The organism is Rhodococcus coprophilus NBRC 100603 (assembly GCF_001895045.1).
GTDB lineage: Bacteria > Actinomycetota > Actinomycetes > Mycobacteriales > Mycobacteriaceae > Rhodococcus > Rhodococcus coprophilus.
This window is the reverse complement of the sequence record NZ_BDAM01000011.1, coordinates 57,672-114,759: the sequence shown is the minus strand read 5'-3', so window position 1 is coordinate 114,759 and position 57,088 is coordinate 57,672. Positions and strand designations below refer to the sequence as shown.

Sequence of the window (57,088 nt, the reverse complement as noted above, 5' to 3'; positions counted from 1 at the left end):
TGGGTCCACGTAGAGAGTCTTGGCAAGGATGTTGTGTGCGGCGATCGACAGGACCAGCACCGCTGCGCGAAGACCGAAGGAGGTGCGGTGCGGAGACGGATCCACGCCCACCAGGGAATAGGTGAACAGGTAACCGGCCGCGACGATGTGGAACTCGATCAGCCACGCCACCCAGGTGCCGCCAAGCATGTACTCGAACAACCACGTCCGGTACAGAAGCCACAGGCCGCCGATGTTGAGCGTCGCCGCGACGAGGGGGTGGGTCAGCACTTCGGCGGGTCGCGACCGCAGCACTCGCGAGACGCGACGCGCCGCCGACACGGGCAGTACGCGGAGCGCAAGGGCCACGGGGGCTGCGAGCACGAGCAACAGCGGCACCGCCATGCCCACCACGACGTGCGAGACCATGTGCCCCACGAAGTCGAAGGAGTGGTGCGCGCCGTGTCCGTGTCCCCCTCCGTGGGCGGACGCAGAGTTCAACAGTGCCGCGACGAGCGCCACCCACCCTGCGGTCCAGCTCAGAGTGCGCGCGACAGGCCACGACTGCGCTCTCGCCGCCGCAGCCACGTAGACGACCACGGCGCAGATCCCTACGCCGAGTAGGACGAGGGTCGTCATTGCGAAGCCACCGACGGCGACGCCTGCCGGTAGGTGGACGCGATGATCGTCAGCCCGACCACCAGCAGTGCGCCTGCCAGAATGTTCCAGGTCAGGTCGTACGGCAGGAGATCGACTTCGTAACGGATCTGATGAAGACCGAACAGCTTGTGCTGGACCAGCCCGTCGTACAGCTGGAACGCGCCTACCCCGGTCACGAAGCCACCGAGCAGGGCACGTACCCACAACTTCCCGTCACGGACAGACATCACCACCAGATAGAACCCGGCCACCGTGGCGAACCAGCTGAAGGCGTGGAACAGGCCGTCGGAGACCAAGCCGGCCGAGGTTGTCGATTTGTCGTAGAAGTGATGCCAGTGAAGTATCTGGTGGAAGAGCACTTCGTCCATCATGGCTACCGCACCCAAGCCGAGAAAGGCACCGGCCAACACGTTCCTGCCTCTTTCGGGTCGGCGCGAACCGGCCGAGCCCTCCACGTCACGCTGCGTCATGATCAATGGACTACCCGCGAGGTAGGCGGTCAATCCCTGGACGAGCGGGAACGCGATGCTCCGGGACGTCGATCACCCTCGGAGGAACGACTCGAGAAATTTTTTTCCTCGTGTGTTTCGATGCGGACAATCCGGGTATTCAGGACTTGGATCCGGAGCCGCTCGGCATCGGACAAGACAGCGAGGTGGACGCAATGATTGTTCTGGGCCTGATTCTTCTCGTAGTCGGATTCTTCACCGGCATCTCGATCCTGACGACACTGGGTGTCATCCTTCTGGTGATCGGCGTCATCATGGCGATCCTGGGAGCATCCGGCAAGGCCGTCGGTGGTCGCGCCCACTGGTACTGACCTTCAGAACAGCAGAAAGTCCGGACGCTGCGGCGTCCGGACTTTCTGCTGTTTCCGGGTATCGGAACAGCGTGAAAGCTCCTCGCACCACCGCGCACGACGCCGAAGACCCCGACTACTCCGGCAACAGACTTCCAGAGCTCGCGGTCAGCGTCGGAACGCGAGTATCAGCCTCGGGCGGGACGCCGATGACTGGTGTCGCACAACGGGTACAGCGCGCTGCGCCGGCACCGGCACACCGCGACCACGAAGCGGTCCGATTCCGTCTCGGCGCCGTCGTCCGTCAGGATCCGGACCGGGCCGTTGACGAGCATCGGCCCCCCTTTCACCTTGCGGACGACCGTGACGTCTTCCGCGTTGCCGGTGGTCGCGTGCACTACGCGACGACCGCCCTCAGATCCGGGCTGCACGGATGACCACCACCTCTTCGCTGTCGACACCGCGTTCCGCGAGTTCGACTTCTTGCAGATAACTCAGACGGCGCTGCAGTACCGGGCCGAACGGGATTCGTTCACGCGCGACGACCGAGCCCGCGAGTCCGGCGGCTTGCACGCGCTCCAAAGTCTCTTCGACGCCGGTGAATTCCGAGTGCACGAGCAGCGCGAAGCCGTCGGGAGACAAGAGCGTCGGCAAGGAATCGCAGAGCGGGTCCAGAACGGATCGTCCGTCCGGGCCGGCATCCCAACGGGGGTCCTTGCCTTCGCCGTCCACCGGCACGTACGGAGGATTGGACAGAACGACATCGAAGGGTCCGTGCTCCACAGCCTTGTCCAGACTTCCGCGAAGCACCGAGATCGGCAGCCGACGTGAGAGAGCATTGGCCCGGGCGGTGAGAACAGCCCTCCGGGAGATGTCGAGTGCGGTTACCGCACCGGCTCCGGCCTTGGCGGCCGTGATCGCGAGAAAACCGCTCCCGGTACAGAAGTCGAGTACCTTCGCGTCCTGTGCTCCTCCGGCGTCGTGGAGTGCCCGAGCCAGCAGGAACGAATCCTCTTGTGGACGGTATACACCGGGAAGGCGCCACACACGTGGCGTATTCGGCCGGTCCAGAACTGGAGAAGTGGTCACGGTTACATCACCCCGGAGTTCCATGTGCGGGAGTCCGCGACCCCGCAGCAGCCAATGCCTGAGCCGACCGTGCTGAGGCGCACCTTCCCGACGACATCGACCACGAGGGTCCGCCGGCCGGGTCTTCGGTCATGGGCGCGAGTACCCGGCACTTCGCCCCGCGAAACCTGGTGTTTACGCAGCGCGCGACTTCGTCATGACATCACCCGGCGGCCCAAGGTGTGGAGACCGCGACGCAGCGGGCCCGTCCTCTTCTGGTCCTGGAGTGCGGCGGCGGCGGCGTTCCAGCCGCACATTCCGTGGACACCTCCGCCGGGGTGTGTCCCCGCACTGGCGAGATACAGCTTTCCCACCGGAGTTCGTGAACCTCCGAGCCCGGGTGCCGGTCGTAGGAACAACTGCTGGTGGATCTGGGCGGTGCCACCGTTGACCGCGCCGCCGACGAGGTTTGCGTCGGCCGATTCGAGATCCGAGGGACGCTGCACGGCCCGATCGAGAACCGTGTCCCGGAAACCGGGCGCATACGCCTCGAGCTGGGCGTCGACCCTCTCCGCGAGAACGTCGGCCGACTCGTCGTCGGTGATACCCCGGGGCAGATGGGTGTACGCCCAAGCACTTTCGGTACCGGCGGGTGATCTCGTGGGATCGGTGGTGGTCATCTGCCCGAACAACAGAAACGGCGATTCCGGGATCACCCCCGTCGACAGTTCGGCGGACCACCGGGCCATCGCATTCGTGTCGGCACCGACGTGGACGGTGCCGGTCCGGGACAACGACGGCGAGCGCCACGGAACCGGACTGCCGAGCGCGTAGTTCACCTTGACCACCGGCGTGTCCCATTCGAATCCGCGCAGGTCGTCGCGCGCGCGGTCGGCGGCTGCGGAGTCGGCGAGCAGCGTCCCGTACAACGCGGGTGCCGAAACGTCCGCGAGGACGGCCCGGCGAACCTTGATCCGCTCCCCGCTCGCGGTGCAAACCGCTACCGCGCTGCCGTCTTCGACGTCGACCGCGGTGACCCTGCTGCCGCACCGCACCTGCATTCCGGCATGCTCGCCGCGGCGCACCAACGCGTCGGTGAGCGCGCTCGCACCGCCGACCGGAGACGGAAAACCCACGTCCTGGGCGAGCATCGTCAAGATGTACCCCATCACGCCACTACCCGGGGCGTCGGGCGGGATGTCGGAGTGCATGGCGTTGCCGAGCAGGAGGAGCCGAGCGGCTTCTCCGCCGAACAGTTCTTCGCTCATCCGCCTGACGGGAAGTGCCAGCATCCGGGCGAACCGGAGCGCTTCTGCCGGTCCCAGTGCGCGCAGCAGCGACGCGGAACCCCGAACCGGCGGAAACGGGGAAAGCAGCAGTTGCAGCAGTGCGCTGCGCACCTCGTTCCACTGGTCGACGAGTTTCGTCCACGCTTCTCCGTCCCCCGCGCAGCGCCGCTCGAGATCGGCTGCGGTGTCCGCCGCCTCACGTGCGACCACCACCGCGTCCTCGTCGGCGGGCCCGAGAGGATGGCCGAACGAGTTCGGCGACCGGCTCCACTGCAGACCGTGGGATTCGAGGTCGAGAGCGGCGAAAGCCGGGGAGACCGCCCCCAGCGGATAGAACGCGCTGAATAAGTCGGCCCGGAATCCCGGGTAGAGTTCGGCGCTTCGCACGGCTCCACCGGGTTCCGGCTGTTCCTCGAGCACGAGGACATCCCAGCCCGCATCGGCGAGTGCCGCGGCGCCCGTGAGCCCGTTGGGGCCGGCACCGATGACGACGGCGTCGACCGTTTCCGCGGTCATGCAGCCGGTCCGTCAGGAGTCGCACGTTCCGCGAGCAGGGCCAGGCGCGAGAGGCACTCCTGGTTTCTCGGCCACACGGCCTGTTCCTGAACGAAGTCGGGAAGAAGACTCGGCAGCCCCGTCACCACGTGCTCGGACATCGTCACCGTGGAACCCCCGCCCGGCGCGGGTTCGATCCTCAGCTCGATCTCGGCCTGCCCGAAGAGCCACGCGCGAGCACGCAGAACGAGTCTGCGGTCGGGCGTCGCGGCGAGTACCGCGGTGCGGTCGTCGAGCAAGGCGGGCCACAAGCCGACCGAATGGTGGATGCGGCTGCCTTCCGCCGGCCATGCCGCATCGACCTTGCGGATCCGGGAGGCACCGACGACCCAGGTCGCATAGTTCCACCCGTCCGCCAGGACTTCCCAGACCCGGCTCGGCGGCGCACTCGTCTGCTTGCGGGCGACTCTGGTCATCGCGCGGCTCCCCTCCTCGTGCGTGGACCCGGATCCGGTTTCTGCCTGAGGTCATACCCGCCACCGCTGCGCCCCACACCGGCTGTCGATTTTGCGGGTGTGAGACGAGGACGGGAAGGGTACCTGACCGGCATGCCCGCAGACAGGAACGAACGCACCATCTCCGACGACTCACGACCCCGAGCAAACGCTTTCGTGTTCGCTCCCTCACCCCTCCTCACCGTCACCATCGAACAGGCGCCGAACGGCACCGCCGAATTGCACGTGCATCCTGGCGGACAGGGCTTCTGGATCGGGCGAATGGCGTCCATCCTGGGAATGGATGTGCACCTGTGCGGTCCCTTCGGCGGCGAGTCCGGGGGAATCCTCGTCGATCTCATCAACCGTGAAGGCATCACGGTGCACCCGGTCGCCTCGGCCTCCGACAACGGTTCGTACGTCCACGACCGCCGTGAAGGGGAACGCGAAGCGGTTGTGGATATCTCGCCTCCCACTCTCAGCCGCCACGAGATCGACGATCTGTTCAGCGCGTCGCTCGGGGCAGGCATGTCGGCCGACGTGGCCGTGCTCGGCGGGCCGCACTGTGACGATGCGGTACCCACCGACGTCTACATGCGACTGTGCGCCGACCTCAGTGCTCTGAACGTGCCTGTCGTCGCCGATCTTTCGGGTCCCACACTCGGTGCCGCACTCGAGGGCGGGGTCGCACTGCTGAAGGTGAGTCACGAAGACCTCATCGAGGACGGCCGCGCCGCGTCGGACGATCTCGACGATCTCATCGCCGCCATGCATTCGCTTCACAAGGAGGGCGCCCGGAGCGTCGTGATCTCGCGTGCCGCCGATCCTGCGATTGCACTGCACGACGGGGTGGTCTGGGAGGTGGAGACGCCGCCCGTGCAGTCGGTGGACCACCGCGGCGCCGGCGACTCGATGACCGCGGGTCTCGCCGCGGCCTATGCGAAGGGTCTCGATTTCGAGGACGCTCTCAGGCTCGGTGCGGCTGCGGGCGCAGTGAATGTCACCCGGCGAGGACTGGCCACGGGCCAGCGGGAGGCCATCGAGAAGATGACCGAAAACGTGCAGGTTCGACGGCTGGAGAAGGATCACGCATGAAGGCGCTGATCGTCAACGACGATGGGGTCGACAGCCCTGGATTGGCCGCCCTGGCCCGGGTGGCTGTCGAGGCCGGATTGGACGTCCGGGTCGCCGCACCCCACATCGAGCGGAGCGGCGCGAGCGCATCGTTGACGGCGCTCGAGGACGACGGGAGACTCGAGGTCTCCCGCCGGTCCATCGCGGGGCTGCCCGACGTGGAAGTTCTCGCTGTCCACGGGTCGCCCGCGCTGATCACTTTCGTCGCGTCGTACGGCGCTTTCGGCGAGACTCCGGACATCGTGTTGTCCGGGATCAACCTCGGACCCAACACCGGCCGCGCGATCCTTCATTCCGGGACCGTCGGCGCGGCCCTCACAGCGTCCGCCCACGGCGTGCGTTCGGTGGCTTTGTCGCTCAACGGACTCGGTAGCTCGGGGTGGGAAACTGCCGAGCACGTCGCGGAGCGTGCCGTGCGGTGGGCGATGGAGCACCTCGAACCCGGCGAGGTCCTCAACGTGAACATTCCCGATGTTCCTGTCGACGACCTGCTGGGGCTGCGCGCCGCGTCGCTGGCCGAATTCGGTGCGGTGCAGGCCGAGATCACCGAATCGGACGAGGATTACGACGACAACGAGGAGGACGACGGCACGCGCACCGTGACGGTGTCGTTCCGATCGATCGACATCCACGGTCCCGACGACACCGACGCGGTGTTGCTGAGCCGGGGATGGGCCACCGCGACCGTCCTGCAGATGCCGTTCGAGGTGGCGGGGTCCGACCTCGGCGGCCTCGAATTCTCCCGGGACGGTGAAACCGTTTCCTGAGTCCGCCCGGAAACTCGGACGCGCCCCACGTCTTGCTCGACGTGGGGCGCGTTTTCGTCCGAGGAGAAGCGATCAGGGGCGCAGAGCGATCTTGATGGCACCGTCCTGTTTCTTCTGAAAGATCTCGTAGGCGTGCGGTGCGTCGTCCAGAGACAGCCGATGGGTGGCGAAGGTGTCCACGCCGAGCGGATCGTCGTCGGTCAGCAGTGGAAGGATCTGCGGCACCCAGTGCAGTACGTTCGCCTGCCCCATCCGCAGACGGATCTGCTTGTCGAACATCGTCATCATCGGCATGGGGTCGGCCATCCCGCCGTATACGCCGCTCAGCGAGATCGTGCCGCCTCGTCGCACGATATCGATGGCCGTGTACAACGCGTGGAGCCTGTCGACTCCGGCCCTTTCCATGACAGGTTCGGCGACCACCGACGGCAGGAAGCCTGCCGCGGTCTGAGCGAACTTGGCGATGGGTGATCCGTGCGCTTCCATCCCCACCGCATCGATGACCGAATCGGCCCCGCGCCCGTCGGTGCGGTCGCGAACGATGTCGCCGAGATCGCCACCGGCCTCGCGGAGATCGATCGTCTCCATTCCGCGCGCAGAGGCCCGCGCAAGCCTTTCGGGCACGAGATCGACTGCGATCACGCGGGCACCACGGTGCATTGCGATGCGCCCGGCCATCTCGCCGATCGGCCCGAGTCCGAGCACCGCCACCGTGCCGCCGTCCGGGATCTCCGCGTACTCCACTGCCTGCCAGGCGGTGGGCAGGACGTCGGAGAGATAGGAGAATCGGTCGTCCGCCGGGCCTTCGGGCACCTTGATGTGGGTCGAGTCGGCGAGCGGCACCCGAAGATACTCGGCCTGGCCTCCCGGCACACTGCCGTACAGCTTGGAGTAACCGAAAAGTGCTGCGCCGCTGCCTTCTTCGCGCACCTGAGTGGTCTCGCACTGGGACTGGAGCCCGTGATCGCACATGAAGCAACTGCCGCACGACATCTGGAACGGGATAACCACCCGGTCGCCTGGGGTCAAGTTCGTGACACCGGCGCCGACTTCTTCCACGATCCCCATCGGTTCGTGCCCGAGAATGTCGCCGGGCGTCATGAAAGCCCCGAGCACCTCGTACAGATGCAGGTCGGACCCGCAGATGTTGGTGGTCGTGATGCGAATGACGGCGTCGGTCGGTTTCTCGATCTTGGCGTCCGGGACATTGTCGACGCTGACCTTGCGCCGGCCCTGCCATGTCACTGCTTTCATCGGGACTCCTCCGCTGTGGATTGCAGGTGGTTCCCGGCTACCCGACACCTACCGGGGTTAACCTCGCCGATCCGGGTATCCGGCGAGGGTGAGATCGCGGACCGGCCGACACGCACCCGCCTGATTCCAGCAACGAAGGAGATCGCACGTGACTTCATTGTGGCTTGCACGCGACGCCGAGGCCGGCATCGAGCCCGGCGACGATTGGACGCAACGACGCGAGGCCTACGACACCGTCGTCGTCGGCGCCGGATTGACCGGAGTCGTCACGGCCCTGCTCCTCGCCAGATCCGGGCAGCGGGTCGCAATCCTGGAAGCACGCGACGTGGGAGCAGTGACCACCGGCAACACCACGGCGAAGGTGAGCGTGCTGCAGGGAACCGCCCTGTCCCAGATCTCGCGGAGGCATTCGCGGCCGGTCGTGCAGGCGTACGTGGACGGCAACCTCCGAGCGCAGGAGTGGGTGGCAGACTTCTGCAGGAACAACCATGTGCCGACGGAAACCGCCGACGCCTACACCTACGCGACGAGCAGCGAGAGTGTGAGCTCGGTGGAGGCGGAGCATCGCAGTTGCCTCGCAGCGGGCCTGCCCGCCCGGCTCGTGACCGAGACCGAGTTGCCCTATCCCGTCACCTCCGCGGTCGTGGTGCCGAACCAGTTGCAGTTCGACCCCATGCCGATGCTCCGCGCTGCCGTCCGGGAGGTTCGGGCCGCCAACAGTGAGCTGTTCACGGGGATTCGGGCCCGTTCGGTGAAGACGGACAAGGCCGGATGCACCGTCGAGACCGGATCCGGGAGCGTGCGCGCCGCACACGTCGTGCTGGCTACCGGCACGCCGATCCTCGATCGCGGCGCGTTCTTCGCGCGACTCGAACCGGAACGCTCGTACGCGATCGCCTTCGAGGTACCCGAGCCACCGCCGACCGGCATGTACCTGTCGGCGGACTCCCCGACCCGCTCACTCCGCACCGCGCCCGCGACGGCTCGTGCCGGAGACTCCGCCCGTGACGGTGGGCGCCTTCTCCTCGTCGGCGGCAACGGCCACGTGGTGGGCCGGCAACAGGGGTCGACCAGCGCTGCGGTGGCGGACCTCGTCGCGTGGACCCAACGTCATTTTCCCGGAGCGAAGCAGGTCGCGCAGTGGTCGGCCCAGGATTACAGCACGCTCGACTCTCTGCCGTACGCGGGCCCGCTGCTCCCGACGAGCGAGCGGTTGTGGGTCGCCACCGGATACGGCAAATGGGGCATGACGAACGCCGTCGCGGCCGCACACCTGTTGACGACCCGGATCACCGGCGCGCATGACCCACAGGTGGAGAAGTGGGCCCCGGCATACGCGGCGTGGAGCCCGTCCCAGGTTTTCGATGTCCCGAGCGCCGTGAAGCTCAACGTGGGGGTGGGCGTCAATCTCGCCCGCGGATGGTGGACCGCCGAGACCCGCACCGACCCTGAATCGTCGCCTGCGGAGGGCGAGGGGCGAGTCGTGAGGGACTGCGGCCGGCCGGTGGGTGTCTCGACGGTCGGCGGCCGGACGCAACGGGTGTCGGCGGTCTGCCCGCACCTCGGCGGGATTCTGCGCTGGAACGACGCAGAGGCCTCGTGGGATTGCCCGTTGCACGCCTCCCGATTCGCCGCGGACGGCACCCTGCTCGAAGGACCCGCGACGAGTGATCTGCATCGTCGATGATCGGCGACGTTTCCGGGCACGCATCCGGGGTAAACGGGATCTGATCGAAGAAAGGCCGGATGAATACATGACCACAGCGCAACAAGGCCGTCTCGCAGGACGCAGGATTGCGATTCTCGCCACCGACGGAGTCGAAGAGGTAGAGCTCGTCGAGCCCAGGAAAGCAGTCGAGCACGAAGGTGCCACCGTCGAACTGCTGTCGCTGAAGAACGGTGAGATCCAGGCGATGAAGCAGGACGTGAACAACGCGGACAGGTATGCCGTGGACCGGACGGTCGCCGACGCGGCGGTCTCGGATTTCGACGGGTTGTTGCTGCCCGGCGGTACGACGAACCCGGATCAGCTCCGGCAGGACCCCGACGCGGTGGCATTCGTGCGGGAATTCGTCGAGGCGGACAAGCCGGTGGGCGTCATCTGTCACGGCCCGTGGACTCTGGTGGAGGCCGGAGTGGTGAACGGCCGCACGTTGACCTCCTACCCGAGTGTGCGCACCGACATTCGCAACGCGGGTGGAACCGTGGTGGACAAAGAAGTGGTGATCGACCGCAACCTCGTATCGAGCCGTAATCCCGACGATCTGCCCGCATTCTGCGCGGCCGTCGTCGACGTGATCGCCGAAGCAGGGCCGAGCCGGGCCTGACCGGCGTAAGACTGACCACACGCCCGATGTCTGCTCCTCCGTGTTGTGACAGAAAGGAATCCTCGACGATGGTTGAGGTCGATGCCCTCCCAGGCCACCAAGCAGGAACGCCCTCGCCCGGGGCGCTTGGCGTACGTTTCAGCACCGCCGAGATCAAGCGCCGGATAGACGCCATGTTCGACGAGGTGCAGGCCGTCGAAGTGAAGCGGCTGGAGGCGTGACGCCCGAAGTGCACCCCACCTGCCTGTATTACCCCGAAAGTGGAACACGATGAGTGAGACGTCGTCGAACGAGTTCGTGGTGGTGGCCAATCGGCTGCCGGTGGATCTGGAGGCTTCGCCGGACGGCGGGCCCGGAGTGTGGCGCCGTAGCCCGGGCGGCCTGGTGACCGCCCTCGAGCCGGTACTCCGGTCCGTCGCCGGAGCCTGGGTCGGCTGGCCGGGTACTCCCGACGTCGACCTCGAGCCCTTCGTCGAAGAGGGTCTGACTCTTCATCCCGTGCAGCTGAGCGAAGCGGAGGTCACGGAGTACTACGAAGGATTTTCCAACGCGACCTTGTGGCCGCTCTACCACGACGCGGTGATCGCGCCGACGTTCGACCGCGACTGGTGGCGCACCTACGAGAAGGTCAACCGCCGATTCGCCGAAGCGGCGGCGCGCGCCGCGGCGCCGGGGGCGACGGTGTGGGTGCACGACTATCAGCTGCAACTTGTCCCCCGCATGCTGCGCGACCTGCGGCCCGACCTGCGGATCGGGTACTTCCTGCACATCCCGTTTCCCCCTACCGAACTGTTCCTCCAGCTGCCGTGGCGTAAGGAGATCCTCGAAGGCCTCATGGGGGCAGACCTCGTCGGCTTCCATCTCCCCGGTGGTGCGGAGAACTTCTTGTACCTCGCCCGCCGTCTCCTCGACCTGCCGAGTTCACCTCGCGGAACGACCGGGGGCGGCACCATCGATCTCGGCGATCGCCGGGTACGTGTCGGCGCCTACCCGATCTCCATCGACTCCACCCAACTGCGCGATCAATCGGTTGCCGCAGCCACAAAGCTGCGCGCGAAGGAGATACGCGCCGAGTTGGGCGATCCGGAGACGATTCTGCTCGGTGTCGACCGGCTCGATTACACCAAGGGAATCAGCGTCCGTCTCGAGGCACTGCGCGAACTGCTCGTGGAGGGCACACTCGACCCAGAGAAGGTCGTCATGGTCCAGCTCGCGACCCCCAGCCGCGAGCGGCTTTCGGCCTATGCCACTTTGCGAGACGACATCGAACGCCAGGTCGGCAACATCAACGGAGAATTCGGGCAACTCGGCCGGCCGGTAGTGCACTATCTGCACCGCCCAGTCGACCGCGAAGAGCTGGTGGCGATGTACACCGGAGCGGATGTCATGGTCGTCACCCCCTTCCGGGACGGCATGAATCTGGTCGCCAAGGAGTACGTGGCCTGTCACGGCGACGGGAGCGGAGCACTCGTCCTCAGCGAATTCGCGGGCGCCGCTGCCGAGCTGCGACGTGCACACGTCGTGAACCCGCACGATCTCGAGGACGTCAAACGCGCCGTGGTCAGTGCCGTCGGGGAAGAGCGCGCGAGCGCCGCCCGGCGGATGCGGTCCATGCACAGACACGTGATGACGCACGACGTGGATCGCTGGGCGAACTCGTTCCTCGCTCAGCTCACCGAGGACCGCTGACCGACCGCCCACCCGGGACGCCCGTCACAAACTTTGTATTCGGCATCCCGCCTCACAATCGCCGTGCTCCGGCGTCACCGCTCTGCTCGAGGCGGTGGCGTCGGACCACGGCGTATATCGCATAATCGAGCCCATGGCGGACCGCAGCAGCACCAATGACCCGTCTCCGGCGGACGGCACTATCGGGGACGGCGCCACCCAGCACGTCGGGAGCTTCAGGTACCTGCTCGCGGACGACACCTGGGAGTGGTCGGATGCCGTCGCCCGGATGCACGGCTACGAACCCGGCACCGTCTCCCCCACCACCGAATTGCTGCTGCAGCACAAGCATCCGGACGACAAAGAGCACATCGCGGTCGTTCTGGAAGCTGTGCGTTCGGTGGGCAAGCCGTTCAGTAGCCGGCATCGCATCATCGACACAGCCGGACAGGTGAAACATGTCGCCGTGATCGGAGATCGGCTGCTCGACGAGGACGGCACGCTGCTCGGAACGTCAGGGTTCTATCTGGATCTGTCGGACGCCTTCGAAGAGGAAGTCCGCGAGGGCGTCGACCTGGCGGTCAACGCCCTCGCAGAGTCCCGCGCCGTGATCGAACAGGCCAAGGGCGCACTCATGCTGGTGTACTGCATCTCGGCTCAGCACGCCTTCGAAGTTCTTGCCTGGCGATCCCAGGAAACCAACGTCAAACTCCGCACGCTCGCCGAGCAACTCGTTGCCGACATCACCTCCGGCCCGGGCACCGAAGCGATGAGCCGGGCAGCGTTCGACCACCTGCTCATGACACTCCACGAACGAGTCGTCGGCGACTGAGCGGATCGGCTGCGTCCGTCAGAGGAGTACCGCGACGATGACCGCCACGCGCGTCGGTCGGGCGCCGCGTGATTAAGTCGCTGCCCACCGGGTAGTCCCCCACTACAACCCTTTTGTACGGATGGCCCGATCCCCGAGCGGGCCGGAGAATTCGTCGGAAGGATCCCGACCGAAAACACTTTCAGCACCGAAAACACTTTCAGCACAGGATATTCCATGACACCTGAAGTGAAGAGCCTTCGACAGGAGTCCCAGGTCGCACGCCGTGCCGTGTGGTACGCCGCGGGAGTGATCGTGCTCGCCGCAACGATCGCAGCCGGTGTGATCGTGTGGTCGGCACTCAGCACCGGCGATGCGTGCGCCGACGCGGATTTTGCGGTCTGCACAGATCCCGCTCGCGCGATCCTGGCATTCGGACCGACGCTCGTCCTGCTCCTCGGCGGACTGGGAGCGTTCGTGCAGACCTACCGGGTTTGGCAGTCTGCCGGCAGATGGCAGATTTGGCAGGGCGCCGGATGGGCGCTCCTCGTGCTGATGATCGTCTACGGAAGCTTCGCCGTGGGGATCGCGACCTGATGCCCGAGCCTGAGTTCGGCGCGCGGAGCCTCAGTCAGGACGCGTGGCCGAGAGCGAGTGCGACGAGAGCGCCGTCGAGCGAGCTATGCGCGGCGATCGGGAGCGTCGGCCCGAGCACGCGGAACAACCGCTGTACGGGCCTGCCTCCGACCAGCGCCCAGCGATATCCGCTACGGGCGCTGCACACCTCCAGGTCTTCGACCACTCTGAGGCCTGCGGCGCCGAAGAAATCGACCTCCGAGAGGTCCAGGACGAGCCGTGACGATTCGAGGTAACGGCAGGTGAAGTCGCGTAATGCGAGGGCGTTGCGAATATCGACATCTCCGACGACGGAGATCTGGATCACGTCGGATCCGATCGCTCGTGCTCTGAATTCTGCTCCGAACGACTGTTCGTCCGAAGCGTCCGAGGGCGCCGGGTGAACGGGCCAGGTCGTAGACCTGAGATGAGGCGATGCGCTTCGCTGAGAAACTGTCATGACACTTCCCAACACAGACGATGTTGTAAGCGCGACGACAACGGTGGCACTCCGGCTACGTGCCGAAAAACCTCGCGGCCGCGTGGCGCTTTCGAGTTCCCGGCTGTGTGCTCAACCTTCGCCCAACAGTAGTGCACCGGGCGGCAGGTCTCAACCGTAACGGACATATGTGCCACCCCCGATGTAGGGATGCGGGCGGTTGAATTCCTGACAGTGTGGGTAGCCTTGCCCTGGACACCGAAGAAACGACCCCCTTGACCTGCTTCTTCCCCCCTGCATGGAGATCAGAACCTCATGGCCAATTCCGCGTCGATCGAATCGGCACGCGACCACACAACCCCGGTAGTAGAACTGCGAGTCCAGGCCGACCCCGCCCAGCTCTCCGTACTACGTGCGGTTGCTGCGGCGATCGCCCTACAGCACGACTTCGATCTCGATACGGTGGCCGATGTGAAACTCGCCGTGGACGAGGCTGCGACCCGCCTGATCATGGGCGCGCCCGACGACGCCACCTTGTCGTGCAGCTTCCAGCTGGTGCCCGGGCGACTCCGCGTCGCCCTGGCCGCTCCCACCGAGAATGCCGCCGCGATCGGGCAGCCCCGCTCGTTCGGCTGGCACGTACTCAACTCCCTGACGGACTCGATCTCGGTGTCGTCGGAAGAGCGGGAAGGTGGCACCGTTTCCACTATCGACATGTCGATCGTGGAAGGTAGTGCCGCTCGGTGAGCCGAAATCCAGCAAGATCGAGCGACGAATACGCCGACGTCACCGAAACCCTGAGCAAGCTGCTCACCCTCGGCCCGGACGATCCCGAGCGTTCGGCGATCCGCGATGCCGTCGTCGAACGGTGCCTGCCCCTCGCCGAGCACATCGCGCGGCGGTTCGACGGCCGCGGCGAGGCATTCGAGGATCTTCTTCAGGTCGCCCGCCTCGGCCTCGTCAATGCCGTCGACCGGTTCGACACCGAACGAGGATCGGACTTCGTCTCGTTCGCTGTGCCCACCATCATGGGCGAGGTGCGCCGCCACTTCCGCGACACCGGATGGGCAGTGCGCGTACCGCGGCGCATGAAAGAGCTTCACCTGTCCTTGAGCAAGGCCACTTCCGAACTCTCCCAGCACCTGGGCCGGGCTCCCACCGCAGCGGAACTCGCGGAGGAACTGGGCATCGATCAGGAAGAGGTCATGCAGGGTCTGGTCGCCGGTAACGCGTACCAGACCGTGTCCGTGGACCGTTCGTCGCCGTCGGGGGACGACGGCCTGACCCTCGCGGACACGCTCGGTGACTACGACGCAGCTCTCGACGAGGTCGAGAACCACGAGGCGCTGCGTCCCCTTCTCGAGGCACTCCCCGCGCGCGAGCGCACAGTGGTGCTGCTCCGGTTCTTCGGGAACATGACGCAGACCCAGATCGCAGAGCGGGTCGGGGTGTCGCAGATGCACGTCTCCCGCCTGCTCACGAAGACCCTCGCGCAACTGCGCGAACAACTCGGCGAGAACTTCTGACCGCTGGCACCGAACATGTCACCGCCCCGACCGGATTCCGGTCGGGGCGGTGACGTTTCGGCAGTGGTGACGGTTACGCGTCGTCCGCCGCTGCTCGCCGGCGGAGTCGCCGGGCCGCAGCCACCAGGTTGCGGAGCGAAGGCTCGAGCTGCCAGTAATGGCGTGTCTTGAGCCCACCGTCCGGATTCGCCCACAAGCGGTCGAGCTCCACGGATTCTGCTGCCTCGGACAGTAGTTCGTCGAGTTCGTCGATATCCGGAATACGCGCGGATCGGGATTCGTACACACCCGGTCCGACACCGTGGGACAGCGGCCGGTCCTTGATGGCTTCGAGAACCCAGCCGATCGATCGCGTCGCCACGATGGCCGTGACGTCCGCGTCGAGTCGCTCGATCGCATCGACCACCGACTCCTGACCCGAATAGGTCAGGTGGGTGTGGATCTGCGTTTCAGGCTTGGCCCCGCCGGTTGCGAGACGGAACGCATCGACCGCCCAGTCCAGGTATTCGGCCCGGCCGTCCTGGCGCAGCGGAAGCAACTCGCGGATGGCCGGCTCGTCGACCTGGATGATCGCGATACCCGCACGCTCGAGATCGCTGATCTCGTCGCGGATCGCGAGAGCCAGCTGATCGGCCGTCTCGTGCAACGGCTGATCCTGCCGCATGTACGAACGGGCCAGCATGGTCACCGGACCGGTGAGCATGCCCTTGACCGGCTTGTCGGTCAACGACTGCGCGAACGAAATCCACTCCACCGTCATGGGTTTCGGGCGGACGATGTCGCCGTACAGAATCGGCGGACGCGTGCACCGCGAACCGTACGCCTGCACCCACCCGTAGTGCGTCGTCGCGAACCCTTCCAGCAGTTCGGCGAAGTACTGCACCATGTCGTTGCGCTCGTGCTCACCGTGCACGAGAACGTCGAGTCCGATGTCCTCCTGCAGACGGATAGTGGACTCGATCGTCTCCTGGATGCGCTTGACGTACTCGTCCCAGGACAGACGTCCCTGCCCCAGATCGTAACGAGCCTTGCGGATCTCGTCGGTCTGAGGAAAGGACCCCAGGGTCGTGGTGGTGACGGGCGGAAGGTTCAGGCGTGCCTGCTGCACCGCACGCCGCTCCTCGTACGGTGCGCGCCGACGATGCTCGGGCGTCAGTGCGTTCATCCGCGCCCGGATTGTGTGCTTCTGCTTGAAATGCACCGACACCGGCGGCTTCCGCCAACGCTCCTCCGCGCCGGTGGTCAGCGCCTTCGCGAGCGAGACCACCTCACCGACCTTCTGCTTCGCGAACGCGAGACGGTCGGCGACGTCGCCGGGAATGTCGTACTCGACGAGCACGTCGTACGGCACGTGCAGCAACGAGCAGGACGTCGAGACGACCAGGTCCGGGGCGACCGCCGCGATCGACTGGATGTATTCGAGGGTGCGACGCCGATCCGACTTCCAGACGTTGCGGCCGTCGACCACACCGGCGTAGATCCGCTTGCGCTTGAGGCCGGGCACGGCAGCGAACTCGGCGGCGCTCATTCTGCCGTTGACGAGATCGAGACCGATCGCCTCGACTTTCGACGCCGCGAGGATCGGAAGTGCCTCACCGAAGGATCCGTACGGCCCGGTGACGAGGATGCGCGGACGCAGCGGCGCGTGTGAGAGCACGTCGTACGCCCGGCGGAACGCCTCCAGCTCCTCTTGGCTGCGATCCTCGGTGAACGACGGCTCGTCGAGCTGGACGCAGGTGGCGCCGGCGCGCGCAAGCTGATCGAACAGCTTCTCGTACTGCGGCAGCAGCGAATCGAGAAGGTCGAGGGTCCGGAAACCGTCCTTCTCGGAGGTCGGCGCGACCTTCGACAGCAGCAGCAGCGAGAGCGGGCCGAGCACGACGGGCCGGAGTTCGATCCCTTCGGCCTTCGCCCGCTCGAACTCGTCGAGCACGGCCGCCGAGTTCAGTTCGAAGACAGTGTTCTCGTCGAGTTCCGGCTGGCGGTAGTGGTAGTTGCTACCGAACCAGCGCACGAGTTCGAGAGGCGGGAAATCCTCGCGTCCGCGGCAGAGCGTGAAGTAGAAATCGAGCGGGTCGAGTTCGCCCAGCAGGGGACGGAACCGCTCGGGGACCGCACCGAACAACAGGGCGTTGTCGAGCACATGGTCGTAGTAGGAGAACGTGTTACCGGGAACCTGGGTGAGACCGGTCGCCGCGAGTTCGCGCCAGGTGTCTTCCTGCAGGTCGCGAGCGACGGCGACGAGTTCGTCGCGCGTGCTCGTGCCGTGCCAGTAGGACTCGAGAGCACGCTTGAGTTCACGGCGGGGCCCGATACGCGGATACCCGAGGATGCTTGACCCGTATCCGTCGGCAGGAGTTGCCATGTCGGAGTCGACCTTTCCCTCATGCACTTCGCGCCCGTGCACCGACGGCCTGTGCGTGAAGCACTGCGTCGGAGCACGGGCGCCGAAGTACGTTGGTGCTGACTGGCTAGCTGGCCTTCTTGATCGTGCGGCCCTTGTCGGCGTATTCGTAGAAGCCGGCGCCCGACTTCTTTCCGACGAGCCCCGCCTCGACCATCCGCTGGAGGAGCGGCGGAGCCGAGTACAGCGGCTCCTTGAACTCTTCGTACATCGAGTCGGCGATTGCCTTGACCGTGTCGAGACCGACCAGGTCGGTCAGTGCGAGCGGGCCCATCGGATGAGCACAACCCAGCACCATCGTCTTGTCGATGTCGTCCTTGGTCGCGAACCCGGATTCGACCATCCGGATCGCCGACAGCAGGTACGGCACGAGCAGCGCGTTGGCGATGAAGCCGGCGCGGTCCGACGAACGGACGACCTGCTTGCCCAGCACGTCGGCCGCGAACGCCTCGGCGCGCCGGGCGACCGTGGAACCGGTCTTCAGCGTCGTGACGAGCTCGACGAGCGGGAGCACCGGCACCGGATTGAAGAAGTGCATTCCGATGACCCGCTCGGGGGCCGCGGTCGCGATGCCGAGCTTCATGATCGGGATCGACGACGTGTTGGACGCCAGCACCGCATTGGGATCGGTGACGATCTTGTCGAGTTCGGCGAAGATCTCGCTCTTGACCTTCTCGTCCTCGACGACGGCCTCCACGACGAGCTGACGGTCGGCGAAGTCACCCAGGTCGGAGGTGAAGCGCAGCCGCCATGCGGCCTGCTCCCGCTCGCGTTCGGTGATCTTGCCGGTGCTCACCCCACGGTCGAGCGACCGGAGGATGCGGGCGCGTCCGGCCGCCGCGAGTTCGCGGGTCTGCTCGAACACGAGTACGTCGACATGAGCGCGTGCGCACACCTCGGCGATACCTGCGCCCATGATGCCGGCGCCGATCACGCCGACGCGCTGAATCTTTTCGCTGGTCACGTCAGCTCCTTCTCGTTTGTCGGGGTCGTGAGAGGTCGTCGCAGAAAGCGCGCACCCCGCGGCGGGATATCGGGGACCTGAGGGATCCCGCCGCGGGGTGGACCTGTCTGGCGCTTGTTCCTAGTGGAACTGGCCTTCCTCGGTGGAGCCCTTCAGGGCAGCCGTGGAGGTGTTGGGGTCGACCGTGGTGGCGATCGAGTCGAAGTAGCCGGCGCCGACCTCGCGCTGGTGCTTGATGGCGGTGAAGCCACGCTCTGCGGCAGCCTTGAACTCGCGCTCCTGCAGGTCGACGAAGGCGGTCATGCCCTCACGGGCGTAGCCGTGCGCCAGGTCGAACATGCCGTAGTTGAGCGAGTGGAAACCGGCGAGGGTGATGAACTGGAACTTGAAGCCCATCGCGCCGAGCTCCTTCTGGAACTTCGCGATGGTCGCGTCGTCCAGGTGTGCCTTCCAGTTGAAGGACGGGGAGCAGTTGTAGGCCAGCAGCTGGTCCGGGAACTCGCTGCGGACGGCCTCGGCGAACTTCTTCGCGACCTCGAGGTCCGGCACGCCGGTCTCCATCCAGATGAGGTCGGAGTACGGGGCGTAGGCCTTCGCACGAGCGATGCAGGGCTCGATGCCGTTCTTCACACCGTAGAAGCCCTCGGCGGTACGGGTGCCGTCGAGGAACTCGCGGTCACGCTCGTCGACGTCGGAGGTGATCAGCGTGGCAGCCTCGGCGTCGGTGCGGGCGATGACGACCGTCGGGACGTCCGCGACGTCGGCGGCGAGACGCGCCGAGGTCAGGGTGCGGATGTGCTGCTGCGTCGGGATGAGCACCTTGCCACCGAGGTGGCCGCACTTCTTCTCGGACGCGAGCTGGTCCTCCCAGTGGGAGCCGGCGACGCCTGCGGCGATCATGGCCTTCTGCAGCTCGTAGACGTTGAGGGCGCCACCGAAGCCGGCCTCGCCGTCGGCGACGATCGGAGCGAGCCAGTTCTCGACCGAGGTGTCACCCTCGACCTTGGCGATCTCGTCGGCGCGCAGCAGCGCGTTGTTGATGCGGCGCACGACCTGCGGCACGGAGTTGGCCGGGTAGAGCGACTGGTCCGGGTAGGTGTGTCCCGAGAGGTTCGCATCGCCGGCGACCTGCCAGCCGGACAGGTAGATGGCCTTCAGGCCCGCGCGGACCTGCTGCACAGCCTGGTTGCCGGTGAGGGCGCCCAGGGAGTTGATGTAGTCCTCGTTGTTGACGAGGTCCCAGAGGATCTCCGAGCCGCGACGAGCGAGCGTTGCCTCTTCGACGACGGTGCCCTGCAGCTTCACGACCTGCTCGGCCGTGTAGTTACGGGTAACGCCCTTCCAGCGGGGGTTGGTGTCCCAATCCTTCTGAATTTCCTCAGCGGTACGCGGGGTGCCGGTGGTCGACATCAAAAAGCTCCACTCTCTCGATCTGAATCCGCCATGGAACGCTCAGCAGTACGTGTGTACGGCTTCACATCCTTCGCGTTCCTTTTCGGATGTACCACTCGACAATGACACAGCTGAAAAACCCCGTCTACCTGTAGCTAATGCCAATCTTGGCTAGGTTCGCGCCCGCTGTTGCAAAGATTGCAAATAAGTGGGCTCGCCAACGACTTGACTCAAGCGGCCAAAGTTACCCACTGGTAGGTTCCTACCTCGGCTTTTGCTCGCTCCACACCTCTTCCCGCTGAGCGGAACGCGAGCGGCCGAACGCCGCCCAGGGTCGCCCCGAAGGTGGGCACCTGTGAGGGCACTCACATCGATGCGAGTCGCTGCGAGGCACCCCGAGGGCGGTCAGGGGCCCCCGTTCTTAACAACCTGCGAACGAGACGTTGCGAAGCAATCGGCCGCCCTTTACCCTGGGCGAATGGCCAAGACCTTCGTCGGCGCCCGCTTGCGCCAGTTGCGCACGGAACGGGGACTGAGCCAGGCCGCACTCGCCAAGACGCTCGAGATCTCCGCCAGCTACCTGAACCAGATCGAACACGATGTCCGGCCTCTCACCGTGCCGGTGCTGCTGCGCATCAGCGAAGTGTTCGGCGTCGACACCACGTTCTTCTCCTCCCAGGACGACACCCGGCTCATCGCAGAGATGCGAGAGGTGGCACTCGACCAGGAGATGGGCATCGAGACCGACGCCCAGGAGATCGCGGAGATGGTCGCGGCGCATCCCAACCTGGCGCGCGCGATGGTCAACATGCACCGCCGGTTCCGGAACACCACCGCGCAACTCGCCGCGGCCACCGAAGATCGATACAGCGACGGCAGCGGCAGCGGCGCCATCACGATGCCGCACGAAGAAGTCCGCGACTACTTCTACCAACGTCACAACTACCTGCACGACCTGGACACGGCAGCCGAGGAACTCGCCAACCGGATCCGGTTCCACCGGGGCGACGTCGGCGGGGAAATCGCCAAGCGCATGCAGACCGCGCACGACGTCCAGATCGTCAAGCGCATCGACCTCGGTGAGAACATCCTGCACCGCTACGACCCGGAGACCCGGATCCTCGAGGTGGCGCCGCAACTGTCGGGCGGCCAGCAGGTGTTCAAGCTCGCCATCGAACTCGCATATCTCGAGTGCGGAGACCTCATCGACCGCCTCGTCGACGAAGGCGCGTTCACGAGCGACGCGTCGCGCGCTCTCGCCCGCCTGGGCCTGGCCAACTACTGGGCTGCCGCACTGCTCCTGCCGTACACGCAGTTCCACGAGATCTCCGAGAACTTCCGGTACGACATCGAACGGCTCTCCGCCTTCTACGGCGTGAGCTACGAGACGATCGCCCACCGACTTTCCACACTGCAGCGCCCCAAGCTACGCGGTGTGCCGTTCTCCTTCGTCCGCGTCGACCGCGCCGGCAACATGTCGAAACGACAGTCCGCTACCGGGTTCCATTTCTCGACCAGCGGTGGCACCTGTCCGCTGTGGAACGTGTACGAGACGTTCGCCTACCCCGGCAAGATCATGACGCAGATCGCGCAGATGCCCGACGGGCGACGTTACCTCTGGGTCGCGCGCACCGTCGAACGTCGTGCGGCCCGATACGGCCAGCCGTCGAAGACGTTCGCGATCGGACTGGGTTGCGAACTGCGCCACGCCCACCGACTCGTCTACGCCGACGGACTCGACCTCGACGAAAGCAACCCCGGCACCCCGATCGGTTCGGGCTGCCGGGTGTGCGAACGCGTCAACTGCCCGCAGCGCGCCTTCCCGCCGCTCGGCAAGGAGATCGACATCAACGAGCATCGCAGTTCGGTCTCGCCCTATCTCGTCCGCTGACGGGACGCGTCACCGCGCGCAAGCGCCGCCCGTAAGGACGATGTAACACAGTCGTCACCCGCGTCATACAACTGTGACCGGGCGATATTCCGACGCAACAACGCCCTTCTAGTGTTTGGCCTCGCGGATACAGAGTTGTATACGCCGCCGGATACACCGGTCCTCTCCGGTCCCACCTTCGAAGGAAGGGCACCTTCATGTCAGTTGCCAGGTCCAAGTTCGCCACTCGCGCCGTCGCGGCGCCCGCCGCGCTGGTCGCAGTCGGTCTCGTGCTGACCGCGTGTGGAAGCCGAGCAGGAGATACCCCGGACACCTCCGCCGGCGCCTCCGGCGACACGTCGTGTGTCGACACCTCGGGCGACACCATCAAGGTCGGCTCGCTGAACTCCCTCTCGGGCACGATGGCCATCTCCGAGGTCACGGTGCGCGACTCGATCGCTCTCGCAGTGGAGCAGATCAACGCGGACGGTGGTGTCCTGGGCAAGCAGATCCAGATCGTCGCCGAGGACGGCGCGTCGGAGCCGACGGTGTTCGCGGAGAAGGCCGAGAAGCTCATCAGCTCCGACTGTGTCGCAGCTGTATTCGGCGGCTGGACGTCGTCGAGCCGCAAGGCGATGCTCCCGGTGTTCGAGGATCGCAACGCGCTGCTGTACTACCCCGTGCAGTACGAGGGACTCGAGTCGTCGTCGAACATCTTCTACACCGGGGCGACCACCAACCAGCAGATCGTGCCGGCGCTGGACTACTTGAAGGAACAGGGCGTCAAGTCCCTGTACCTGGTCGGCAGCGACTACGTGTTCCCGCAGACCGCCAACCGGATCATCAAGGCGTACGCCGAGGCCAACGGCATCGAGATCAAGGGTGAGGACTACACCCCGCTCGGTTCGACCGACTTCTCCACCATCGTGAACAAGGTTCGCACCGCCGATGCGGATGCCGTATTCAACACGCTCAACGGCGATTCCAACGTCGCCTTCTTCCGCGAGTACACCAACGCGGGTCTCAACGCGAAGGACATGCCCGTCGTCTCGGTGTCCATCGCCGAAGAAGAAGTGGTGGGTATCGGCGCCCAGAACATCGAGGGCCAGCTGACCGCCTGGAACTACTACCAGACCGTCGATTCGCCCGATAACACCGCGTTCGTCGAGGCATACAAGGCGAAGTACGGCGCCGACAAGCCGACGTCCGACCCGATGGAAGCCGCGTACACGTCCGTCCACCTGTGGAAGAACAGTGTCGAGAAGGCCGGTTCGTTCGCGGTCGAGGACGTCGTAACAGCCTCCGGCGGAGTTTCTTTCGATGCTCCCGAGGGCACGGTGACGATCGATGGCGACAACCACCACATCACCAAGACCGCCCGAATCGGTGAGATCCGCGGCGACGGCCTGATCTACACCGTGTGGAAGTCCGACGGACCGGTCGACCCCGACCCCTACCTCGAGTCCTACGACTGGGCTGCGGGCCTGTCCGGAAACTAACGCTCGCGACCGGGAAACCGACGAGGGAGACACCATGGATGTCCTTGTAGGACAATTGTTCACCGGGTTGAGCATCGGCTCGATCCTGCTGCTGGCGGCACTGGGCCTGTCGCTGACGTTCGGTCAGATGGGCGTGATCAACATGGCCCACGGCGAATTCATCATGGCGGGCAGTTACACCGCGTTCGTCGTCCAGCAGGTGATCTCGTCTGCAGGCGTGTCCTTGTTCGTCTCGTTGCTCGTCGGTTTCCTGGTCGGTGGTGCGATGGGTGTCCTCCTCGAGGTCACCCTCATCCGCCGCATGTACCACCGCCCACTCGACACCCTGCTGGTCACCTTCGGTGTGGGCCTGCTGCTCCAGCAGGCCGCACGCGACATCTTCGGTGCGCCCGCCGTCAACGTCGTGGCACCGGCCTGGCTGTCCGGTGGCGTCGAGATCCTCGGCGCGGTGGTACCGAAAACCCGCCTCTTCATCCTGGCGTTGTCGGTACTCTGCGTGATCGCGCTCATCGCCGCAATGAAGTTCACTCCGATGGGCCGGCGCATCCGCGCGGTCGTGCAGAACCGCGACCTCGCCGAAACCGTCGGAATTTCCTCCCGCAGAACAGATATCACCACGTTCTTCCTCGGCTCCGGGCTCGCCGGACTCGCCGGGGTCGCACTGACACTGATCGGATCGACCAGCCCGACCATCGGACAGGCCTACCTGATCGACGCGTTCCTCGTCGTCGTCATCGGGGGGCTCGGCCGGATCGAAGGTGCGGTACTCGCTGCCGTCGCGCTGGGCCTGCTCAACTCCTTCATCGAATACTCCACCACCGCCTCGATCGCGAAGGTGATCGTCTTCGTGATCATCGTGATCTTCCTGCAGGTCCGTCCACAAGGCCTGTTCGCCGTCAAGACGAGGAGCCTGGTCTGATGTCTGTGACGTTCTCCCCCCGATCCCTGACACAACCCGGACCTGCGCGCACCGCAGCAGGATTCGCGCTCGCCGCCCTGGTGTTGTTCGGCCTCGCGCCGGCGTTCCTGTCCGACTTCCGGCTCGGTCTCCTCGGCAAGTTCCTGTGCTTCGCAATCGTCGCCGTCGGTATCGGCCTCGCCTGGGGACGCGGCGGCATGCTCACCCTCGGACAGGGTGTGTTCTTCGGGCTCGGCGCCTACATCATGGCAATGCACCTCAAGATCGCCGACGCACAACTGCGCGAGGACTCGGTACCCGATTTCATGCAGATCGCGGGAATCCGCGAACTCCCCGCCTACTGGGTGCCGTTCACCTCGCCGTTCGTCGCGGTCCTGGCGATCCTGGTGATCCCGGGGTTGCTCGCAGCCCTGCTCGGCCTGGGCGTGTTCAAACGCCGGGTGAAGGGCGCGTACTTCGCGATCCTGTCCCAGGCTCTCGCAGCCGCCTTCGCGATCCTGCTCGTGGGTCAGCAAACGACCGGTGGCTCCAACGGACTCAATCGTTTCCGCACCTTCTTCGGCTTCGAACTGTCCGACCCCGTCAACAAGCGGATGTTGTTCTTCATCGTTGCGGCGATCCTGCTGCTCGTCGTCGCCGCCACGCGGCAACTGATGCAGTCGCGGTACGGAGAGCTGCTGGTCGCGGTGCGCGACCAGGAGGAACGCGTCCGGTTCCTCGGTTACGACCCCGCCAATATCAAGGTGGTCGCCTACACCGTCGCCGCGTTCTTCGCCGGTATCGCCGGCGCGATGTTCGTCCCCATCGTCGGCATCATCTCCCCCGCCGACATCGGAATCGTCCCGTCCATCGCTTTCCTCATCGGTGTCGCCATCGGCGGTCGCAACACGCTGCTCGGTCCGGTTCTCGGTGCGATCGGCGTGGCATGGGCCCAGACCGCGCTGTCGGAGAACTTCCCGTCGGCCTGGACCTACGCCCAGGGCCTTCTGTTCATCGTGGTGGTCGGATTCTTCCCGGCCGGCCTCGCCGGACTCGCCGGCCTACGACGCCGCCGCCGGTCCCGCACCGAACCGCCCGCCGACGACGTATCGACAGAAAAGACCGAATTGGAGCCGGCACGATGAACGCACCCGTCTACGGCGGCAACGCCGGAATGGCCAGCGACTACCTCGAAATCCGCGATCTGCGAGTCACCTTCGACGGTTTCCACGCCGTCGACGGAGTCGACCTCACCCTGTTGCAAGGGGACCTGCGGTTCCTGATCGGCCCGAACGGTGCCGGCAAGACGACCCTCGTCGACGCGGTCACCGGACTGGTTCCCGCGACCGGTTCCATCACCAAGTCCGGAATCGAACTCGTGGGCAAGAAGACTCACAAGATCGCCCGCCTCGGTGTCGGGCGGACCTTCCAGACGGCCTCCGTGTTCGAAGAGTTGTCGGTGCTCCAGAACCTCGACATCGCCGCGGGCGCCGGGCGCTCACCGTGGCAGTTGCTGCGTCGACGCAAGGATGTACTGCCCGAAATCGAGGAAGCGCTCGAGACGATCGGGCTGTCCGCCCATCGTGACACCCCGGCCGGCATCCTCGCGCACGGCCAGAAACAGTGGCTCGAGATCGGAATGCTGCTCGTCCAGAACGCCGACGTGCTGCTGCTCGACGAACCGGTCGCCGGTATGAGCGGCGACGAACGCGAGGAAACCGGCCGATTGCTCCGCCGCATCGGAGCACAACGCACCGTCGTGGTGGTCGAGCACGACATGGACTTCATGCGCGCCTTCGCCACCTCGGTCACGGTGCTGGCCCGCGGCAAGGTCATCGCGGAGGGCACCGTCGAAGAAGTGCAGAACGATCCGCAGGTCCAAGAGGTCTACCTCGGCACCGCAGCCGCGGTCGGAGCCGACGGCACCGACACGTTCCAGGAGGCATGATGCTCGAACTCGTCGACGTGCGAGCCGGTTACGGCCGCACCGAAGTCATCCACGGTGTCTCGGTCACCGTTCCGTCCGACGGTGTCGCCGCCGTGATGGGACACAACGGCGCCGGGAAGACCACGCTGCTGCGCGCCGCCGTCGGCCTCCTTCCGATCTCCTCCGGCAAGATCCTCTTCGACGGGCAGGACATCAGCGGGTTGCGTCCCGCAGCCCGCGTCGCACGGGGACTCGCCTACGTGCCGCAAGGGCAGCAGTCGTTCGGCCAGCTCACGTGCAGTGAAAACCTTCAGGTCGTCGCGGACGGCCGCAGGAACGGTAAGGAACTCGTCGCGGACATGCTCGACTTGTTCCCCGCGCTCGTACCGCTTCTCGACCGCCGGGCCGGCCTGCTCTCGGGTGGCCAGCGTCAGCAACTCGCGATCGCGCGTGCCCTCATCACCGAACCCCGGATGCTCATCCTCGACGAACCGACCGAGGGCATCCAGCCGTCGGTGGTCGCGGAGATCGAGAACACCATCGTCGAACTCAGCCGGAGCGGCGACCTCGGCGTTCTGCTCGTCGAGCAGCACATCGGTTTCGCCCTCGACAATGCTCACCACTACTACGTGCTCGAATCCGGGCGCGTGACGTCCACGGGAGACGGAGGCGCGGACGCCGCAACAACGGTGCGCGCCGCGATGGCGATCTGATGCCGTCCGGCGTCACCCGCCGAGAGCAGGTCTACCGAGCATTGCGCACCGAGCTGATGTCCGGTGATCTCACCCCGGACGAACGCCTCAGCGAAGAACGGCTCGCCGAGCGCCACGGGGTGTCACGCACTCCGGTGCGCGAGGCCCTGGCCCGGCTCGTCTCCGACGGGCTCGTCGAACGGCGGGAACACGGGCTGTATCCGTACCGCCCACGCCTCGAAGACCTCGCGGGCCTCTACGAACTGCGGATCACTTTGGAGCTGAGGGGAATCCGCCGCGCCCGGGAAGACGACTCCATCCGTCACGACGTCGATGTGCTCGGGCCCGAACTGGACCGCTGGTACCGCATCCGACGTAACCTTCCGGACCCCGACGCAGGTTTCGTCACACTCGACGAGCAGTTCCACCTCACGATGCTGGAGTCGTCGGGCAACCGCGCCCTGTGCGACGCACTGGCCGTGGTCAACCAGAAGGTCCGGCCGGTACGCATGTTCGACTACCTCACCCCGGATCGCATCTCCGACACCGTCGACGAGCACATCACGGTGGCGGAACTGATCCTCGACGACAGACTCGACGACGCGCACCGGGTACTGCTCGAGCACATCGGCACGTCGCGGACGGTGGTGGTGCAGCGCGCCGAGGAGGCGCTGAGCATGGCACGGCTTGCCCGGGCGGTACGCGGTTGATCGTGCGACACTGGCGGGCATGACGCCCCGCATCAGGCCCGGTCGTTCGAGGGAACTCGGCCCCGTGAACTGGGTCGCGTGGAAGACACTGTCGAAGGCCGCGGGGACCGGCGACGCGCACCTCTTCAGCACCCTCGGACGGACCGGGCGGTTGTTCCGTGGGTGGTTGCACTATTCCGGCATGTTGATGCCCTTCGGCAGGTTCGGCCGATTCGAGGGGGAGATGATCATCCTGCGCGTCGCGCACCTGCGCGGTTCGGCATACGAAACCGATCATCACATCCGGCTGGGCCGTCGCGCCGGCATCACCGAAGACCTGCACTCGCGGATCGTTACCGGACCGGACGCCGAGGGCTGGAGCGACCGTCACCGCACGATCCTTCGCGCGGTCGACGAACTGGTGTCGACGAAGGATCTTTCCGACGACACGTGGTCGGCGCTCGCGGATCATCTCGACGATCGAAAACTCATCGAATTCTGCTTGCTGGTAACCCAATACGACAGTCTGGCCACCACGATCGGCACTCTCCGCCTGGACCGCGACTTCGGTTAGCCGCCCCCCGCTGCACGCAACAGCGTGTGAGCATCCTCTAACTCGGACGTAACACAGCGTCACAGCCGCGTCATCGCAGGTCAATAGCGTATACAGCTATGTCGACAGAAACGGACACAGGGACACCGGAGCCGCTTCGGCTCCAGGTCTATCGACAGCTGCGAGACGATCTCATGAACGGGTCGGTCCGTGTCGGCGATCGCATGACCGAACCGAAACTCGCTGCACGATTCGGCATCTCGCGTACTCCGGTCCGCGAGGCGCTCGCGATGCTCGCATCCGACGGTCTGATCCGCCGGGAAGACTACGGTTTCTCACCGCAACCGCCCAGTATTCCCCGCGTCCGGAATCTGTACGAACTGCGAATCACGCTGGAGCTGCAGGGCATCACCCGCGCAATCGAGGATCCTTCCGTGCGTCACGACCGGGCGGCGCTCGAGTCCGAACGCACGCGGTGGCGCGCACTCGCCGCCGACCCGCCCGCGCAGGAACCGCAATTCGTGGTCACCGACGAGGAATTCCACCTGGCCCTGCTGGCGTCGTCCGGCAACGCCGAACTGGTCACCGCTCTCGAATCCGTCAACTCCCGGATCCGCCACGTCCGCATGTACGACTTCATGGTCAACAGCCGGATCGAGACGTCGATCGCCGAACATCTCGGCATTCTCGACGCCGTCATCGACGAGGATCTGCCGACCGCCCGCACCCTGCTTCACCGCCACATCGGCGAATCGCTCTCGGTCGTTCTCGACAAGGTGACCCGCGCGGTCACCGCAATGTCGCTCGCCGACTGAGCACCCGCTGCCGCCCCGCCCTATCCGAGGAGCTCGTCTTGACCTATGCCTTCGACACCCTGCTCGTCGCCAACCGCGGTGAGATCGCCTGCCGTATCATGCGTTCGGCCCATCTACTCGGGCTCAAGACCGTCGCAGTGTATTCCGATGCCGACGCATCGGCAGCGCACGTCGAACTCGCCGACGTCGCCGTTCGCCTGGGGCCGGCCCCGGCAGCCGAGTCGTATCTCCGCGCCGATCTGGTGATCGAAGCCGCACAGGCGACCGGCGCCGGTGCCATCCATCCGGGTTACGGATTCCTCTCCGAGAACGCCGATTTTGCGGCAGCGTGCGAAGCAGCGGGTATCGCCTTCGTCGGGCCGACTCCCGAACAGTTGCGCGTGTTCGGCGACAAGCACACCGCCAGAGAAGCCGCCCGTGCCGTGGGAGTTCCGCTCGTCGCGGGCAGCGGCCTGCTCGGTTCGCTCGACGACGCCCTCACCGCAGCCGAGGACATCGGGTACCCGGTCATGCTCAAGGCTGTCGGCGGCGGCGGTGGCATCGGCATGCAGGCCTGCCACGGCCCGGACGATCTCCGTAGCGCCTACGAGCGCGTATTGCGCCTGGCAGCAGCCAATTTCTCGTCGTCCGGCGTCTTTCTCGAACGCTTCGTGGCCAATGCCCGGCACGTCGAAGTGCAGGTGTTCGGTGACGGACGTGGCCGCACCCTCAGCCTCGGTACCCGCGACTGCTCGCTGCAGCGCCGCAATCAGAAGGTCGTCGAGGAGGCCCCCGCTCCCAACCTGCCCGAACACGTCGTCGAACAGCTGCTGACGTCGTCCCGTGCGCTGGCGGACTCGGTGCGGTACCGGTCGGCCGGGACCGTCGAGTTCGTCTACGACGTCGACCGCGGCGAAGCGTCCTTCCTCGAAATGAACACCCGCCTCCAGGTGGAACATCCGGTGACCGAGGAGGTCACCGGAGTCGACCTCGTCGAATGGATGCTGCGCCTCGCGCGCGGTGAGACCGACATGCTCGACGCCCTCCCCGATACCGGCCCCGAGATCAACGGCCATGCGGTCGAGGCACGCGTGTACGCGGAGGACCCCGGACACGACTATCGGCCGAGCGCGGGCCTGCTCACCCAGGTGGAGTTCCCCGCGCACACACGCGTCGAGACGTGGGTGGACACCGGCACGGAGGTCAGCTCGTTCTACGACCCGATGCTGGCGAAGGTGATCGTGCACGGTGAGTCCCGTCGCACCGCCTTCGCGGCGCTGGCCGACGCCCTCGACGACACCCACCTCTACGGCGTCCAGACGAACCTCCCCCAGCTTCGGCGTATCTGCACCGCGGCTCCCGTTCTCGCCGCCGAGCACGTCACGTCCACGCTGGCGGGACTGCGCGCCACCGGGCACCGGATCGACGTGTTGCGGGCCGGCACGATGACCACGATCCAGGACTTTCCCGGGCGAACCGGATTGTGGGAGGTGGGAATACCGCCCTCCGGGCCGATGGATGATCTGTCGCTGCGCGCGGCGAACGTTGCCGTCGGAAATCCCGAAGGCGCACCGGGTCTCGAATGCACTCTGCAGGGTCCGCGCCTGCAATTCTCGGACGTCACCTTCGTGTGTGTCACCGGAGCACCCGCCGAGGTGACGGTGGACGGCGAGCAGGTACCCATGTGGGAACCGGTCGAGGTACCCGCCGGTTCGGTGCTCGACGTCGGTGCGCCCGCTGACACCGGCCTACGCACCTACGTCGCAGTGCGCGGCGGTCTGGACGTGCCGCTGTACCACGGCAGCGCGTCGACCTTCACGCTCGGCGGCTTCGGCGGCACCACCGGCCGGGCCGTGGCGACCGGCGACGTCCTCGGTGTCGCCGACACCGCGACGGACTGCGCACCGGCGCCCGTCCCCACCGACGCGCGGCCCGAGTTCACGCACACCTGGCACCTCGCGGTCACCGAGGGTCCTCAGCCGGCGCCCGACTACTTCACCCCCGAAGACATCGCGCAGTTCTACGACACGACCTGGACTGTGCAGAGCCACGCCAATCGGACCGGTATCCGTCTCGACGGCCCGAAGCCCACCTGGTCGCGTACCGACGGCGGGGACGCCGGCCTGCATCCGTCGAATCTCCACGACAACCCGTACAGCGTGGGCGCCCTCAACGTCTCCGGTGACACCCCGATCCTGCTCGGCCCCGACGGCCCGAGCCTCGGTGGATTCGCATGCCCCCTCACCGTGGTGTCCGGTCACCGGTGGAAGCTGGGACAGATCAGGCCCGGTGACGAACTCCGGTTCGTTCCGGTTACCGACGCGGGTGCGGCCGAACTGCGTGCCGGGAAGGTTCGCGCCGCGGATGTTCCGCCTGTGGAACGTCAGGTCGCGTCCGACGGTGGCCGACTCGGCCGGACGGAGACCGTCCTGGGCCGGCCCGAGGCCGTGTACCTGCGTGGCGGCGACGACAACATCCTCGTCGAATACGGGAAGATGGTTCTCGATCTGGGACTGCGCATGCGCGTGCATGCACTCTCCGAAGCACTCGCGGCCACGAAACTGCCCGGCATCGTGGATGTGACCCCGGGCGTGCGCTCGCTGCACATCCATTTCGATCCGGATGTGCTGCCCGCCTACCGCCTGCTCGGCGTGCTGCAGGATCTCGAGACGGAACTGCCCGCGACGAGCGACCTCGTGGTTCCGAGTCGCACCGTCCGGCTTCCGCTCTCGTTCGACGACCCGTCGATCTCGGAAGCGATCTCCCGGTATCGGAGCGGCGTGCGCGACGACGCGCCGTGGCTGCCGTCGAACATCGAATTCATCCGCCGCATCAACGGACTGGAGTCGGTCGATCAGGTGCGCGATGCGGTCTTCGATGCCGAGTACCTGGTGCTCGGACTCGGCGACGTGTATCTCGGTGCACCCCTGGCTGTTCCGCTCGATCCTCGTCATCGCCTGGTGACCACCAAGTACAATCCCGCACGCACGTGGACCCCGTCCGATGCCGTCGGCATCGGCGGAAAGTACCTGTGCGTCTACGGCATGGAGTCACCCGGCGGCTATCAACTGGTGGGCCGGACGATTCCCATCTGGTCCGGCTACCGGCAGACCGGGCCGTTCGAGCAGGGCAAGCCGTGGCTGTTCCGGTTCTTCGACCGCATCGTCTGGGAACCGGTGACACCCGAGCAGTTGCTCGAATACCGGGCCGCATCGAAGGCCGGGCGGTTCGACGCCGAAGTATCCGAGGGCACATTCGCTCTCGCGGATCATCTCCGTTTCCTCGAGGACAACGCCGAGTCGATCGCCGCGTTCGACGCCAAGCAATCCGATGCCTTCGAAGCCGAGAAACGCGCGTGGCACGCGGCCGGCGAATTCGACCGGATCGACGCCGAGCCCATCGAGGTGTCGGCCCCCGTTGACCCGCTCGAAGGAATGCCTGCGGGCGCGTCGGTGGTGGAGGCCCCGATGGTCGGCAACGTCTGGCGGGTCGAAGTCGCCGAAGGGGACGAGGTGGCCCCGGGTACCACCGCCGTTATTCTCGAAGCGATGAAGCTCGAGATGCCTGTCCTCGCCGAGACGGCCGGCACAGTTCTCAAAGTCCTCGTGGAACCCGGCAGCAAGGTGGCGCCCGGTACCCCACTCCTCGTGATCGGAGCAGCAGCATGACCTCGGGCACCGAAAGTGCGACCTTCCGCACCGCAACGACCGGCAACTCCGGCAGCGCACTCACGGCCACAGAAAGAGCGCGGAATGCGTTGCGGCGCATCGACGAGGTGGATCGTCCCGAGGTGTGGATCACCCTGCGCGACGCGGACGACATTCTCGCCGACGCCGCGGCGGTCGACGAACGGGTGGTCGCGGGCGAGAACCTGCCGCTCGCAGGCCTGCTCGTCGCCGTCAAGGACAACGTGGACGTCGCGGGGATACCGACCACGGCGGCGTGTCCCGAATTCGCGTTCACGCCCGAGGTCACCGCCACCGGCATCGCACGACTCGTCGAGGCGGGCGCGGTCGTTCTCGGCAAGACGAATCTCGACCAGTTCGCCACCGGGCTGGTAGGAACCCGCAGTCCGTACGGTGCGGTGCGGTGCGCGTGGGATCCGGATCGAGTCTCGGGCGGGTCGAGCTCCGGATCGGCCGTCGCGGTGGCGCTGGGAATCGCGGACATCGGAATCGGCACCGACACAGCAGGATCCGGTCGGGTACCGGCCGCGCTGCACGGCATCGTCGGAATCAAAGCGACCCTTGGGATCATCCCGACACACGGTGTCGTTCCGGCGTGCGTCGACTACGACTGCTTGACGGTCTTCGCACAGGATCTCGCGCTCGCCACGACCGCAGCCGGTGTCATGGCCGGGCCCGACCCGCTCGACGCGCGCAGCCGGCGCTGGCCCGCCTATGTCCGGCTCGCGGCCTCGTCGACGATTCGTCTGGCCGTGCCCCGGCCGGATGATCTCGACGCTCTGTGCGACGAATACCGCGAAGCATTCGCGCTGACGGTGGCCGCCGCGCAACAGTCGGGAATCGAGATCGAGGAGGTGGACATCTCCCCGCTCCTCGACGCCGCCACGTTGCTCTACGACGGCGCGGTCGTTGCGGAGCGCTACGCCGCGGTGGGCGAGTTCCTCTCCGGCGGGCCGGCAGGTGCCGATCCGACGGTCGCCGCGATCGTCGCCGGTGCGGAGAAACCCGCTGCCCACGAACTGGTCGCGGACCTCGACACCCTCCTCCGCGCAAAGGCGCAGGCGATGCAGATACTCGAAGGGTTCGATGGGCTCCTGCTGCCCACGACGACCGAGCACCCGACGATCGCCGCCGTGGAGGACGACCCGTTCGGCATCAACCGCCGCATGGGGACGTACACGAACTTCTGCAACCTGCTGGACATGGCCGCAGTCGCGGTGCCCGGTCGGCCCACCGCCGAGGGCAACCCCTTCGGCATCATGGTCGTCGTGCCGGCGTTCCACGACCAGATCGCGGTCGATGTCGCGGCGGCTCTCACGGGCGTCGCGGCACCGCGCTTCGTGGATGCCGGTGTGGATCTCGCCGTGTTCGGCGCACACCTGCGCGGACAGCCCCTCCACTTCCAGCTCGAGGGCCTCGGGGCGCGTTTCACGGAAGAGATCCGCACGTCGGATGCCTATCGGCTGATGGCCCTGAACACCACACCGCCCAAGCCCGGCCTGGTGCGTCACGGTGCGGGAGCGGGAGTGCCGATCGTGGGCGAACTGTTCCGTCTCTCCGAAGCAGGGCTCGGGCGCTTCCTCGCGGCACTGCCCGCCCCGATGACGCTGACGAGTGTGGAACTGTCGGACGGTCGCTCCGTCGTCGGGTTCGGGTGCACGCACGACGCAGCCGCCGACGCGGTGGACATCACCGAGTTCGGCGGCTGGGTCGCGTACCGCCGGTCGGGGCGGTAAAAGGCTGACGAGTCAGCGGGGCGGCGGATCGACGGCGACACCGCCGCCCTCGTGCTCCGGGCCTGCGGCGGGGTGATCCGACGGCATCCTACTGCGGAAACGGGCCGCCTCGCTCGGTGCGACCTCTCCCGTCGGATCGGCGGAACTGCGGTAGGGGCCGGGCTTGGGACGTTCCTTACCGCCGGGGAACGCGAGACGTGCGATGGTGCGGTGCACCATCCACCACTGCTGCCCGAACCGCCCGGTGTTGTACGGCAGGTCGTAGCGCTCGCAGATGTCCTTGATCTTGGGTGCCACCTCGGAGTACCGGGTGCTCGGCATGTCGGGGAACAGGTGGTGTTCCACCTGGTAGCCGAGGTTGCCGCTGATGATGTGGAACAGCGGGCTTCCCTCGATGTTGGCAGAACCCACGAGCTGACGGACGTACCAGCCGCCGCGCGTCTCGTTCTCCACTTCCCTCTTGCTGAACGTGTAGGTCTGGTCCGGGAAGTGCCCGCAGAAGATGATGGCGTGGGCCCACACGTTGCGGATGATGTTGGCGGTGACATCCGCGAGCAGGGTCGAGAGGAACGTCTTTTCCACGCCGGGCAGCCAGCGGTCGGCGAGGTCGGCGCCCGCACCCCACCTCCCGGATCGGCGCAGCAAACCGGCAACCCGAGATGTCTTGGGCTGCGGCAGCTTCCCGCGCATCGCCACCTGAGCCAGACCGAATACCGCGGCGCTGACGAGCGGCCACCCCACGTAGTCCTTCACGAACTGGGCTTTCGCTTTTCCGGCGATGCCCTTGAGTTCTTCGAGGACCTGCGTGGGTGACTTCTCGCCCGCCCAGAGCGATTCGAGGTCCAGATCGTGCAGGGCGACGCCCCATTCGAACAGCACGGTGAGCAGGGCGTTGTAGAAAGGCTGGGCGAGGTAGACCGGATGCCACCGCTGTTTCGGATCGATCCGCATGATCTCGTATCCGAGATCCTTGTCCAGTCCACGAATGTTGGTGTACGTGTGGTGGATGTAGTTGTGCGAATGCTTCCAGGCTTCGGCCGTGGACGCGGTGTCCCAGTCCCACACGGAGGAGTGGATGTCGGGGTCGTTCATCCAGTCCCACTGGCCGTGCATGACGTTGTGGCCGATTTCCATGTTTTCGAGGATCTTCGCCATCCCGAGGCACGCCGTCCCGGCCACCCATGCGGGCTTCGACGAGGACGCGAACAGGATCACGCGACCGGCCACGACGAGTTGCCGCTGCGCTGCGATGACGGATTTGATGTACTTGCGGTCCTTGTCGCCGAGGCTGGCGTACACCTCGTCGTGGATCGCGTCGAATTCTTCGGCCAGACGATCGAGTGTCTCTGCGCTCAGATGAGCGAGCGGGCTTTCCACGTCCGGAGACGCGGGTGCGCTCGTCTCTTCGGTGTTCGTCATACGTGCCCCATTCGTCGGGAGCTGCGCAGCGCTCGCCGCTCACAGCTCTATTTCGATGTCACCCTCCGCGGTGTGGATGCAGGTACGCACCGAAGCCCCGGTGGGTTCGCTCACCTCGTCGGTCCGCAGATCCCGGAGCTGTCCGGAACGCAACGTCCCCACACAGGTGTGGCAGATGCCGATACGGCAGCCGTACGGCAGCTTCAGGCCGGCGTTCTCGCCCGCGACCAGGATCGGGGTTCCCCCGTCGCACTCGACGTCCTGTTCGCTGTCGAGGAAGTGGATGGTGCCGCCCTCGCCGCTTCCCGCATTCCCCCCGATTACGGGCTGGAAACGTTCGAGGTTGAATCGCTCGGGGTCGCCGTGTTCGTTCCAGTGCTCTTCGAGAACGTCGAGCAGTTCGCGCGGCCCGGACGCGAAGGTTTCCCGTTCGCGCCAGTCCGGGCAGATCTCGTCCAGATCCGCGGGCGTGATGTGCCCCTTCTCGCCGCTGATCCACACTTCCACCTTCATGCCCGGATGGCGGTCGGAGAGGTCGCGCAGTTCCGAAGAGAACACGACCTGTTGAGGGGTGGAAGCAGAATGCACCACCACGACGTCGTCGACCAGTTCGCGGTGGTCCAGGCTGCGCAGCATGCTCATGATGGGTGTGATCCCGCTGCCCGCGCTGACGAAGAGCAGCCGGGCAGGAACCGGATCGGGCAGCGTGAAGACGCCTTCGACCTCGCCGAGTCGCACGATGTCGCCCGGTGCGATCTTTCGCACGAGATAGGGCGAGACGACCCCGCCTTCTACGAGTTTCGGGGTCACGCGGATGAGGCCGTCGCGGGGATCGGGATCGGACGTCAGCGAATATGCGCGCCAGTGGTAGACGCCGTCGATGATGACCCCGAGGCGCACGTACTGGCCCGGTTTGTGGCCGGGCCATTCGTAGGCCGGCCGGATCAGGATCGACGCCGTGTCCTCGCACTCCGGGACCACCCGGTCCACCCGTCCGCGCAGCTCGCGGGTGGACCACAGCGGGTTGATCATCTCGAGATAGTGGTCCGGCTCGAGCGGCGTGAACAGTCGCCGCACGGCGTGCAGAAGCCATTTGCGAACCGGATGTACATGAGGCCGAGCTCCGCGTTCCGCCATCTCGCAACCTTAACGCGCAACATCGCCGGTAAACGACGAACCGGACGGCTCCGCCACGTCCTTCACCTCAGGATCGTCAACATCACCACCGAGTCCATCTCGGCCTCGAGACGATGCACAATCCCCGCGTCGAGGTGCACGACGGTGCCGGGGACCAGGGAAACGGTGCGCTCCTCGGTCGAGAAGGAGACGTCACCGACCACGGTCTGCACCAGAATCGGGAACATCGCCTGATGGTCGGCCATCGTCTGTCCCGCGCTGAAGCTGATACGGATCACCGTTGCGCCGGTCCCGGCGGCCAGCTTCTCGATCCGCGGGGTGTCCCCGCTCTGTGCGTTGAGCGTCGCGACGCCCTCGATGACGGTGAGTTTGCCGTCCTTGCCGTCCGATTTCGTCATGCCGCCTTCTTTCTCGGGATGCCCTCGATCGCAACTACGTTCTTCTCGTTCTTCGTGAATTTCGAGCGCATCTGCAGCACCCTGGCACGTGCATCCGAGTCTCGCAGGATATCCCCGGCGGACGTCCGGGTTCCGTGGGGTTCTCCGTCCACCGGGATCCGGCGGACCTCACCTCCTCAGCGGTACCGGAACGACGTCAGCCCGGGACGACGGTCGAGTCGCCCCGGGCTGAGCCGGTACATCCGAACGGGGGTCCGCCCGCACGGAAGGTTTTCCGAAGGTCAGAAGTTGATCATGTGGCCGGCGAGACCGTGGATGGCCTCCTGCAGTGCCTCGCTGAGCGTCGGGTGGGTGTGGACGTTGCGCGCCAATTCGTTGACCGTCAGATCCCACTTCTGGGCAAGGGTCAGCTCGGGGAGCAGCTCGGAGACGTCGGGGCCGATGAGGTGGCCGCCGATCAGCTCGCCGTGGGTCTTGTCGGCGATGAGCTTGACGAAGCCGGTGGGGTCGCCCAGACCGTGGGCCTTGCCGTTCGCGGTGAACGGGAAGGTCGCGACCTTGATGTCGTACCCCTCGTCCTTCGCCTGCTGCTCGGTCAGCCCGAAGGACGCGACCTGAGGCTGGCAGAACGTTGCGCGCGGCATCATGCGGTAGTCGCCGAGCTCGAGGGTCTCGGCACCGCCGATGGTCTCGGCCGCCACGACACCCTGTGCCTCGGCGACGTGCGCGAGCTGAAGCTTCGCGGTGACGTCACCGACCGCGTAGATACCCTCCACGTTGGTGCGCATCCGCTCGTCGATTGCGATCGCACCGCGATCGGTCAACTCGACACCGGTCTTCTCGAGGCCGTAGCCCTCGATGCGCGGCGCGAATCCCACCGACTGCAGGACCTTGTCGACGGTCATGGTCTCGACGTTGCCGGACTTGTTGTCCTTGATCTCGACGGTGACGTTCGTGCCGTTGTCGGAGATCTTCTGGACGGCTGCGCCGGTCTTGATCGTGATGCCGAGCTTCTTGTACGCCTTCGCGATCTCCTTGGAGACGTCGGCGTCCTCGTTGGGCAGCGCGCGGTCGAGGAACTCGACGATGGTGACGTCGACACCGTAGTTCTTCAGGACGTATCCGAACTCCATGCCGATGGCACCCGCACCGACGATGACGATCGAGCCCGGGAGGTCACGGGTGAGGATCTGCTCCTCGTACGTGACGACGTTTGCGCTGAGCTCCGTCCCCGGCAGCAATTTGGTGACCGAACCGGTCGCGATGATGACGTTGTCGAAGGTCACCTGTTCGGTTCCGCCCTTGGAGAGCGCAACTTCGATGGTCTTGGCGTCGACGAACGAGCCCAGACCGTCGTACTCGGTGATCTTGTTCTTCTTCATGAGGAAGTGCACGCCCTTGACGCGACCGTCGGCCACCTTGCGGCTGCGGTCGTGGGCGGCACCGAAGTCGAAGGACACATCTCCGGAGATGCCGAAGGTCTTCGCCTCTTTGTTGAAAAGATGCGCCAACTCGGCATTTCGGAGAAGCGCCTTGGAGGGAATGCAGCCCACGTTCAGGCACACACCGCCCCAGTACTTCTGCTCGATGATGGCGGTGCTCAATCCCAGCTGTGCCGCGCGGATAGCAGCGACGTACCCACCGGGACCGGCTCCGAGGACAACGACGTCATAGTGTGAGGTCACGGTCATAGAGGGTAGTCCTGCCCGATTCGACTGTCTGCCGATGGTCTGGTTACCCACCGGTAGGGTCTCTTTCGTCCGCTCACCGCCGCGCGCCGTACTGCCGCACCGCGACCGGAACCGCCACGAAGAGGAGCAGCGCAATCCATCCGAAGGCCGCCGCGACAGGGTGTCGCAGCGGCCAGGCCGCGTCGACTCCGGCCACACCACCGGACCCGAACAACTCGCGCGATGCCGCCACCACCACGCTCACCGGATTCCACTCCGCGATCGTCCGCACGACCGACGGCATCGCCTCGGTCGGTGTGAAGACATTGGAGAACATGATCAGCCCGAAGATCATCGGTGCCGTCTGCTGCAGCATCCGCTCGTCGCTAATCGCGACACCGAGGAGGATCCCCAGCCAACTCAGCGCGTGCCGGAACGCACACAGGAGCACCAGCGCGAGCACGATGTCGGCGATGGGCGCGTCCATGCGCCAGCCGACGAGGTAGCCGATACCCATCATGGCGGCGAGGGCGACGACACCTGTGACCGTCTCTGCGAGCGCGAGTCCCGTCGGGACCGCAGCCCGGGAAATGGGCAGAGCGCGGAACCGGTCGGTCAGACCACTGTGCAGGTCGGCGTTGGCAGTCGATGCGGTCGAGGTCAGACCCATCGCGGCGACGAGGACGAACACGCCCGGCATCAGATACGAGCGATATACCGACGGATCGGCGTCCCCGGCCAGCGCCCCACCGAAGACGAACCCGAACAGCAACACCATTCCCAGGGGAGCGGCGAGGGTGACCGCGAGCAGGCCCGGAGCATGCCGGTACATCGCGATGGTGCGCTCGAACACCACACGGGCGGCTGCGGCCGCACCCACGGACGGTGTCGGCTCGGGGTGGATGTCGGTGGTCATGCCGGAGTCCTCTCGGTGGGATGACCGGTGAGCGCGAGAAACGCCTCGTCTAGACTCGCGCGGCGCCGGCCGATGTCGTGCACGTCGATTCCTTCCGCGTCCAGGGCACGCAGAATCGGCAGCAGGGCCGGATCGTGGTCGAGCCCGAACGACAGCTTCACCGAATTGTCTTGTATTGCAGCTGATCCCACCTGTTTCGCACCGAACCGTGCGAGAACACTCACTACGCGATCCCGGTCCTCGGGCGCAATCGCCACGTCGAGGCCGGTGCCGACGGCAGAGGCGATCTCCGACGGCGTCCCGGTGGCAACGGTGCGGCCGCCGTCGAGAATCGTGATCGTGTCGGCGAGCCGCTCGGCTTCGTCCAGGTATTGAGTGGTCAGCAGGACGGCTGTGCCCTGGGCGACGTAATCGAGTACGTGCCTGTAGATTTCGTTGCGGCTGTGCGGATCCAGACCGGTGGAAGGCTCGTCCAGGAAAAGCACTGCGGGCCGCACCACCGTACCCGCGAGGACGTCGAGGCGACGGCGCATACCGCCCGAATATTCCCGAACCGCCTGGTCGGCCGCGTCGGCGAGGTCGAAGCGCTCGAGTAGGTCGAGGGCGTGCCGACGCGCATCTCGAGCACGGAATCCGTTGAGCCGGGCAAACATCATCAGGTTTTCGGCGCCGGTGAGCCGAGGGTCCACGGCGTGGAACTGCCCGACAAGTCCGATGCGACTGCGTACCAGGTGAGCGTCGCTCACGGTGTCGTGTCCGAGGATGCGAGCATGACCGGCGGTCGGACGCAGCAACGTTGCCAGCATGCGCACCGTGGTGGTCTTGCCCGATCCGTTCGGACCGAGCAGAGCGTGCACGGTGCCGTCGGGCACGTGGAGGTCCACTCCGTCGACGACGGTGCGCTTGCCGTAGCGCCGGGTCAGGCCTTCGGTTTCGATGACATCCACGTCCGCCCCCTGTCAATTGTGAACACCGTTCGCAGTTCGAGCATACATCTGCGAACGTTGTTCGCAACCAGGAAGCTGGGGCATGCTGTGCACATGCCGACCTCACTGTGGCTGCAGTCCGACGAACCCCGGCCGGGGCCCAGGCGCGCGCACACGCTCGACGAGATCGCCGACGCCTGCATCCGACTCGTCGATGCCGAAGGATTGCCCGCACTCTCGATGCGCCGAGTCGCCGACACCCTCGGGACCTCCGCGGCGGCGCTCTACCGCTACGTGTCGGGCAAAGACGATCTGCTCGCACTGATCGCCGACCGGGTAGCGGCCGAGTACGACTTCGCTCCCCTGACGGGCGACGTGCGCACCGACGTACTCGCCGTCGCCGAGCAGTCCCGCGCCCTTTACCTACGGCACCCGTGGATGAGTCGGGTTCAGCAGACCCAACTCGGGCCGAACGCCGTGCGATACCTCGATCAACTCGTCGGAGCCCTCGCGCCCTCGAGCCTCGACACCACCTCCACCATGATGGGCGTAGCCCTGATCTCGGGATGGGTCACCAACTTCGCCACCCAGGAAGGGGCCGGCGCCACCGTCTCCGACGCAGGCGGCGGTGCCGAGCATCTCGCAGCGATGCTCGCCCACGGGGACTATCCGCATCTCGCCGCGCTGTTCGCAGCGGCCGGTGGCGGCGCCTCCGAACCTCTCGACAACGACGCTGCCTTCGTCGGCGGCATCGATGCACTCCTGTTCGGTATCGCCCCCGGGAGGAAGTAGAGACTTCAGCCCAGAATGCCCCGGTCGTAGGCGGTCGCCACGGCCGCCGCGCGATCCGCCACCTCGAGCTTCCCGAAGATGTGGGTCAGATGGGTCTTGACCGTCGCCTCACTGATGAACAGTTTCTGCGCGATGACCCGGTTCGAGGTTCCCTTCGCGACGAGCCCCAGGACCTCTCGCTCCCGGGTGCTCAGCGTCCGCGAGGTTCCCGTCCGCGGGCCCCGCATGCGCGACAGCAGACGCGTCGCGACGGCCGACGGAAGGACGGTTCGCCCCTCTGCGACCGCACGGACAGCGGCGAACAACTCGTCCCGGGGCGCGTCCTTGAGCAGGTACCCGGTCGCGCCGGCTTCGAGCGCGGGGAAGACGTCGGCGTCCGTGTCGTAGGTCGTGAGAACGAGCACGCGGCTGCGGACGCGCCGCTCGGCGAGTTCGGCGATTGCCGCGACGCCTCCGCCGCGCGGCATCCTCAGGTCCATCAGCACCACGTCCGGATCGAGGCCGATGGTCTCCGCCACCGCCTCGGGCCCGGACGAGGCCTCCCCCACCACCGCGAATTCCGGAGAGGCGGCGAACATTCCGCGCAGGCCGTCGCGGACGACGGGATGGTCGTCGACGATCAGCACGGTGACCGACCCGGTACTCACGACGCCGCTTCCTCCCGCTCGAGTGGCACCCGAACCGAAACCGCAGTCCCCCCACCCGGTTCGGTTTCGATGTTCACGGTACCGCCCATCCGTGCCGCCCGGGACTGCATGCCTCGCAAGCCGAATCCGCCGGCCGGGTCGGCTGCGGCATCGAAACCGCACCCGTCGTCGCGCACGTCCACGCTCACCTCGTCGTCCATGTACGACACCGTCACCCCGACGCGCTCGGCAGCGGCGTGCTTGCCCACGTTGGTCAGTGCCTCCTGGGTGATCCGGAGGAGCGTTGCACCGAGTTCGTCGTGCAACGGCACGACCGTGCCCGTGACGGTGAATTCGGCGCGGACTCCGAACTCCGCGGACCATGTCGCGACCACCTGCGCCAGAGCATCGCCGAGAGACGACTGTTCGAGTGCCTGCGGCACCAGGTTCTGCACGGAGCGACGTGCCCCTCCCAGGCTGCGCCGCGCGAGCGCCTGGGCCCGATCCACATGCCGCCTCGCCACGACGGGATCGACCGCGTCCTGGGAAGCCTGCAATTGGGTGACGATGCCGGTGAGGTCCTGCGCCAGAGTGTCGTGGATCTCTGCGGCGAGGCGGCGGCGCTCATCGTCGATCCCTGCTTCACGCGCGCGGAGCACGAGCTGCGCGTGCAACGCCTTGTTCTCCGAAAGCGCCTGAGCCAAAAGCCGATTCGTTCGTTCGAGTTCTGCGATCGAATCGATCCGTTCCTCTGCCAGCACTTGGTCGCGTTCGCCCATACGGAACATCACGGTCGCGATCGAGGCGTTGATGACGAACAGCGCGCCGAACCCGACCCACATCATGGGGCTTTTCGGAGGCAGACCCCCGGACTGCGAGCCCGCCAGGCTCAGCGCAGTCGCGAATATCCCGGCGCGGGCCCACCGCTCGGGGAGCATTCGATGCGCGTCGAAGTAACCCATACAGGCGTAGAACGCGAAGAACGGATTGAACCAGCTCAGAGCGAAGGCCACTGCGGTCCGCACCGTGAAGTAGACCGCTCGCGCCGTGGGGCCGGCGGCACCTCCGTACCGCAACCACCACCCTTCCCAGCACACCGCCGCAACGGCCGACGCCGATGCCGGGACGTATTCGGCGGGAGTCATCACCAGCGTCGCCGTGGCTGCGGACACGATGGCGGCAACGACCAGCAGCGTCGATGGCCCCCACATGTAGAAGCGGTCCCACGGCTCGTCGGACGGGTGCGCTGTCGTCACGCGTTCAAGCATGACGGGTCTCCCCGCAGTTGCCAACGGACTTAGCGGATTCGACGGGCAGTCCCGCAGCAGGATCACTCCCACCGGAACCAGCGGACCGCCACAACAGTGAGCGCCACGGCCCACAACGCCACCACCGCCATCCCACCGGCACTCGGCCATTCCCCCCGGGCAGCCTGGTCGAGGATCTCGGATGCGGCACCGAACGGTGTCACACCCACGATCCGCTGCAACAGATCGGGCATCGTCTGGACGGGCAGCCACACGCCGGCGCAGAACATCATCGGAAAGAAGACGATCGTGCCCACCGTCTGTGCGATCCGCGCGCTCGCCGACACGGCTGCAATCGCAGCGCCTATGCTCAGCGCCGCGGCGAGTGTGAGCAGCACCGCCAGCGCGTAACCCCACGGTTGCTCCGGAAACGCCACCCCGAACACTGCGCGGCCGACGAGCAGGGCCAGCACGATCGATGCGGCCACGGCTACCGCATGGATCAGGATCTGCGCCAGGAGCAGTGCCTGTGGCCGGGCGGGGGTCACCGAGAGCCTCCGCAGGATTCCGCGTTCGCGATAAGTCGACAGCACCGCCGGCATGGTCTGGATACCGGCGACGATCATCGACAGCAGCACCGCGATCGGGACGTACAGATCGATCACCCGGCGACCCCCGAGTCCCGGATCGGCCTCCCGGAAGGCGGGAATGAGCCCGAGGATGGTCAGCAGCACCACGGGAAACACAAGGATCCAGAACAGTGCTCCGGGCTCGCGGGTGAACAGGCGGGCTTCGGTGCGTACCACCGCGGCGGTGGGGTTCGTCCCGATCGTCATGTCAGTTTCTCCGATGCGGTGATGTCGAGGAAAGCGTCGTCGAGTGTGGCTTCGGTGATGCGGAGCCGTCGAGGCGAGATCCCCTCGCGGGCGAGAAGTGCGAGCACGGCCTCGACCGACTCGTCGTTGCCTTCGACGACAAGCCGATCGTGGTCGCGCCGCACCGCCAGCACGCCCGGCAGAGCGCTGAGCGCCTCCGGATCGAGCGAAGCGGACGGGCGGAACGACACGACGACCGCGGTCGAGGTCCGATCGATGAGTTCGGTGGGTGTGCCCAGCGCTTCGATCCTGCCGGAATCGAAGATCGCGACCCGGTCGCACAACCGCTGTGCCTCTTCCATGAAATGGGTGACCAGCAGCACCGTCACCCCCGAGGCGCGGATCTCCTCGATCAGCTCCCACGTCTCGCGGCGTCCGCGTGGGTCCAGGCCCGTGGTGAGTTCGTCCAGCACCACGACGCGGGGCGCCCCGATCAGGGCGAGCGCGATGAACAGCCGTTGTTGCTGACCACCCGAGAGCTTCGCGAAGCGGGTGCCCAGCGCGTGGCCCAGGCCGAGTCGTTCGGCGAGTGCGATCCCGTCCACCGGGTGTGGATAGAAGGACGCGTAGAGCTCGAGTGCTTCGCGCACCGTCATTTTCGGTTGCAGTTCACTCTGCTGTAGCTGTGCGCCGAGTAATTCCGTGAGGGCGACACGATCGGCGATCGGGTCGAGTCCCGCGACGCGGACGGTGCCCTCGTCGGGTCTCCGCAGCCCGGAGACACATTCGGCCGTCGTGGTCTTACCTGCCCCGTTCGAGCCGAGGATCCCGAAGATCTCCCCTTCTCGCACATCGAAACTCACGCCGTCGACGGCGGTCCGGTCTCCGTACCGTTTGTAGAGACCTCTTACTTCGACAATGGGCATGCTGCGAGGGTGCCCTACTGCACCGTGCGGGCACATCGCCCGACCGTCGCCCGATCGATCACCCGATCGGAGGATGCCCGGTTTCGAGCAGCCCATCACGAGCGGGGAGGAGTCAGCGGCGGAAAGCTCGCATCTTGCGCAGGTATCCGGGTATCGACCGGAACGGCACACGGACGGGCCAGTCGTCCGGCCGGAAATACGCCTCGGTCCCACCGTCGACGACAACGACACTGCCGGCCATGAAGTCGGCGGCCGGCGACAGCATGAACTCGACCCATTGCCCGATCTGCGCGGCGTCGCCGAATCCGCCGAGCGGAACGGGGAAACTCTCGACCGCTCTCTTCAGCGGGCTGTCGAGTTGCGCGTCGAGCAGCGGTGTCGAGATCGCACCCGGTGCGAGGACATTGAGCCGGATGCCGGAACCCGCCCATTCCGGTGCCACCGCCGTGCGTCGCACCCAGCGCGTCACCGCGATCTTCGAAGCCGCGTAGGTGAACGGGGGGCCCGACTTGGCGATCCGGGTGGCCCGCGCGACGCCTTTGTCCATGTCGCCCGCGAGAAAAGCCTTGACCGCGGAGTTCGGCACACCCGGCGTGGTGGTCGTGGAATTGGAGCCGAACACCACGACCTTGCTGTTTCCGCTCGCGGCGAGCGCGGGACGCCACCCCACCAGGAGGTCGATCACGCCGCGCACGTTGACCTGTGCGATCAGCGCTTCTTTTCCGGGGGTAGGTCCGAGACCCGCGGCGAGCACGGCACCGTCGAGGGCGCCCCCGGCCAGGGCGAGCGTCTCACGGATGGCATCGGACCTGCCCTGTGGCGTGGACAGGTCTGCCACCACGTCTGCGTCCCTGATGTCCACTCCGATCACGGTGTGACCAGCGGCGAGCAATCTTTCCGCGCTCGCCTTGCCCATTCCCGACGCTGATCCCGTGACTGCGTATACGCCCATGCCGTGCTGCCCCCGCTTCCGACGATTCGATCCTCCTTCGCACGGTACATGCGTGGAACCGCGGCGACCGCCGGCTTTCCACCCGGCGATCAGTCGCCGAGCGCAAGAGCCGCGCCGACCTCCTCGACGGCCGCGCGCAGCATCTGCTCGTACACGTCGAGATCCGGGACCACCCGGGTTCCGGCCGCCACTCCGATCGTCACGGTCTCCCCGAGTCCGTATACGCCGTGGGTCAGCGCCATGGCCGGGGACAAACCCGGGAAGCCCGCACTGAACATCACAGGTCCGCCGGCGAGCGCAAGGTCGGCAGGACCGCGGTCGACGCTCGACACAACGGTGTTACCGGTGACGGTCACAGGAAGTACCGTCGCGGGATACCGGACGATCCCGAACCGCAGTGCCGGGGCGGGAACGTGCTCGGTTGCCGCATCGCGTTGCGCCGGCAGCGGATGGGTCACTCGTGCACGACGCTCCGCCAGGTCGGCAGCGATCCGGGTGGCCCGGATGCGCAGGTCCGGTTCGGTGACGAACAGTTCGACGCCGGCGTTGCGGTAGTTGTTGTGAGCGGGTCCTACAGCGCCGACCGCGATCGTGACCTCTGCACCGAGCAGGTCCGGGACGTCCTCGCCGCGCGCCGCGAGGAACCTGGACACCGCCACGGACACCGCTGTCAACGCGACAGTGGTGATTGTGTGCCCGCCACTGCGGAAGAGGGCTGCGGGGCACACCACCATGCGCACCGACCGTTCGGTGCCCGGATCGGTGTCGAGACCGGTGAGGGGCCGCCCGGGTGCGGGGGGTGGAATCTCACCGGCCGCGGTGGCCGCGTCGAGTGCGCGTGCGGCGTCCGCGGCACGTCGTCCTGCCGTGAACGTCCGTGCGACGCGCCCGGGGAAGCCCGCGAACGCTCGCGCCAGCATGACGGGTGTGGACGGCACCGGCGGCGGTCGAACCGAGGCCGGCGGTTCGCCGGTTCCGAACAGTGCCCGGGCCAGTTCCGTCGCTCTGCGACCGTCTGCGAAGGCATGAGAGACCTGCCACACGACCACGAGTGCAGCGTCGTCGCATCCCGGCGCGTCGCGCACGCCGGGGAACACGTGTAGACGCCACGGGCTCTCGCGCGCGTCGAGCGACGTCGCGACGAGGACACCCAATTCGCTCTGCAGGCCGGTCCACGACGAGTCGGAAAGCTGATGTCCGACCACCAGATCCTCACCGAAACGCCTTGGGGCCCAATACGGATAGTCGAGATGTCCGGGTACGTCCCGGACGTGACACAACAGCTCCCCCATCCGCCGGACGCGACTGCCCACCGTCTCGCGTACCGCATCCACATCGGCGTCGGTAGCGAAGCAGAACAGCAGGAACTGGTCGTTGGGCATCCGTTCGGAGAGCCAGTACATCTGCGCGTCCGCGGGGGTGAGCTGCACCCGGGCAGCCTAATGCCGGGTAGAAATGAGGTCATGAGCGACACCACGACCGATCCCTACCTCTGGCTCGAGGACGTCACGGGCGACAAGCAACTCGACTGGGTCCGTGCCCACAACGAGCGCACGGTCGACGCCTACACCCGCAGCGGCGGTTTCTCCGCACTCGAGAGCGGTATCCGCGAAGTACTCGACACCGACGCCCGTATCCCCTATGCCCGGCGCCGCGGCGACTACCTCTACAACTACTGGCGGGACGCCGACCACGTGCGCGGGCTGTGGCGTCGCACGACGATGGATCAGTACCTCCGCGACACCCCGGAGTGGGACGTTCTGGTCGACCTCGACGCGGTGGCCGAGGAGGAAGGCGAGAACTGGGTGTGGTCGGGTGCGCAGGTCCTGCGCCCGGACCAGACGCGCGCACTCGTCAGCCTCTCGCGCGGAGGCGCCGACGCAACGGTGGTCCGCGAATTCGATCTCGTCACACGCCGATTCGTCTCCGGACCGGAGAGCTTCGAAGTGCCGGAGGCGAAGACCGACATCGGCTGGATCGACGCCGACACCGTCTATGTGGGAACAGATTTCGGCGATGGATCGCTCACCGACTCCGGATATCCCCGCATCGCTGCGCGCTGGAAGCGCGGGACGCCGCTCGCGGACGCGAAGACCGTCTTCGAAGGTGAAACCGGCGATGTCGCAGTTTCCGCCTGGTACGACGACACACCCGGTTACGAGCGCAGTTTCGTCGATCGCGCGCTCGATTTCTACCGGGCCCGGCGTTTCGAACTGACCCCGGCCGGCGACCTCGTCGAACTCGAGGTACCGGATGACGCACGGGTGAGCGTCTACCGCGACCACCTGCTGATCCGGACCCGTTCCGAGTGGCTCGGCCATCCCGCCGGCGCACTGCTCGCTGCGGACTATCCCTCGTACCTGGCGGGCTCGCGAGACCTGACGGTGTTGTTCACTCCCGACGAGCACACGTCGCTCGAACAGTACGCGTGGACACAGAACCACCTGCTCGTCGTCACGTTGCGCGACGTGCAGACCGACATGCGTGTGCTCACCCCCGGCGCCGACGGCTGGACGGACGAGGCCATGCCCGGCGTGCCGGACGCGACGTCCACGTCGATCATCGACGTCGATCCGCTGACCGGAGACGACTTCTTCCTCAATTCGAGCGGTTTCACGATCCCGGCGACACTGCTGTCCGGCACGGTCGGCGGCCCGCTCGAAGCAATCAAGGCCGCGCCGTCCTTCTTCGACACCGCAGGGATCTCGGTCGTGCAGCATTTCGCGACGTCCGACGACGGCACCCAGGTGCCGTACTTCGTGGTGGGACGCAACATCACGTCCCCCTCACCCACCCTGCTCTACGGCTACGGAGGGTTCGAGAATTCGATGGTGCCTGCCTACAGCGGCGGGATCGGCCGCGCGTGGCTCGAGAAGGGGCACACGTACGTGATCGCCAACATCCGGGGCGGCGGAGAATACGGTCCGGCGTGGCACACCCAGGCGTTGAAGGAGAACCGGCACAAGGTCTTCGAGGACTTCGCGGCCGTGGCGAAAGACCTTGTCGCACGGGGCATCACCACAGCGGAGCAGCTCGGCGCACAGGGCGGTAGCAACGGCGGGCTCCTCATGGGTGTGATGCTCACCCGATACCCGCAGTTGTTCGGCGCGATCGTCTGCCAGGTCCCGCTGCTCGACATGAAGCGTTACCACCTCCTTCTCGCGGGCGCGTCCTGGATGGCCGAATACGGTGACCCGGACAAGGCCGAGGAGTGGGAGTTCCTCGCCAGGTACTCGCCGTATCAGAACACCGACCCGGCCGCCGAGTATCCGCCGATCCTCGTCACCACCTCCACCCGCGACGATCGCGTGCATCCTGGGCACGCTCGCAAGATGGTCGCGCGCCTGGAAGAACAGGGCCACGAGGTCTGGTACTACGAGAACATCGAAGGCGGGCACGGCGGCGCTGCCGACAACGCCCAGGCGGCGTTCAAGTCGGCGCTGACCTTCACGTTCCTCGAGGACAAACTGGGCTAGCGGTCGCGTAGCCACTCGGCGACCTTCGCCACCGTCTCGGCGTTGTCGCGAATCCACCCGTTGTGACCGAGACGCCGGGGGTTGTGCCACGTCGTGATGTCCGCGGCGGGCAGTTTGCCGAGCAGGTGCGCGGCCGACTCGACGGGGGTCAGATCGTCACCCTCGATCGTGATCGACAGGACCGGCAGGGACAGGCGTGCCAGTCGCTGCTCGTAGTCGATATCTGCGCCGGCCGGCTCGAATCGCCCTCCGCGGGCGAGCCGCGCCCAGTCGGAGATCAGCACGCGGGACTGTCTGCCGAAGCCCGCCACGTCGATCCGGTCGCCGGGCCAGAAACCCGCGACGCTCGACGTCAGGGACATCGCTGCCGAACCCAGCAGGAGCCCGGGACGGCGGGTGCCCCGATAGTGCCGGTAGTAGGGGGTGCCCGCGGCGACGAGGATCAGCCCGCCGAGCCGTCCCCGGATCCGCGACGCGTAGAGGACACCGAGCTGGCCACCCATCGAGTGCCCGAGCAGATAGGGCGTCGAATCGGGGAAACGCTCCCGCACCACCTCGAACACCGCAGGTAGATGCACTGCGACGATCTCTTGGTACCCGTACGTGCTATCCGGACCGGGCCTTGGCCGGCTGTCCCCCTGCCCCGCCAGTTCGCAGATCGCTGCATCGAACCCGTAGCCGGTGAGCGCCTCGGCGAACGATTCGTAGTACCCCGCCGGAACACCGAGGCCCGGCACCGTCACGACGACGGCCCGGGACGCGTCGCGGCGTTCTTCGTGCTCGTGGCCCGGGCCCGCGAACAACCGCACGGGTGTGGTGGTGCCGTCGGGTAGCTGGATCGGTACGGTTTCCACCGGCTCAGCGTAGGCCGTTCCGGGCTCGACGTTCCCGGGTTCGGAAGCACCCGCCCCCGCACCTGTCGATGCGCGGCGCAGGCGGACGCGGCTCGACGGCGTGCACCCGGACTCCCACCCCCACCCCGAGACCGCGGTTCAGGGTCCAAATGGGGGGTGTGCCCGGATGTGTTCGGGTGCATACCCGGTGCACGATCGACATGATCGTTTTCGTAGACCACTCGTCATCGGGAGAATTCATGCGTACCAAGCTCATCGGGGCCCTCTTCGTCGCAACCGCCGCCGTCGCCCTCGGAACCGGCACTGCCGCAGCACAAACCGCACCTGTTGTCGTGGGCATGAACCAGCAGTCCGCAGTCGAGCTCCTTACCGAGCGGAACATCCCCTTCACGATCACGAACCGGTCGGGCAACCTGTCGGGTCGATGCGTCGTCACCGAACAGCGCGACAAGGGCAATCGGACCGAGGTCGATTACGAGTACGACCACGGGGACAAGGTGTTCAAGCGGATCGAGACCGAGGTGTGGCGAGGAATCGGACTCACCATCGTGTGCCGATAGCCCGACCGGAGCAGTCGTCAATCCAGACCGAATCCTTTCTGTAGCAACTTTTTTCGAAGCAATTCTCCGCTCCCAGAGCGCCGGGAGAAGCGGACCGGCCCAGGACACGTTCGATCCAGCTGTCCGCGAGCCCCTGGTGCCGATAGAACTCCGCGATCTCGCCCTCGTAGGCGCGCACTCCCGCATCCTGTCCCTGCAGCGTCGTACTGCTCGTGATGCAGCACGACATCCTGTCCGAGCCGGGGTTTGACCTCCGGCGACTCTGCCGGATCGGGATGGCCGATGACCAGCCCGACCACGGCGAAACTGTGGTCGGGCAAGGCCGGTTCGGCGCCCAGTTCGGCGGTGCGGCCGAGCCGATCGCGATCGGTCACGGTGATCACACTCCACAATTGCAAGTTGCTCGAGCTCGGAGCCGACGAGGCCGTCCCGGCGATCGCCCGCAGGTGATCTTCGGACACGTTCTCGGGCAGGAACTTCCGGATCGACCTGTGGGCGAGCTGTACTGCGAGAACGTCGTTCCACAGCGCAGAGTCGACCTGGCTACCGAGAAAAAGATCAGGGTGGAAATCGGGGTTCGGCCCTGATGTGCGACGGGTCCGCGACCGGCACGATCGACTCATGACATTCGAGAACAACACACCCCGCCCCTTCGTCCGTTCCTCCTCGCAGCGCATGCTCGGTGGTGTCTGCGGCGGCCTCGCCGAGTACTTCGGAGTGGACGTCAATCTCGTCCGCGCGATCGCAGTTCTCGCGGCCTTCGTCACCGGCGGTACAGCGATACTGGTCTATCTCGCACTGTGGATGCTGCTCCCCGAATGAGCCTCGCTGTCACGGGCCTCGCGCACCAGCCGGTCCGCATTGGCAAGAATTGCCGCCCTCAGCGCGCTCTCCGGCTCACTGAGCACGCTACGGCGCGCGACGAGAACGAAGTCGAGGTGGCCGGCGTCGGGTAACCGGCGGGCCCCGGACCGAACCGGGACGAGACCCGCCGGCGGGAGCCTGCTGGCATGCAGGACGACGCCCAGGCCCGCCAAGGCGGCCGCACTCAAACCGATGAGACTGTCTGCGACGCAGGTCACCCGGGCCCCGTATCCGCAGCGCTGGAGTACGTCGAGTGCGATCTCCCGCGTGAGCGACGGGTGTGGGTAGGTGACGAGCGGAATCGGACCGTCCGGGTCGAGCACGAAATCCGGGGCGCCGAGGAACTCGAGCTTGTCGCGGAAGATCAGCTCTCCGTGCCGCTCACCCGGTCGGCGCTTGCCGAACATGAGGTCGAGTTCGCCGTTGTCGAGGCTTCGATGCAGGTTTTCGCTGAGTCCGACAGTCAGCTCGAAATCCACCCGTGGGTGCCCCCGCCGGAATTCGGCCAGGATCGCCGGCAACTCGTGCAGTACCAGGTCGTCGGATGCACCGAATCGCACGCGACCGCTCACGGTGGATTCGGTGAAGTAGCGCTGGGCCGCGTCGTGGCGGTCGAGAATCTCGCGTGCGAAACCGAGCATCGCGCTTCCGTCGGCCGTCGGCTCGACGGTGTGGGTGTCGCGCACGAACAACCGGCGGCCCGCGGTCGCCTCGAGTTTGGCGACGTGCTGACTCACCGTCGATTGGCGCAGACCGAGGCGGCGCGCGGCCGCGGTGAAACTTCGTTCCCTTTCGACGGCCAGGAAACTTCGTAGATGGACGGGATCGAACACTCCGGTATTCAATCACAATCCGTGATCACAGTGATCGCGGTAATCGGCTTCTCGAATCAACCTGCGATGGCCTAGCGTCGAACCATGCTGGCGAAGATCCCGTTTCTCAACCGACTCGACCCTTTCCTCATCGGGATCGTGCTGACAGTTGCCGTCGCCGCGGCCCTGCCCGCACACGGCATCGGACTCGACGTCTTTACATGGGCATCGAAGATTGCGATCGGCCTGCTCTTCTTCCTGTACGGCGCGCGCCTGTCCACCGCGGAAGCAGTCGCGGGCCTGAAGCACTGGCGGCTGCACGCGACCATCCTCGCGACCACATTTGTGATCTTCCCGCTCCTCGGGCTTGCGGCAAAGGTCTTCGTCCCGTGGCTCCTCAGCGATCCGCTCTATCTCGGTGTGCTGTACCTGTGCCTGTTGCCCTCGACGGTGCAGTCCTCGATCGCGTTGGTTTCCGTTGCGCGCGGCAATATTCCCGGAGCGGTCGTCTCGGCCTCCGCGTCGAGCCTGCTCGGCATCCTCTTCACCCCGGCCCTCGTGGCCGTGACCATGAGTACGCAAGGAGTCACCTTCAGTTCCGCGGCAGTGCTGGACATCGTCCTCATGCTGCTCGTCCCGTTCGTCGCGGGCCAGGTCCTGCGCCGCTGGATCGGTGGCTGGGTCACCGCACACGGCAAGCCCCTCAAGCTCGTCGACCGCGGTTCGATTCTGCTCGTCGTCTACGTGGCCTTCAGCCGCGGCATGAACGAGGGGATCTGGACTCAGTTGTCCGTGCTCCGCCTCCTCGCACTCGTGGGCGTGTGCATACTCCTGCTGGCGATCGTGCTGGCACTCACCTGGTTCGCACCACCCAAGCTCGGATTCTCGTACGAGGACCGCGCGGCGATCCTGTTCTGCGGTTCCACCAAGTCGCTTGCGACCGGACTTCCGATGGCGACGGTGCTGTTTCCCGGAGAGCCCATCGGATTGATCGTCCTGCCCCTCATGCTTTTTCATCAGATTCAACTGCTTGTGTGCGCAGCCATCGCGGCCCGGCTCGCGAAACAGGCGCCCGAACCGGCGTTCAGCGAGTGATCCACTCGGCACGAGCCGAAGAACGGAGAGGCCGTGGGTACCCGACTTCGGGAACCCACGGCCTGTTCGGACGTTTCGCGGCCTAGAGCGACCCGGTCAGGATCGCCGGCGTGATCACCAGAATCAGTTCGACGAGCTGGCTGATGACTTCCAAACCGTTGGAGATGCTACCCATTTTTCCTCCAGATTACTTCCGGAGACCTCGTGTCCCCGGGTGTCGAATACAGCGGCGTCAGGCACAGCAACGATCGGGTACAGCTGGGATCAGCTGAAGAACTGCGCGCTCTGCAAGAGCAGGGAGAAGAAGAAGTTGATGATCTCGGTTATGGTCGTGCTACCCATGCGTCCTCCTGATGATCATTGAACGGAAATTGTTGTGACACAAACTCTTTCGGGCTGTGTCGCAGGTAACACTAGTGTGCGGTAGTCGAAGCGTCAACATCTCGGCAGTACAATTCTTGACGGAAACTGCATCCCAAAAACGTTGTCGCACAACAACACACGAGATCACCCCGGGCGGCTCGCTACGGCGAGCGCCCAGGTCGGCGAATACCTCAGCGCACCCCGAGAGCCTCCGCAAGCATGGGCCACGACTGATGCAGGTCGTCCTCCCAATAGCCCCAAGAGTGCGTTCCCGTCGGGCGGAATTCGAACACAGCGGGAATACCCAACTCTTCGAGTCGCGCAGCGAGACGACGGGTGCAGTCGTCGACCGCGGCCTCGATCACGCCACCCACCACTACCTGGTTCAGCAACAGAGCCGGGTCGTTGCCCACGGAGCGGGCGGCGAGATGCTCGTGCCTGCCCGGCAGCCCGGAAGCCGACGAGATGTACAGGTCGATGCCACGCAACTTCTCCGCGTTGACATACGGATCGTTCTCGACCCAACCCGGACCGTCGAACGGGCCCCACATGTTCTCCGCATCCGCTTCTCCGCGACTTTCGACCACGGTCCGGACATAGAACTGTCCCAGTTCGGAACTCGTTTCGGCACAACCGCTGTAGGCACCCACCGCCTTGTACAGCGTCGGCTCCGCAATCGCGAGACTCAGAACCGACGTCCCCGACATCGACAACCCCGCAATCGCGTTCACACCGGTTGTACCGAATTCGGCATCGATGATCGGCGGCAGTTCACGAGTGAGGAACGTCGTCCACTTGTTCCGGCCCAGAGTCGGGTCGTCCCGAATCCAATCGGTGTAGTAACTGAACGACCCCTCCAGCGGAGTAACGACGTTGACGTTCTTCTCGGCGAAGAACTCGTCGATGTTCGTCTGCACATCCCACGTCGCGACACCCTGCCCACCGCTGGCACCGTTGAGCAGATACAGGGTGGACCTCGGCTCGCTCGCGTCGGCCGGTGTACGGACACGCAGCGGCACGACACGCTTCATCGCCGCGGAGTACACATAGGCCACAACGACCCGATCGCTCTCGACCTCGATGCGAGAGAGATGCGAAACAGGCTCGGCAGCAGCAATGTTCGGAATCCCGATGAGAATCGTGGCACCTGTCGCCATTGCCACGACTATCCGCTGGAACAACGCCGAGACCACTCCGCCCCTCCCCGATGCTTCGTCGCCGTTCACAGCGACGCCGGTTACCCACTCCGGATAGTCCGGAGTGCATCAATTGATACACCACGAAGAAACGGAATGGTGTGAATCGGACATTTTGATGGGAACGGGCCCAGTTCCGGAGGTCTATACCTGGCCACAACCACATCGTGGGCCATTCCGCGACTGACCGCAGTGGTCGTTCCCCGGCCGCCCTCACGAATGTGCCCAGTCCGGGGTGGATTCCAACATGCCAGTCTCCGGCAGGCGTCCAGAAGACATCAGTAAGACGGGAAACGGCGGGCGGCACCGACCCGGGTGCGTGAAGACCGGGGTCGGTGCCGCCCGCCGTTTGATCGGAGACACCTTATGTGGAATCAACATCCTGTCCGGTGCGATCCGCGTCGACCCGTAGGCTTCGGAATACCTAATTCCGACTCCGCGAAACCGCGACAAGGTCGTCGCCATCCGGTCGGCCGTGCCCGGCCGGTGGATGCCTCAGCGAACCTCGAGAGCCTCCGCAAGCATGGGCCACGACTGGTGCAGGTCGTCCTCCCAGTAACCCCACGAGTGCGTGCCCGCGGGCCGGAACTCGAATTCAGCGGGAATCTCCAACTCCTCCAGGCGCTCGGCCAACCTGCGGGTGCAGTCATCGATCGCAGCCTCGATCACGCCTCCGACAACCACCTGGTTCGCCAGCACGACCGGATCGTCGCCGACCCCGGCACCGCCGAGATGATCATGCTCACCCGGCAGCCCGGTAGCCGAGGAGATGTAGAGATCGATGCCACGCAACTTCTCGGCGTTGACATACGGATCGTTCTCGACCCACCCGGGGCCGCCGTACGGACCCCACATGTTCTCCGCGTTTCCTTCTCCGCGACTCTCCACCACCGTCCGGACATAGAGTTGCCCGAGCTCGGAACTTGTTTCGGCACAGCCACTGTAGGCACCCACCGCCTTGTACAACGTCGGCTCCGCGATCGCGAGACTGAGAACCGAGGTCCCCGACATCGACAGCCCGGCGATCGCATTCACACCGGTCGTGCCGAATTCGGCATCGATGATCGGCGGCAGTTCGCGAGTGAGGAAGGTCGTCCACTTGTTCCGGCCCAGAACCGGGTCGTCCTGAAGCCAATCGGTGTAGTAGGTGAACGAGCCGTCCAGCGGAGTGACGACGTTGACGTTCTTGTCGGCGAAGAACTCCTCCATGTCCGTCCGCGCATCCCAGGTGGCCACCCCCTGTCCGCCACTGGCACCGTTCAGCAGATAGAGCGTCGGACTCGGCTCGCTCGTGTCCGCCGGCTTGTACACGCGCAGCGGCACGACACGATCCATCGCCGCGGAGTACACATGAGCCACCACGACGCGATCGCTCTTGACCTCGATGTCGGAGAGATGCGAAACGGGCTCGGCGGACGAAATACCCGGTGCTCCGAGGAGAACCAGCACCCCTATCCCCACAGTGGCGATCACTCGCCGGAACAACGCCGAGATCACTCGACCGACCTCCCGTATGCATTCGTCAGCCAAGCGGCGACGCTCAGTTACCGCCCCGAATAACCGGAGCGCTGTCAATTGATACACCATAGACGTCCCGATGGGAACGAATCGGACA

General features: G+C 66.0%; 55 protein-coding genes (1 of these 55 running past the window's edge). 27 read left to right on the top strand and 28 right to left on the bottom strand.

Going from position 1 to position 57,088, the window contains the following annotated elements; genetic code table 11:
* Positions 1–618: the 5' portion of a cytochrome c oxidase assembly protein gene (locus tag RDCOP1_RS19040; RefSeq protein WP_072704173.1), read on the bottom strand. The gene continues 165 nt to the left of window position 1, outside the view; the window shows 618 of its 783 coding nt (coding positions 1–618); it begins with the start codon at positions 616–618; the stop codon falls past the left edge of the window.
* Entirely contained in the window at positions 615–1,109 is a 495-nt protein-coding gene (locus RDCOP1_RS19035; protein WP_072704655.1) for a DUF2243 domain-containing protein, read from the bottom strand. The genes RDCOP1_RS19040 and RDCOP1_RS19035 overlap by 4 nt, the downstream gene beginning before the upstream one ends.
* A gap of 194 nt (positions 1,110–1,303) precedes the next feature.
* On the opposite strand from RDCOP1_RS19035, the gene RDCOP1_RS21570 reads away from it, so the two are divergent.
* Positions 1,304–1,459 (top strand): DUF6131 family protein, encoded by a 156-nt coding sequence (locus RDCOP1_RS21570; protein ID WP_169619332.1) that lies wholly within the window; start codon positions 1,304–1,306, stop codon positions 1,457–1,459.
* Positions 1,460–1,626: 167 nt separating this feature from the next.
* Here RDCOP1_RS21570 and RDCOP1_RS19025 read toward each other — a convergent pair whose 3' ends face one another.
* The 4 genes from RDCOP1_RS19025 to RDCOP1_RS19010 form a co-directional block, all read right to left on the bottom strand.
* Complete coding sequence (locus RDCOP1_RS19025) at positions 1,627–1,773, bottom strand: CDGSH iron-sulfur domain-containing protein (RefSeq protein ID WP_072704649.1); 147 nt, start codon at positions 1,771–1,773, stop codon at positions 1,627–1,629.
* 79 nt (positions 1,774–1,852) lie between these two features.
* Positions 1,853–2,527, bottom strand: a complete 675-nt coding sequence (locus tag RDCOP1_RS19020; RefSeq protein WP_231922901.1) for a HemK2/MTQ2 family protein methyltransferase — start codon at positions 2,525–2,527, stop codon at positions 1,853–1,855.
* A 194-nt stretch (positions 2,528–2,721) separates the two neighbouring features.
* Positions 2,722–4,311: a phytoene desaturase family protein gene (locus RDCOP1_RS19015; protein ID WP_072704164.1), complete on the bottom strand. Its 1,590-nt coding sequence runs from the start codon at positions 4,309–4,311 to the stop codon at positions 2,722–2,724.
* Complete coding sequence (locus RDCOP1_RS19010; protein ID WP_072704162.1) at positions 4,308–4,766, bottom strand: SRPBCC family protein; 459 nt, start codon at positions 4,764–4,766, stop codon at positions 4,308–4,310. Before RDCOP1_RS19010 ends, RDCOP1_RS19015 begins: the two co-directional genes overlap by 4 nt.
* A gap of 132 nt (positions 4,767–4,898) precedes the next feature.
* On the opposite strand from RDCOP1_RS19010, the gene RDCOP1_RS19005 reads away from it, so the two are divergent.
* A complete protein-coding gene (locus RDCOP1_RS19005; protein WP_072704159.1) occupies positions 4,899–5,879 on the top strand; it encodes a 1-phosphofructokinase family hexose kinase in 981 nt (326 codons plus the stop codon).
* Complete coding sequence (gene surE, locus RDCOP1_RS19000; RefSeq protein WP_072704155.1) at positions 5,876–6,685, top strand: 5'/3'-nucleotidase SurE; 810 nt, start codon at positions 5,876–5,878, stop codon at positions 6,683–6,685. The genes RDCOP1_RS19005 and surE overlap by 4 nt, the downstream gene beginning before the upstream one ends.
* Before the next feature lie 72 nt (positions 6,686–6,757).
* On the opposite strand, the gene RDCOP1_RS18995 is transcribed toward surE, so the two are convergent.
* Positions 6,758–7,939 carry a zinc-dependent alcohol dehydrogenase gene (locus RDCOP1_RS18995; protein WP_072704152.1) on the bottom strand — a complete coding sequence of 394 codons (1,182 nt, stop codon included), beginning with the start codon at positions 7,937–7,939 and terminating at the stop codon, positions 6,758–6,760.
* Between the two features lie 148 nt (positions 7,940–8,087).
* Here RDCOP1_RS18995 and RDCOP1_RS18990 point away from each other — a divergent pair, with 148 nt between their 5' ends.
* The 6 genes from RDCOP1_RS18990 to RDCOP1_RS18970 all read left to right on the top strand — a co-directional run bounded on the left by RDCOP1_RS18990 (position 8,088) and on the right by RDCOP1_RS18970 (position 13,342).
* The gene (locus RDCOP1_RS18990) at positions 8,088–9,626 is read left to right on the top strand and encodes an FAD-dependent oxidoreductase (protein WP_072704149.1); all 1,539 of its coding nucleotides are present in this window, start codon (positions 8,088–8,090) and stop codon (positions 9,624–9,626) included.
* 67 nt (positions 9,627–9,693) lie between these two features.
* Entirely contained in the window at positions 9,694–10,266 is a 573-nt protein-coding gene (locus RDCOP1_RS18985; protein WP_072704646.1) for a type 1 glutamine amidotransferase domain-containing protein, read from the top strand.
* Positions 10,267–10,334: 68 nt separating this feature from the next.
* Positions 10,335–10,487 (top strand): hypothetical protein, encoded by a 153-nt coding sequence (locus RDCOP1_RS21565; protein ID WP_169848929.1) that lies wholly within the window; start codon positions 10,335–10,337, stop codon positions 10,485–10,487.
* Between the two features lie 49 nt (positions 10,488–10,536).
* Entirely contained in the window at positions 10,537–11,955 is a 1,419-nt protein-coding gene (locus RDCOP1_RS18980) for an alpha,alpha-trehalose-phosphate synthase (UDP-forming) (RefSeq protein ID WP_072704146.1), read from the top strand.
* Between the two features lie 133 nt (positions 11,956–12,088).
* Positions 12,089–12,766, top strand: coding sequence for a PAS and ANTAR domain-containing protein (locus RDCOP1_RS18975; RefSeq protein ID WP_072704143.1), 678 nt, complete (start codon positions 12,089–12,091; stop codon positions 12,764–12,766).
* 216 nt (positions 12,767–12,982) lie between these two features.
* Positions 12,983–13,342, top strand: coding sequence for a hypothetical protein (locus tag RDCOP1_RS18970; RefSeq protein WP_072704141.1), 360 nt, complete (start codon positions 12,983–12,985; stop codon positions 13,340–13,342).
* Positions 13,343–13,376: 34 nt separating this feature from the next.
* Here the strand turns inward: RDCOP1_RS18970 and RDCOP1_RS18965 are convergent, their stop codons facing one another.
* A complete protein-coding gene (locus RDCOP1_RS18965) occupies positions 13,377–13,688 on the bottom strand; it encodes an STAS domain-containing protein (RefSeq protein WP_084722713.1) in 312 nt (103 codons plus the stop codon).
* A gap of 426 nt (positions 13,689–14,114) precedes the next feature.
* On the opposite strand from RDCOP1_RS18965, the gene RDCOP1_RS18960 reads away from it, so the two are divergent.
* Both RDCOP1_RS18960 and RDCOP1_RS18955 read left to right on the top strand, forming a co-directional pair.
* On the top strand, positions 14,115–14,546 hold the full coding sequence (locus RDCOP1_RS18960) for an ATP-binding protein (protein ID WP_072704135.1): 432 nt from the start codon (positions 14,115–14,117) through the stop codon (positions 14,544–14,546).
* The gene (locus RDCOP1_RS18955; RefSeq protein WP_072704132.1) at positions 14,543–15,325 is read left to right on the top strand and encodes a SigB/SigF/SigG family RNA polymerase sigma factor; all 783 of its coding nucleotides are present in this window, start codon (positions 14,543–14,545) and stop codon (positions 15,323–15,325) included. Before RDCOP1_RS18960 ends, RDCOP1_RS18955 begins: the two co-directional genes overlap by 4 nt.
* Positions 15,326–15,398: 73 nt before the next feature.
* Here RDCOP1_RS18955 and metE read toward each other — a convergent pair whose 3' ends face one another.
* From metE to aceA, 3 genes are all read right to left on the bottom strand, one after another.
* Entirely contained in the window at positions 15,399–17,690 is a 2,292-nt protein-coding gene (metE, locus tag RDCOP1_RS18950; protein WP_072704643.1) for a 5-methyltetrahydropteroyltriglutamate--homocysteine S-methyltransferase, read from the bottom strand.
* A gap of 106 nt (positions 17,691–17,796) precedes the next feature.
* Positions 17,797–18,693: a 3-hydroxybutyryl-CoA dehydrogenase gene (locus tag RDCOP1_RS18945; RefSeq protein ID WP_072704128.1), complete on the bottom strand. Its 897-nt coding sequence runs from the start codon at positions 18,691–18,693 to the stop codon at positions 17,797–17,799.
* 120 nt (positions 18,694–18,813) lie between these two features.
* The gene (gene aceA / locus RDCOP1_RS18940; protein WP_072704125.1) at positions 18,814–20,103 is read right to left on the bottom strand and encodes an isocitrate lyase; all 1,290 of its coding nucleotides are present in this window, start codon (positions 20,101–20,103) and stop codon (positions 18,814–18,816) included.
* A 460-nt stretch (positions 20,104–20,563) separates the two neighbouring features.
* Here aceA and ramB point away from each other — a divergent pair, with 460 nt between their 5' ends.
* The 11 genes from ramB (at position 20,564) to atzF (ending at position 34,429) form a co-directional block, all read left to right on the top strand.
* Positions 20,564–21,976 carry an acetate metabolism transcriptional regulator RamB gene (ramB, locus tag RDCOP1_RS18935; RefSeq protein WP_072704122.1) on the top strand — a complete coding sequence of 471 codons (1,413 nt, stop codon included), beginning with the start codon at positions 20,564–20,566 and terminating at the stop codon, positions 21,974–21,976.
* A gap of 197 nt (positions 21,977–22,173) precedes the next feature.
* Complete coding sequence (gene urtA, locus RDCOP1_RS18930; protein WP_072704119.1) at positions 22,174–23,454, top strand: urea ABC transporter substrate-binding protein; 1,281 nt, start codon at positions 22,174–22,176, stop codon at positions 23,452–23,454.
* Between the two features lie 34 nt (positions 23,455–23,488).
* Positions 23,489–24,373 carry an urea ABC transporter permease subunit UrtB gene (gene urtB, locus RDCOP1_RS18925; RefSeq protein ID WP_072704115.1) on the top strand — a complete coding sequence of 295 codons (885 nt, stop codon included), beginning with the start codon at positions 23,489–23,491 and terminating at the stop codon, positions 24,371–24,373.
* Positions 24,373–25,497: an urea ABC transporter permease subunit UrtC gene (gene urtC, locus RDCOP1_RS18920; RefSeq protein WP_072704112.1), complete on the top strand. Its 1,125-nt coding sequence runs from the start codon at positions 24,373–24,375 to the stop codon at positions 25,495–25,497. The genes urtB and urtC overlap by 1 nt, the downstream gene beginning before the upstream one ends.
* Positions 25,494–26,300, top strand: a complete 807-nt coding sequence (gene urtD, locus RDCOP1_RS18915; protein ID WP_072704109.1) for an urea ABC transporter ATP-binding protein UrtD — start codon at positions 25,494–25,496, stop codon at positions 26,298–26,300. Before urtC ends, urtD begins: the two co-directional genes overlap by 4 nt.
* A complete protein-coding gene (gene urtE, locus RDCOP1_RS18910) occupies positions 26,300–26,992 on the top strand; it encodes an urea ABC transporter ATP-binding subunit UrtE (RefSeq protein WP_072704640.1) in 693 nt (230 codons plus the stop codon). The genes urtD and urtE overlap by 1 nt, the downstream gene beginning before the upstream one ends.
* The gene (locus tag RDCOP1_RS18905) at positions 26,992–27,681 is read left to right on the top strand and encodes a GntR family transcriptional regulator (RefSeq protein ID WP_072704106.1); all 690 of its coding nucleotides are present in this window, start codon (positions 26,992–26,994) and stop codon (positions 27,679–27,681) included. Before urtE ends, RDCOP1_RS18905 begins: the two co-directional genes overlap by 1 nt.
* A 19-nt stretch (positions 27,682–27,700) precedes the next feature.
* Positions 27,701–28,234 carry a carboxymuconolactone decarboxylase family protein gene (locus RDCOP1_RS18900; protein WP_072704103.1) on the top strand — a complete coding sequence of 178 codons (534 nt, stop codon included), beginning with the start codon at positions 27,701–27,703 and terminating at the stop codon, positions 28,232–28,234.
* Positions 28,235–28,332: 98 nt separating this feature from the next.
* Positions 28,333–29,028 (top strand): GntR family transcriptional regulator, encoded by a 696-nt coding sequence (locus RDCOP1_RS18895; protein ID WP_072704099.1) that lies wholly within the window; start codon positions 28,333–28,335, stop codon positions 29,026–29,028.
* Between the two features lie 98 nt (positions 29,029–29,126).
* Positions 29,127–32,675, top strand: a complete 3,549-nt coding sequence (uca, locus tag RDCOP1_RS18890; protein ID WP_231923084.1) for an urea carboxylase — start codon at positions 29,127–29,129, stop codon at positions 32,673–32,675.
* Positions 32,672–34,429, top strand: coding sequence for an allophanate hydrolase (atzF, locus tag RDCOP1_RS18885; protein WP_072704092.1), 1,758 nt, complete (start codon positions 32,672–32,674; stop codon positions 34,427–34,429). The genes uca and atzF overlap by 4 nt, the downstream gene beginning before the upstream one ends.
* A gap of 12 nt (positions 34,430–34,441) precedes the next feature.
* On the opposite strand, the gene RDCOP1_RS18880 is transcribed toward atzF, so the two are convergent.
* The 6 genes from RDCOP1_RS18880 to RDCOP1_RS18855 all read right to left on the bottom strand — a co-directional run bounded on the left by RDCOP1_RS18880 (position 34,442) and on the right by RDCOP1_RS18855 (position 40,916).
* Positions 34,442–35,848, bottom strand: a complete 1,407-nt coding sequence (locus tag RDCOP1_RS18880; RefSeq protein WP_072704089.1) for a fatty acid desaturase family protein — start codon at positions 35,846–35,848, stop codon at positions 34,442–34,444.
* 39 nt (positions 35,849–35,887) lie between these two features.
* Positions 35,888–36,985: a ferredoxin reductase gene (locus tag RDCOP1_RS18875; protein ID WP_072704086.1), complete on the bottom strand. Its 1,098-nt coding sequence runs from the start codon at positions 36,983–36,985 to the stop codon at positions 35,888–35,890.
* Between the two features lie 62 nt (positions 36,986–37,047).
* Positions 37,048–37,383 (bottom strand): cupin domain-containing protein, encoded by a 336-nt coding sequence (locus RDCOP1_RS18870; protein WP_072704083.1) that lies wholly within the window; start codon positions 37,381–37,383, stop codon positions 37,048–37,050.
* A gap of 281 nt (positions 37,384–37,664) precedes the next feature.
* Entirely contained in the window at positions 37,665–39,068 is a 1,404-nt protein-coding gene (gene lpdA, locus RDCOP1_RS18865) for a dihydrolipoyl dehydrogenase (protein WP_072704638.1), read from the bottom strand.
* 79 nt (positions 39,069–39,147) lie between these two features.
* On the bottom strand, positions 39,148–39,969 hold the full coding sequence (locus RDCOP1_RS18860) for an ABC transporter permease (RefSeq protein WP_072704080.1): 822 nt from the start codon (positions 39,967–39,969) through the stop codon (positions 39,148–39,150).
* Positions 39,966–40,916 (bottom strand): ABC transporter ATP-binding protein, encoded by a 951-nt coding sequence (locus RDCOP1_RS18855; protein WP_072704077.1) that lies wholly within the window; start codon positions 40,914–40,916, stop codon positions 39,966–39,968. The genes RDCOP1_RS18860 and RDCOP1_RS18855 overlap by 4 nt, the downstream gene beginning before the upstream one ends.
* Before the next feature lie 93 nt (positions 40,917–41,009).
* On the opposite strand from RDCOP1_RS18855, the gene RDCOP1_RS18850 reads away from it, so the two are divergent.
* Positions 41,010–41,687, top strand: a complete 678-nt coding sequence (locus RDCOP1_RS18850; RefSeq protein ID WP_072704635.1) for a TetR/AcrR family transcriptional regulator — start codon at positions 41,010–41,012, stop codon at positions 41,685–41,687.
* A gap of 5 nt (positions 41,688–41,692) precedes the next feature.
* Here the strand turns inward: RDCOP1_RS18850 and RDCOP1_RS21630 are convergent, their stop codons facing one another.
* The 6 genes from RDCOP1_RS21630 to RDCOP1_RS18820 form a co-directional block, all read right to left on the bottom strand.
* Positions 41,693–42,334, bottom strand: coding sequence for a response regulator (locus tag RDCOP1_RS21630; RefSeq protein ID WP_072704074.1), 642 nt, complete (start codon positions 42,332–42,334; stop codon positions 41,693–41,695).
* The gene (locus tag RDCOP1_RS21625; protein WP_231922900.1) at positions 42,331–43,569 is read right to left on the bottom strand and encodes a sensor histidine kinase; all 1,239 of its coding nucleotides are present in this window, start codon (positions 43,567–43,569) and stop codon (positions 42,331–42,333) included. Before RDCOP1_RS21625 ends, RDCOP1_RS21630 begins: the two co-directional genes overlap by 4 nt.
* A gap of 74 nt (positions 43,570–43,643) precedes the next feature.
* Positions 43,644–44,396, bottom strand: a complete 753-nt coding sequence (locus RDCOP1_RS18835; RefSeq protein WP_072704068.1) for an ABC transporter permease — start codon at positions 44,394–44,396, stop codon at positions 43,644–43,646.
* Positions 44,393–45,301 (bottom strand): ABC transporter ATP-binding protein, encoded by a 909-nt coding sequence (locus tag RDCOP1_RS18830; protein WP_072704065.1) that lies wholly within the window; start codon positions 45,299–45,301, stop codon positions 44,393–44,395. Before RDCOP1_RS18830 ends, RDCOP1_RS18835 begins: the two co-directional genes overlap by 4 nt.
* 112 nt (positions 45,302–45,413) lie before the next feature.
* Positions 45,414–46,253, bottom strand: a complete 840-nt coding sequence (locus RDCOP1_RS18825; RefSeq protein WP_072704062.1) for an SDR family oxidoreductase — start codon at positions 46,251–46,253, stop codon at positions 45,414–45,416.
* Positions 46,254–46,342: 89 nt separating this feature from the next.
* Positions 46,343–47,683, bottom strand: a complete 1,341-nt coding sequence (locus RDCOP1_RS18820) for a wax ester/triacylglycerol synthase domain-containing protein (RefSeq protein WP_084722711.1) — start codon at positions 47,681–47,683, stop codon at positions 46,343–46,345.
* 33 nt (positions 47,684–47,716) lie between these two features.
* Here RDCOP1_RS18820 and RDCOP1_RS18815 point away from each other — a divergent pair, with 33 nt between their 5' ends.
* Positions 47,717–49,729 carry a prolyl oligopeptidase family serine peptidase gene (locus RDCOP1_RS18815; RefSeq protein WP_072704059.1) on the top strand — a complete coding sequence of 671 codons (2,013 nt, stop codon included), beginning with the start codon at positions 47,717–47,719 and terminating at the stop codon, positions 49,727–49,729.
* Here the strand turns inward: RDCOP1_RS18815 and RDCOP1_RS18810 are convergent.
* Positions 49,726–50,583 (bottom strand): alpha/beta hydrolase family protein, encoded by an 858-nt coding sequence (locus RDCOP1_RS18810; protein ID WP_072704057.1) that lies wholly within the window; start codon positions 50,581–50,583, stop codon positions 49,726–49,728. The two genes, RDCOP1_RS18815 and RDCOP1_RS18810, sit on opposite strands and share 4 nt — an antisense overlap.
* Before the next feature lie 239 nt (positions 50,584–50,822).
* On the opposite strand from RDCOP1_RS18810, the gene RDCOP1_RS18805 reads away from it, so the two are divergent.
* Positions 50,823–51,143 carry a hypothetical protein gene (locus RDCOP1_RS18805; RefSeq protein WP_072704629.1) on the top strand — a complete coding sequence of 107 codons (321 nt, stop codon included), beginning with the start codon at positions 50,823–50,825 and terminating at the stop codon, positions 51,141–51,143.
* Positions 51,144–51,160: 17 nt separating this feature from the next.
* On the opposite strand, the gene RDCOP1_RS18800 is transcribed toward RDCOP1_RS18805, so the two are convergent.
* Entirely contained in the window at positions 51,161–51,766 is a 606-nt protein-coding gene (locus RDCOP1_RS18800; protein WP_072704054.1) for a nitroreductase family protein, read from the bottom strand.
* Between RDCOP1_RS18800 and RDCOP1_RS18795 the strand changes: the two genes are divergently transcribed.
* A complete protein-coding gene (locus RDCOP1_RS18795) occupies positions 51,765–51,965 on the top strand; it encodes a PspC domain-containing protein (protein WP_072704051.1) in 201 nt (66 codons plus the stop codon). The genes RDCOP1_RS18800 and RDCOP1_RS18795 overlap by 2 nt on opposite strands.
* Here the strand turns inward: RDCOP1_RS18795 and RDCOP1_RS18790 are convergent.
* The gene (locus RDCOP1_RS18790; RefSeq protein WP_072704048.1) at positions 51,932–52,840 is read right to left on the bottom strand and encodes a LysR family transcriptional regulator; all 909 of its coding nucleotides are present in this window, start codon (positions 52,838–52,840) and stop codon (positions 51,932–51,934) included. The genes RDCOP1_RS18795 and RDCOP1_RS18790 overlap by 34 nt on opposite strands.
* A gap of 84 nt (positions 52,841–52,924) precedes the next feature.
* Here RDCOP1_RS18790 and RDCOP1_RS18785 point away from each other — a divergent pair, with 84 nt between their 5' ends.
* Positions 52,925–53,914 (top strand): bile acid:sodium symporter family protein, encoded by a 990-nt coding sequence (locus RDCOP1_RS18785; protein ID WP_072704045.1) that lies wholly within the window; start codon positions 52,925–52,927, stop codon positions 53,912–53,914.
* A 554-nt stretch (positions 53,915–54,468) separates the two neighbouring features.
* On the opposite strand, the gene RDCOP1_RS18780 is transcribed toward RDCOP1_RS18785, so the two are convergent.
* The gene (locus RDCOP1_RS18780; RefSeq protein WP_111731631.1) at positions 54,469–55,434 is read right to left on the bottom strand and encodes an alpha/beta hydrolase; all 966 of its coding nucleotides are present in this window, start codon (positions 55,432–55,434) and stop codon (positions 54,469–54,471) included.
* Between the two features lie 534 nt (positions 55,435–55,968).
* Complete coding sequence (locus RDCOP1_RS18775) at positions 55,969–56,970, bottom strand: alpha/beta hydrolase (RefSeq protein WP_072704041.1); 1,002 nt, start codon at positions 56,968–56,970, stop codon at positions 55,969–55,971.
* Between the last annotated feature and the right edge of the window lie 118 nt (positions 56,971–57,088).

Coding starts and splice junctions, on each gene's coding strand:
- RDCOP1_RS18800 (WP_072704054.1), bottom strand. CDS start 51,766: ATGAGTCGATCGTGCCGGTCGCGGACCCGTCGCACATCAGGGCCGAAC.
- RDCOP1_RS18980 (WP_072704146.1), top strand. CDS start 10,537: ATGAGTGAGACGTCGTCGAACGAGTTCGTGGTGGTGGCCAATCGGCTG.
- RDCOP1_RS18830 (WP_072704065.1), bottom strand. CDS start 45,301: ATGCCCATTGTCGAAGTAAGAGGTCTCTACAAACGGTACGGAGACCGG.
- surE (WP_072704155.1), top strand. CDS start 5,876: ATGAAGGCGCTGATCGTCAACGACGATGGGGTCGACAGCCCTGGATTG.
- RDCOP1_RS19005 (WP_072704159.1), top strand. CDS start 4,899: ATGCCCGCAGACAGGAACGAACGCACCATCTCCGACGACTCACGACCC.
- RDCOP1_RS18900 (WP_072704103.1), top strand. CDS start 27,701: ATGACGCCCCGCATCAGGCCCGGTCGTTCGAGGGAACTCGGCCCCGTG.
- aceA (WP_072704125.1), bottom strand. CDS start 20,103: ATGTCGACCACCGGCACCCCGCGTACCGCTGAGGAAATTCAGAAGGAT.
- atzF (WP_072704092.1), top strand. CDS start 32,672: ATGACCTCGGGCACCGAAAGTGCGACCTTCCGCACCGCAACGACCGGC.
- RDCOP1_RS18995 (WP_072704152.1), bottom strand. CDS start 7,939: ATGAAAGCAGTGACATGGCAGGGCCGGCGCAAGGTCAGCGTCGACAAT.
- RDCOP1_RS18850 (WP_072704635.1), top strand. CDS start 41,010: ATGCCGACCTCACTGTGGCTGCAGTCCGACGAACCCCGGCCGGGGCCC.
- RDCOP1_RS18880 (WP_072704089.1), bottom strand. CDS start 35,848: ATGACGAACACCGAAGAGACGAGCGCACCCGCGTCTCCGGACGTGGAA.
- RDCOP1_RS18785 (WP_072704045.1), top strand. CDS start 52,925: ATGCTGGCGAAGATCCCGTTTCTCAACCGACTCGACCCTTTCCTCATC.
- RDCOP1_RS18905 (WP_072704106.1), top strand. CDS start 26,992: ATGCCGTCCGGCGTCACCCGCCGAGAGCAGGTCTACCGAGCATTGCGC.
- RDCOP1_RS18960 (WP_072704135.1), top strand. CDS start 14,115: ATGGCCAATTCCGCGTCGATCGAATCGGCACGCGACCACACAACCCCG.
- RDCOP1_RS18875 (WP_072704086.1), bottom strand. CDS start 36,985: ATGGCGGAACGCGGAGCTCGGCCTCATGTACATCCGGTTCGCAAATGG.
- RDCOP1_RS21565 (WP_169848929.1), top strand. CDS start 10,335: ATGGTTGAGGTCGATGCCCTCCCAGGCCACCAAGCAGGAACGCCCTCG.
- RDCOP1_RS18835 (WP_072704068.1), bottom strand. CDS start 44,396: ATGACGATCGGGACGAACCCCACCGCCGCGGTGGTACGCACCGAAGCC.
- RDCOP1_RS19010 (WP_072704162.1), bottom strand. CDS start 4,766: ATGACCAGAGTCGCCCGCAAGCAGACGAGTGCGCCGCCGAGCCGGGTC.
- RDCOP1_RS18805 (WP_072704629.1), top strand. CDS start 50,823: ATGCGTACCAAGCTCATCGGGGCCCTCTTCGTCGCAACCGCCGCCGTC.
- RDCOP1_RS18825 (WP_072704062.1), bottom strand. CDS start 46,253: ATGGGCGTATACGCAGTCACGGGATCAGCGTCGGGAATGGGCAAGGCG.
- RDCOP1_RS19015 (WP_072704164.1), bottom strand. CDS start 4,311: ATGACCGCGGAAACGGTCGACGCCGTCGTCATCGGTGCCGGCCCCAAC.
- RDCOP1_RS21570 (WP_169619332.1), top strand. CDS start 1,304: ATGATTGTTCTGGGCCTGATTCTTCTCGTAGTCGGATTCTTCACCGGC.
- RDCOP1_RS18860 (WP_072704080.1), bottom strand. CDS start 39,969: ATGACCACCGACATCCACCCCGAGCCGACACCGTCCGTGGGTGCGGCC.
- metE (WP_072704643.1), bottom strand. CDS start 17,690: ATGGCAACTCCTGCCGACGGATACGGGTCAAGCATCCTCGGGTATCCG.
- urtE (WP_072704640.1), top strand. CDS start 26,300: ATGCTCGAACTCGTCGACGTGCGAGCCGGTTACGGCCGCACCGAAGTC.
- urtB (WP_072704115.1), top strand. CDS start 23,489: ATGGATGTCCTTGTAGGACAATTGTTCACCGGGTTGAGCATCGGCTCG.
- urtA (WP_072704119.1), top strand. CDS start 22,174: ATGTCAGTTGCCAGGTCCAAGTTCGCCACTCGCGCCGTCGCGGCGCCC.
- RDCOP1_RS18795 (WP_072704051.1), top strand. CDS start 51,765: ATGACATTCGAGAACAACACACCCCGCCCCTTCGTCCGTTCCTCCTCG.
- RDCOP1_RS18985 (WP_072704646.1), top strand. CDS start 9,694: ATGACCACAGCGCAACAAGGCCGTCTCGCAGGACGCAGGATTGCGATT.
- RDCOP1_RS19035 (WP_072704655.1), bottom strand. CDS start 1,109: ATGACGCAGCGTGACGTGGAGGGCTCGGCCGGTTCGCGCCGACCCGAA.
- RDCOP1_RS18815 (WP_072704059.1), top strand. CDS start 47,717: ATGAGCGACACCACGACCGATCCCTACCTCTGGCTCGAGGACGTCACG.
- RDCOP1_RS18970 (WP_072704141.1), top strand. CDS start 12,983: ATGACACCTGAAGTGAAGAGCCTTCGACAGGAGTCCCAGGTCGCACGC.
- RDCOP1_RS18780 (WP_111731631.1), bottom strand. CDS start 55,434: ATGGCGACAGGTGCCACGATTCTCATCGGGATTCCGAACATTGCTGCT.
- ramB (WP_072704122.1), top strand. CDS start 20,564: ATGGCCAAGACCTTCGTCGGCGCCCGCTTGCGCCAGTTGCGCACGGAA.
- RDCOP1_RS18975 (WP_072704143.1), top strand. CDS start 12,089: ATGGCGGACCGCAGCAGCACCAATGACCCGTCTCCGGCGGACGGCACT.
- urtD (WP_072704109.1), top strand. CDS start 25,494: ATGAACGCACCCGTCTACGGCGGCAACGCCGGAATGGCCAGCGACTAC.
- RDCOP1_RS18870 (WP_072704083.1), bottom strand. CDS start 37,383: ATGACGAAATCGGACGGCAAGGACGGCAAACTCACCGTCATCGAGGGC.
- urtC (WP_072704112.1), top strand. CDS start 24,373: ATGTCTGTGACGTTCTCCCCCCGATCCCTGACACAACCCGGACCTGCG.
- RDCOP1_RS18895 (WP_072704099.1), top strand. CDS start 28,333: ATGTCGACAGAAACGGACACAGGGACACCGGAGCCGCTTCGGCTCCAG.
- RDCOP1_RS19025 (WP_072704649.1), bottom strand. CDS start 1,773: ATGCTCGTCAACGGCCCGGTCCGGATCCTGACGGACGACGGCGCCGAG.
- uca (WP_231923084.1), top strand. CDS start 29,127: ATGCGTTCGGCCCATCTACTCGGGCTCAAGACCGTCGCAGTGTATTCC.